General features: G+C 67.5%; 58 protein-coding genes (2 of these 58 cut by a window edge). 28 read left to right on the forward strand and 30 right to left on the reverse strand.

The genetic code is table 11. The features are described 5' to 3' along the window. Window positions 1–1,106, forward strand: the 3' portion of a protein-coding gene (locus tag MWU52_RS09390) for a pseudouridine synthase (protein WP_246951372.1). 238 nt of this gene lie to the left of the window's left edge; only the last 1,106 of its 1,344 coding nucleotides appear in the window; its start codon lies beyond the left edge, outside the window; its stop codon occupies window positions 1,104–1,106. Here the strand turns inward: MWU52_RS09390 and MWU52_RS09395 are convergent. Together MWU52_RS09395 and MWU52_RS09400 are read right to left on the reverse strand one after the other, a co-directional pair. Then, window positions 1,103–1,705: an inner membrane-spanning protein YciB gene (locus tag MWU52_RS09395; protein WP_246951374.1), complete on the reverse strand. Its 603-nt coding sequence runs from the start codon at window positions 1,703–1,705 to the stop codon at window positions 1,103–1,105. The genes MWU52_RS09390 and MWU52_RS09395 overlap by 4 nt on opposite strands. Before the next feature lie 44 nt (window positions 1,706–1,749). Beyond that, window positions 1,750–2,649: a DMT family transporter gene (locus tag MWU52_RS09400; protein WP_246951376.1), complete on the reverse strand. Its 900-nt coding sequence runs from the start codon at window positions 2,647–2,649 to the stop codon at window positions 1,750–1,752. An 89-nt stretch (window positions 2,650–2,738) separates the two neighbouring features. On the opposite strand from MWU52_RS09400, the gene MWU52_RS09405 reads away from it, so the two are divergent. Then, on the forward strand, window positions 2,739–3,248 hold the full coding sequence (locus MWU52_RS09405; RefSeq protein ID WP_246951378.1) for an MgtC/SapB family protein: 510 nt from the start codon (window positions 2,739–2,741) through the stop codon (window positions 3,246–3,248). Window positions 3,249–3,255: 7 nt separating this feature from the next. Here MWU52_RS09405 and ftsY read toward each other — a convergent pair whose 3' ends face one another. Further along, on the reverse strand, window positions 3,256–4,368 hold the full coding sequence (gene ftsY / locus MWU52_RS09410) for a signal recognition particle-docking protein FtsY (RefSeq protein WP_246951380.1): 1,113 nt from the start codon (window positions 4,366–4,368) through the stop codon (window positions 3,256–3,258). 88 nt (window positions 4,369–4,456) lie between these two features. On the opposite strand from ftsY, the gene MWU52_RS09415 reads away from it, so the two are divergent. Continuing rightward, window positions 4,457–5,350 carry a lytic transglycosylase domain-containing protein gene (locus tag MWU52_RS09415; RefSeq protein ID WP_246951381.1) on the forward strand — a complete coding sequence of 298 codons (894 nt, stop codon included), beginning with the start codon at window positions 4,457–4,459 and terminating at the stop codon, window positions 5,348–5,350. Between the two features lie 7 nt (window positions 5,351–5,357). On the opposite strand, the gene MWU52_RS09420 is transcribed toward MWU52_RS09415, so the two are convergent. Together MWU52_RS09420 and MWU52_RS09425 are read right to left on the reverse strand one after the other, a co-directional pair. After that, on the reverse strand, window positions 5,358–5,993 hold the full coding sequence (locus MWU52_RS09420) for a LysE family translocator (RefSeq protein WP_246951383.1): 636 nt from the start codon (window positions 5,991–5,993) through the stop codon (window positions 5,358–5,360). Beyond that, entirely contained in the window at window positions 5,990–7,738 is a 1,749-nt protein-coding gene (locus MWU52_RS09425; RefSeq protein ID WP_246951385.1) for an NAD(P)H-dependent oxidoreductase subunit E, read from the reverse strand. Before MWU52_RS09425 ends, MWU52_RS09420 begins: the two co-directional genes overlap by 4 nt. Window positions 7,739–8,026: 288 nt before the next feature. Between MWU52_RS09425 and MWU52_RS09430 the strand changes: the two genes are divergently transcribed. Further along, the gene (locus tag MWU52_RS09430; RefSeq protein WP_246951387.1) at window positions 8,027–8,434 is read left to right on the forward strand and encodes a hypothetical protein; all 408 of its coding nucleotides are present in this window, start codon (window positions 8,027–8,029) and stop codon (window positions 8,432–8,434) included. Between the two features lie 556 nt (window positions 8,435–8,990). Here MWU52_RS09430 and xseA read toward each other — a convergent pair. Further along, entirely contained in the window at window positions 8,991–10,547 is a 1,557-nt protein-coding gene (xseA, locus tag MWU52_RS09435) for an exodeoxyribonuclease VII large subunit (RefSeq protein ID WP_246951389.1), read from the reverse strand. 139 nt (window positions 10,548–10,686) lie between these two features. Between xseA and purD the strand changes: the two genes are divergently transcribed. After that, window positions 10,687–11,943, forward strand: a complete 1,257-nt coding sequence (purD, locus tag MWU52_RS09440; protein ID WP_246951391.1) for a phosphoribosylamine--glycine ligase — start codon at window positions 10,687–10,689, stop codon at window positions 11,941–11,943. Between the two features lie 31 nt (window positions 11,944–11,974). Here the strand turns inward: purD and MWU52_RS09445 are convergent, their stop codons facing one another. Genes MWU52_RS09445 through MWU52_RS09455 form a run of 3 tightly spaced genes read right to left on the reverse strand, consistent with a single transcriptional unit; the run spans window position 11,975 to window position 13,530 of the window. Further along, window positions 11,975–12,373: a hypothetical protein gene (locus MWU52_RS09445; RefSeq protein ID WP_246951393.1), complete on the reverse strand. Its 399-nt coding sequence runs from the start codon at window positions 12,371–12,373 to the stop codon at window positions 11,975–11,977. A gap of 3 nt (window positions 12,374–12,376) precedes the next feature. Continuing rightward, window positions 12,377–13,210: a VCBS repeat-containing protein gene (locus tag MWU52_RS09450; protein ID WP_246951395.1), complete on the reverse strand. Its 834-nt coding sequence runs from the start codon at window positions 13,208–13,210 to the stop codon at window positions 12,377–12,379. After that, complete coding sequence (locus tag MWU52_RS09455; RefSeq protein WP_246951397.1) at window positions 13,207–13,530, reverse strand: 2Fe-2S iron-sulfur cluster-binding protein; 324 nt, start codon at window positions 13,528–13,530, stop codon at window positions 13,207–13,209. The genes MWU52_RS09450 and MWU52_RS09455 overlap by 4 nt, the downstream gene beginning before the upstream one ends. 181 nt (window positions 13,531–13,711) lie before the next feature. Here MWU52_RS09455 and MWU52_RS09460 point away from each other — a divergent pair, with 181 nt between their 5' ends. Both MWU52_RS09460 and MWU52_RS09465 read left to right on the forward strand, forming a co-directional pair. Next, window positions 13,712–14,209 (forward strand): peptidoglycan-binding domain-containing protein, encoded by a 498-nt coding sequence (locus tag MWU52_RS09460; protein WP_246951399.1) that lies wholly within the window; start codon window positions 13,712–13,714, stop codon window positions 14,207–14,209. Next, window positions 14,206–14,934, forward strand: a complete 729-nt coding sequence (locus MWU52_RS09465) for a heparan-alpha-glucosaminide N-acetyltransferase (RefSeq protein ID WP_246951401.1) — start codon at window positions 14,206–14,208, stop codon at window positions 14,932–14,934. The genes MWU52_RS09460 and MWU52_RS09465 overlap by 4 nt, the downstream gene beginning before the upstream one ends. 58 nt (window positions 14,935–14,992) lie before the next feature. On the opposite strand, the gene MWU52_RS09470 is transcribed toward MWU52_RS09465, so the two are convergent. The 6 genes from MWU52_RS09470 to MWU52_RS09495 form a co-directional block, all read right to left on the reverse strand. Beyond that, window positions 14,993–16,399 carry a Do family serine endopeptidase gene (locus MWU52_RS09470; RefSeq protein WP_246952841.1) on the reverse strand — a complete coding sequence of 469 codons (1,407 nt, stop codon included), beginning with the start codon at window positions 16,397–16,399 and terminating at the stop codon, window positions 14,993–14,995. Between the two features lie 294 nt (window positions 16,400–16,693). After that, entirely contained in the window at window positions 16,694–17,749 is a 1,056-nt protein-coding gene (locus tag MWU52_RS09475; protein WP_246951402.1) for a protease modulator HflC, read from the reverse strand. Next, complete coding sequence (hflK, locus tag MWU52_RS09480) at window positions 17,749–18,906, reverse strand: FtsH protease activity modulator HflK (RefSeq protein WP_246951404.1); 1,158 nt, start codon at window positions 18,904–18,906, stop codon at window positions 17,749–17,751. The genes MWU52_RS09475 and hflK overlap by 1 nt, the downstream gene beginning before the upstream one ends. A gap of 62 nt (window positions 18,907–18,968) precedes the next feature. After that, a complete protein-coding gene (gorA, locus tag MWU52_RS09485) occupies window positions 18,969–20,327 on the reverse strand; it encodes a glutathione-disulfide reductase (RefSeq protein WP_246951406.1) in 1,359 nt (452 codons plus the stop codon). Window positions 20,328–20,395: 68 nt separating this feature from the next. Next, window positions 20,396–21,184, reverse strand: a complete 789-nt coding sequence (rpiA, locus tag MWU52_RS09490; RefSeq protein WP_246951408.1) for a ribose-5-phosphate isomerase RpiA — start codon at window positions 21,182–21,184, stop codon at window positions 20,396–20,398. A gap of 38 nt (window positions 21,185–21,222) precedes the next feature. After that, a complete protein-coding gene (locus MWU52_RS09495; RefSeq protein ID WP_246951410.1) occupies window positions 21,223–21,948 on the reverse strand; it encodes a thiamine diphosphokinase in 726 nt (241 codons plus the stop codon). Between the two features lie 80 nt (window positions 21,949–22,028). Between MWU52_RS09495 and MWU52_RS09500 the strand changes: the two genes are divergently transcribed. Continuing rightward, complete coding sequence (locus MWU52_RS09500; RefSeq protein WP_246951411.1) at window positions 22,029–24,668, forward strand: hypothetical protein; 2,640 nt, start codon at window positions 22,029–22,031, stop codon at window positions 24,666–24,668. A gap of 246 nt (window positions 24,669–24,914) precedes the next feature. On the opposite strand, the gene MWU52_RS09505 is transcribed toward MWU52_RS09500, so the two are convergent. Further along, window positions 24,915–25,157 (reverse strand): DUF2842 domain-containing protein, encoded by a 243-nt coding sequence (locus tag MWU52_RS09505; protein WP_246951413.1) that lies wholly within the window; start codon window positions 25,155–25,157, stop codon window positions 24,915–24,917. Between the two features lie 2 nt (window positions 25,158–25,159). Continuing rightward, complete coding sequence (locus tag MWU52_RS09510; RefSeq protein WP_246951415.1) at window positions 25,160–26,452, reverse strand: adenylosuccinate synthase; 1,293 nt, start codon at window positions 26,450–26,452, stop codon at window positions 25,160–25,162. A 137-nt stretch (window positions 26,453–26,589) separates the two neighbouring features. Here MWU52_RS09510 and secG point away from each other — a divergent pair, with 137 nt between their 5' ends. After that, window positions 26,590–26,937 carry a preprotein translocase subunit SecG gene (gene secG / locus MWU52_RS09515; protein WP_246951417.1) on the forward strand — a complete coding sequence of 116 codons (348 nt, stop codon included), beginning with the start codon at window positions 26,590–26,592 and terminating at the stop codon, window positions 26,935–26,937. Between the two features lie 156 nt (window positions 26,938–27,093). Then, the gene (locus MWU52_RS09520) at window positions 27,094–28,737 is read left to right on the forward strand and encodes a CTP synthase (protein ID WP_246951419.1); all 1,644 of its coding nucleotides are present in this window, start codon (window positions 27,094–27,096) and stop codon (window positions 28,735–28,737) included. Window positions 28,738–28,755: 18 nt separating this feature from the next. Here the strand turns inward: MWU52_RS09520 and MWU52_RS09525 are convergent, their stop codons facing one another. Both MWU52_RS09525 and MWU52_RS09530 read right to left on the reverse strand, forming a co-directional pair. Then, window positions 28,756–29,790, reverse strand: coding sequence for an ion channel (locus MWU52_RS09525; protein WP_246951421.1), 1,035 nt, complete (start codon window positions 29,788–29,790; stop codon window positions 28,756–28,758). Between the two features lie 55 nt (window positions 29,791–29,845). After that, window positions 29,846–30,637, reverse strand: coding sequence for a MipA/OmpV family protein (locus tag MWU52_RS09530; protein WP_246951422.1), 792 nt, complete (start codon window positions 30,635–30,637; stop codon window positions 29,846–29,848). A 115-nt stretch (window positions 30,638–30,752) separates the two neighbouring features. Here MWU52_RS09530 and rlmJ point away from each other — a divergent pair, with 115 nt between their 5' ends. The 10 genes from rlmJ (at window position 30,753) to MWU52_RS09580 (ending at window position 38,626) form a co-directional block, all read left to right on the forward strand. Further along, complete coding sequence (gene rlmJ / locus MWU52_RS09535; RefSeq protein ID WP_246951424.1) at window positions 30,753–31,535, forward strand: 23S rRNA (adenine(2030)-N(6))-methyltransferase RlmJ; 783 nt, start codon at window positions 30,753–30,755, stop codon at window positions 31,533–31,535. After that, window positions 31,535–31,828 carry a DUF1330 domain-containing protein gene (locus tag MWU52_RS09540; protein WP_246951426.1) on the forward strand — a complete coding sequence of 98 codons (294 nt, stop codon included), beginning with the start codon at window positions 31,535–31,537 and terminating at the stop codon, window positions 31,826–31,828. The genes rlmJ and MWU52_RS09540 overlap by 1 nt, the downstream gene beginning before the upstream one ends. A gap of 72 nt (window positions 31,829–31,900) precedes the next feature. Then, window positions 31,901–32,341, forward strand: coding sequence for a TerB family tellurite resistance protein (locus MWU52_RS09545; protein ID WP_246951428.1), 441 nt, complete (start codon window positions 31,901–31,903; stop codon window positions 32,339–32,341). Next, a complete protein-coding gene (locus MWU52_RS09550) occupies window positions 32,338–33,078 on the forward strand; it encodes a PhnD/SsuA/transferrin family substrate-binding protein (RefSeq protein ID WP_246951429.1) in 741 nt (246 codons plus the stop codon). The genes MWU52_RS09545 and MWU52_RS09550 overlap by 4 nt, the downstream gene beginning before the upstream one ends. Before the next feature lie 31 nt (window positions 33,079–33,109). Beyond that, entirely contained in the window at window positions 33,110–33,883 is a 774-nt protein-coding gene (locus tag MWU52_RS09555; RefSeq protein WP_246951432.1) for an amino acid ABC transporter ATP-binding protein, read from the forward strand. Between the two features lie 56 nt (window positions 33,884–33,939). After that, complete coding sequence (locus MWU52_RS09560) at window positions 33,940–34,674, forward strand: transporter substrate-binding domain-containing protein (RefSeq protein WP_246951434.1); 735 nt, start codon at window positions 33,940–33,942, stop codon at window positions 34,672–34,674. Window positions 34,675–34,900: 226 nt separating this feature from the next. After that, window positions 34,901–35,644 carry an ABC transporter permease subunit gene (locus MWU52_RS09565; protein WP_246951435.1) on the forward strand — a complete coding sequence of 248 codons (744 nt, stop codon included), beginning with the start codon at window positions 34,901–34,903 and terminating at the stop codon, window positions 35,642–35,644. Next, window positions 35,641–36,447 (forward strand): ABC transporter permease subunit, encoded by an 807-nt coding sequence (locus tag MWU52_RS09570; protein ID WP_246951437.1) that lies wholly within the window; start codon window positions 35,641–35,643, stop codon window positions 36,445–36,447. Before MWU52_RS09565 ends, MWU52_RS09570 begins: the two co-directional genes overlap by 4 nt. Then, window positions 36,444–37,793: a glutamine synthetase family protein gene (locus tag MWU52_RS09575; RefSeq protein WP_246951439.1), complete on the forward strand. Its 1,350-nt coding sequence runs from the start codon at window positions 36,444–36,446 to the stop codon at window positions 37,791–37,793. The genes MWU52_RS09570 and MWU52_RS09575 overlap by 4 nt, the downstream gene beginning before the upstream one ends. Further along, window positions 37,790–38,626 (forward strand): EamA family transporter, encoded by an 837-nt coding sequence (locus MWU52_RS09580; RefSeq protein WP_246951441.1) that lies wholly within the window; start codon window positions 37,790–37,792, stop codon window positions 38,624–38,626. The genes MWU52_RS09575 and MWU52_RS09580 overlap by 4 nt, the downstream gene beginning before the upstream one ends. On the opposite strand, the gene MWU52_RS09585 is transcribed toward MWU52_RS09580, so the two are convergent. Next, window positions 38,623–39,060: a CAP domain-containing protein gene (locus MWU52_RS09585; RefSeq protein ID WP_246951443.1), complete on the reverse strand. Its 438-nt coding sequence runs from the start codon at window positions 39,058–39,060 to the stop codon at window positions 38,623–38,625. The genes MWU52_RS09580 and MWU52_RS09585 overlap by 4 nt on opposite strands. 304 nt (window positions 39,061–39,364) lie before the next feature. On the opposite strand from MWU52_RS09585, the gene MWU52_RS09590 reads away from it, so the two are divergent. The 3 genes from MWU52_RS09590 to MWU52_RS09600 are packed head-to-tail and all read left to right on the forward strand — an operon-like array spanning window position 39,365 to window position 42,510. Continuing rightward, window positions 39,365–39,889, forward strand: a complete 525-nt coding sequence (locus MWU52_RS09590) for a type 1 glutamine amidotransferase (RefSeq protein ID WP_246951445.1) — start codon at window positions 39,365–39,367, stop codon at window positions 39,887–39,889. Further along, entirely contained in the window at window positions 39,876–41,237 is a 1,362-nt protein-coding gene (locus MWU52_RS09595; protein ID WP_246951447.1) for a glutamine synthetase family protein, read from the forward strand. The genes MWU52_RS09590 and MWU52_RS09595 overlap by 14 nt, the downstream gene beginning before the upstream one ends. Beyond that, window positions 41,230–42,510, forward strand: a complete 1,281-nt coding sequence (locus tag MWU52_RS09600; protein ID WP_246951449.1) for an FAD-binding oxidoreductase — start codon at window positions 41,230–41,232, stop codon at window positions 42,508–42,510. The genes MWU52_RS09595 and MWU52_RS09600 overlap by 8 nt, the downstream gene beginning before the upstream one ends. Window positions 42,511–42,585: 75 nt before the next feature. Here the strand turns inward: MWU52_RS09600 and MWU52_RS09605 are convergent, their stop codons facing one another. The 4 genes from MWU52_RS09605 to thyX all read right to left on the reverse strand — a co-directional run bounded on the left by MWU52_RS09605 (window position 42,586) and on the right by thyX (window position 45,763). Beyond that, a complete protein-coding gene (locus tag MWU52_RS09605; RefSeq protein WP_246951450.1) occupies window positions 42,586–43,044 on the reverse strand; it encodes a hypothetical protein in 459 nt (152 codons plus the stop codon). A 46-nt stretch (window positions 43,045–43,090) separates the two neighbouring features. Beyond that, entirely contained in the window at window positions 43,091–44,092 is a 1,002-nt protein-coding gene (locus MWU52_RS09610) for an IS1595 family transposase (protein WP_246951452.1), read from the reverse strand. 60 nt (window positions 44,093–44,152) lie between these two features. Continuing rightward, window positions 44,153–44,755 carry a type I restriction endonuclease gene (locus MWU52_RS09615; RefSeq protein ID WP_246951454.1) on the reverse strand — a complete coding sequence of 201 codons (603 nt, stop codon included), beginning with the start codon at window positions 44,753–44,755 and terminating at the stop codon, window positions 44,153–44,155. A gap of 108 nt (window positions 44,756–44,863) precedes the next feature. Further along, window positions 44,864–45,763 carry an FAD-dependent thymidylate synthase gene (gene thyX, locus MWU52_RS09620; protein ID WP_246951457.1) on the reverse strand — a complete coding sequence of 300 codons (900 nt, stop codon included), beginning with the start codon at window positions 45,761–45,763 and terminating at the stop codon, window positions 44,864–44,866. Between the two features lie 135 nt (window positions 45,764–45,898). Here thyX and MWU52_RS09625 point away from each other — a divergent pair, with 135 nt between their 5' ends. Further along, on the forward strand, window positions 45,899–46,333 hold the full coding sequence (locus MWU52_RS09625) for a VOC family protein (protein ID WP_246951459.1): 435 nt from the start codon (window positions 45,899–45,901) through the stop codon (window positions 46,331–46,333). 102 nt (window positions 46,334–46,435) lie between these two features. Continuing rightward, a complete protein-coding gene (locus tag MWU52_RS09630) occupies window positions 46,436–46,915 on the forward strand; it encodes a hypothetical protein (protein WP_246951460.1) in 480 nt (159 codons plus the stop codon). Between the two features lie 9 nt (window positions 46,916–46,924). Here MWU52_RS09630 and MWU52_RS09635 read toward each other — a convergent pair whose 3' ends face one another. Genes MWU52_RS09635 through yajC form a run of 5 tightly spaced genes read right to left on the reverse strand, consistent with a single transcriptional unit; the run spans window position 46,925 to window position 51,004 of the window. Beyond that, the gene (locus MWU52_RS09635) at window positions 46,925–47,281 is read right to left on the reverse strand and encodes an Mth938-like domain-containing protein (RefSeq protein WP_246951462.1); all 357 of its coding nucleotides are present in this window, start codon (window positions 47,279–47,281) and stop codon (window positions 46,925–46,927) included. 24 nt (window positions 47,282–47,305) lie between these two features. Beyond that, window positions 47,306–48,058 carry a sulfite exporter TauE/SafE family protein gene (locus tag MWU52_RS09640; RefSeq protein WP_246951464.1) on the reverse strand — a complete coding sequence of 251 codons (753 nt, stop codon included), beginning with the start codon at window positions 48,056–48,058 and terminating at the stop codon, window positions 47,306–47,308. After that, window positions 48,051–49,016 (reverse strand): protein translocase subunit SecF, encoded by a 966-nt coding sequence (gene secF / locus MWU52_RS09645; RefSeq protein WP_246951466.1) that lies wholly within the window; start codon window positions 49,014–49,016, stop codon window positions 48,051–48,053. The genes MWU52_RS09640 and secF overlap by 8 nt, the downstream gene beginning before the upstream one ends. A 1-nt stretch (window position 49,017) precedes the next feature. Next, window positions 49,018–50,682, reverse strand: coding sequence for a protein translocase subunit SecD (gene secD / locus MWU52_RS09650; protein ID WP_246951468.1), 1,665 nt, complete (start codon window positions 50,680–50,682; stop codon window positions 49,018–49,020). 1 nt (window position 50,683) lies between these two features. After that, window positions 50,684–51,004 carry a preprotein translocase subunit YajC gene (gene yajC / locus MWU52_RS09655; protein WP_246951470.1) on the reverse strand — a complete coding sequence of 107 codons (321 nt, stop codon included), beginning with the start codon at window positions 51,002–51,004 and terminating at the stop codon, window positions 50,684–50,686. A 165-nt stretch (window positions 51,005–51,169) separates the two neighbouring features. Here yajC and serS point away from each other — a divergent pair, with 165 nt between their 5' ends. Further along, window positions 51,170–52,462 (forward strand): serine--tRNA ligase, encoded by a 1,293-nt coding sequence (gene serS, locus MWU52_RS09660; RefSeq protein WP_246951472.1) that lies wholly within the window; start codon window positions 51,170–51,172, stop codon window positions 52,460–52,462. Between the two features lie 16 nt (window positions 52,463–52,478). Here serS and MWU52_RS09665 read toward each other — a convergent pair whose 3' ends face one another. Further along, a complete protein-coding gene (locus tag MWU52_RS09665; protein ID WP_246951474.1) occupies window positions 52,479–53,174 on the reverse strand; it encodes an HAD family hydrolase in 696 nt (231 codons plus the stop codon). A 77-nt stretch (window positions 53,175–53,251) separates the two neighbouring features. Between MWU52_RS09665 and clpS the strand changes: the two genes are divergently transcribed. Together clpS and MWU52_RS09675 are read left to right on the forward strand one after the other, a co-directional pair. Continuing rightward, on the forward strand, window positions 53,252–53,605 hold the full coding sequence (clpS, locus tag MWU52_RS09670; RefSeq protein WP_246951476.1) for an ATP-dependent Clp protease adapter ClpS: 354 nt from the start codon (window positions 53,252–53,254) through the stop codon (window positions 53,603–53,605). A 10-nt stretch (window positions 53,606–53,615) separates the two neighbouring features. Then, window positions 53,616–54,405, forward strand: the 5' portion of a protein-coding gene (locus MWU52_RS09675) for a methyltransferase (RefSeq protein WP_246951477.1). It continues 188 nt past the right edge of the window; the window shows 790 of its 978 coding nt (coding positions 1–790); its start codon is at window positions 53,616–53,618; its stop codon lies beyond the right edge, outside the window.

The raw sequence follows: 54,405 nt of genomic DNA on the forward strand, positions 1-54,405 counted from the left end.
TGGTGACGAGCGCGCGCGACGAGAAGGGTCGCGAGACGGTGTTCGACGCGCTGCCCGCCGAACTGGGACGCGTGCTGTCGGTCGGGCGGCTCGACCTCAATTCCGAGGGCTTGCTGCTCCTGACCAACGACGGCGACCTGAAGCGTCAGTTGGAACTGCCTTCGACCGGGTGGTTGCGCCGCTACCGCGTGCGGGTGAACGGCACGCCCGCCGAAGGGCCGCTGGACCGGTTGCGCGGGGGGATCGAGGTGGAGGGCCCCGAAGGGCGCGAGGCGTTCGCGCCGATGCAGGTCACGCTGGACCGCCAGCAGGGTGCGAATGCTTGGTTGACCATCGGCCTGCGCGAGGGACGGAACCGCGAAATCCGCCGCGCGTTGGAGGCGGTCGAGCTTTACGTGAACCGCCTGATCCGCGTCAGCTACGGCCCGTTCCAGCTTGGCAACCTTGCGGCCGGCGCGGTGGAGGAGGTCAAGCCGCGTATCCTGCGCGAGCAACTGGGCGACACGTTCAAGGGCGAACTGGCCGAAAGCCGAAAGGGCGCAGAGATGGCGACGGACGACAAGGGCGACGGCAAGTCGGGGGGCAAGATGCCCCGAAAACCCCGGACGTCGGGCGACCGGCTGGTCGACAAGGGCCGGGGCAAGCCGCGCGGGGATGCGCCGAAGGGCGGCGCCCGCGGTCGCGCGGCGGACACCGCCGAGGGTCGCGCCGAACGGGCGGCCCGCCCGCACGGGCCCCGCACCGCGAAACCGCCGGTCACGCGGAACGACGGCGACGGCGGGCGCCCGGCAAGGTCCGGACCCGGCGGCGCGCGCAAGCCCGGTGACCGCAAGCCGTGGGCCAAGGAGGGCGACCGGCCCGCGCGGCCGGGGGGCGATCGCAAGCCCGGCGGCAAAGACGACGATGCCCGCCCCAAGCGCGAGGATCGGCGCCCCGGTGCGCAGGACCGCCCGAAGGAGACCAAGGGCGAGCGGAATGCCCGCCTGCGCGCGGATACGTCGGTCAGCCTGCGCAAGGGTGGCCAGAAAGGGCGTGGATTGGCGAAGGCAAAGAAGCCGGCCTCGACCAAGCGGATGCGCAAACCCGGGGAGAGCGCGGAGGATTAGTCTTCCGGCTTCTCGACCTGATACTTCTGCATCATCGCGACCTGGCTGAAGATGAACAGGAACATCGCGATCGGGATGCCGAAGGTCCGCAGGTTGACCCAGGCGTCGGTGGACATGGTGCGCCAGACCACCTCGTTCGCCAGCGCCAGGGCGACGAAGAACCATGCCATGCGCCAGGTCAGGATGCGCCAGCCTTCGGCGTTCAGCGGCACCGCCTCGGACAGGACGTAGGACAGAAGGCTGCGCCCCCGCCACAGGCCCGCGAACAGGATCGCGGCGAAGAGCGAATAGATCATCGTCGGCTTCATCTTGAAGAACCGCTCATCGTTGAGCCAGATCGACAGCCCGCCGAACACCGTGACCAGGACCGCCGTGACGACCTGCATCACGCTCAGCTTGCCGGTCAGCGCCCAGTGGATGGCGGTGGCGACCAGGATGACGGGGATGAACAGGGCGGTGGCGACGATGAAGCCGCTGTACTCCTCGCCGCGGAACGCGAAGGTGTCGTCGCGCAGCAGGACGTAGGTGACGAAGAAAAGGGCGACCGGCCCCAGTTCCAGCGTCATTTTCAGCCAGCCGGGTATCTTGCGTTCCGCCATCGGGCACCTCCGGCACGCTAGGTATGCGCGCGGGCGGTCCGGGTCTAGCCCCCGAACTCGACGACGACGGCGCCCAGCGCGATCAGCGACATTAGGATCAGGCGGCGCGGACCCACCGCCTCCTTCAGCAGGACCCAGCCGATCAGCGCGGCGAACACCGTCGACGTCTCGCGCAGGATCGCCGCCTCGCCGACGCTATCGAGCCGGGTGGCCAGCATGATCGACCCGAACGACCCGAACGCGACGATCGCGCCGGTCAGGCCCAGCCGAACCAGCGATGCCTCGGGCCGGCGCCAGCGCCCGCGCAACGCCGCGATCAGCGGGAAATCCCAGGAGGTCAGCATGAAAAACCATGCCAGGAAGGTGAACGGATCGGCCATGGACCGGATGCCGAACGCGTTCCAGGTGGTGTAGACGGCGACCAGAAAGCCGGTCGCCACGGCCAGGCCCAGCGCGGGGGCCAACGTGGCGCGGTCGACGGTGATCTTGGCGAGGTTGTAGGCCGACAGGCCGAACAGGCCCGCGATCAGGATGGCCACGCCGGCCCATTGCGTGGCGGTGAACACCTCGCCGAAGATGATCCCTGCGCCCAGCACGGTGAAGAGCGGCCCCGTTCCGCGCACGACCGGATAGACGACGGTATAGGCGCCCCGCTGATAGGTCGCGCCCTGCAACGCCTTGTAGACGAACTGGATCACCACCGTTCCGAGGAGCACCCACCAGAGCCCGGCCGGCGGCCAGGGAACCACGAACAGCGCGATCGGGGTCGAGATGGCGAAGATCGCGACGTCCATCGCGGTGCGCGACGTCCAGGGATCGTAGCGTCCGCCCTTCTGCAGCGCGCCGAACAGCGCATGCAGGAAGGCCGCCGCCAGAGCCAGCGCCAGGGCGGCGTCATGACCGGCGGGCGTGCCCTCGATCGACAGGATCCAGTCGCTTAGCATTCGGGTGCGCGGGCCTGGCCGGATCCGGTCCGCGACGGAACGCAGGCGCGGCAAGGGCGTTTGTCGATGATCCACGGCGAAAGGAAGACATGCTCGGCACGATCTTCGAGGACATGAGCGGCAGCTTCACGGTCATTTCGCCGGGCGTCTCGGCGGCCCGGTTGCTGCTTGCGGTGGTCCTGTGCGGCATCATCGGGTTCGAGCGGGAGCGCCGCGCCAAGCCCGCGGGCCTGCGCACGCACATGCTGGTTGGGATCGCGGCGTGCCTCTTCATCATCGTGGGGCAGGAACTGGGCAGCCTGAACTACGGCACCCAGACCGATGTCCGCACCGACCCCCTGCGCCTGATCGAGGCGGTGACGGCGGGCGTGGCCTTCCTGGCCGCGGGGATCATCTTCACCGCCAAGGGCGAGGTTCGCAACATCACGACGGGTGCGTCGATGTGGCTGGCCGGGGCCGTTGGGCTTGCCTGCGGGGCGGGTCAGGGATTGCTGGCGGGCATGGCGACCATCATCGTGGTCACGGTCATCGCCGTGCTGGGCGCGATCGAGCGCCGTTATGCGCCGAAGCACAACGAAGAACCCGAGGCGGGGGAGTAGCGCCGCCTCATGCCTCCAGCCCGACCAGCGCGGCCGCGAACTCCTCGGGGTCGAAGGCGTCCAGATCGTCTATCTGCTCGCCCACGCCGATGGCATGGATCGGCAGCCCAAAACGATCGGCCAGCGCGACCAGCACGCCGCCCTTTGCGGTGCCGTCCAGCTTGGTCATGACCAGGCCCGACACATCGGCCAGCTTGCGGAAAACGTCGACCTGGGTCAGCGCGTTCTGGCCGGTCGTTGCATCCAGGACCAACAGCGTATTGTGCGGCGCCGAAGGGTCCTTCTTGCGGATCACCCGGACGATCTTGGACAGCTCCTCCATCAGGTCGGCGCGGTTCTGCAGACGGCCTGCCGTGTCGATCAGCAAAAGATCGGCGCCGTCGGCTTCGGCCCGCGTCATCGCGTCGAACGCAAGGCTCGCCGGGTCGGAACCCTGCGGCGCCACCATTACCGGCACGCCGGCGCGGTCGCCCCAGACCTGCAGTTGTTCCACCGCGGCGGCGCGGAACGTGTCGCCGGCGGCGATCACCACCGACTTCCCCGCCGCGCGGAATTGGCTGGCCAGCTTGCCGATCGTGGTCGTTTTGCCCGATCCGTTGACGCCCACGACCAGAACCACCTGCGGCGTCCTGGGGAAGATCGGCATCGGACGGGCCACCGGCTCCATCACGCGGGCGATCTCGGTTGCCATCAGGCGCTTGATCTCCTCGGTCGAGAGGCGCCGGCCCATCCGACCCTCGGCCAGGTTCGCGGTCACGCGCAACGCGGTGTCGACACCCATGTCGGCGGCGATCAGCAATTCCTCGAGTTGCTCCAGCATCTCGTCATCCAGAACACGGCGCGGTGCGGACGGGGCCGCCCGACCCATGATCCGGCCCAGAAGGCCGGGTTTCTCCGCCGTGGGCGCGGCTGCCGGCACGGGGGTCGGTGCCTCGTCCAGCGGCGGGACGCGGGGGATGGGATCGACGGGGGGTGCGTCGACCCGGTCGGCGGGTCGGTCCTCCGGGGGATCGGCCGGGGCCGGCGCGTCGGCCCCCTCCTCGACGATGGCGTCGAGCCCCTTTTCCAGCTTGGAGGACGACCGCGTCAGACGGTCCTTGAGCTTGGTGAAGAACGACATCGGCGCCCCCTTTCATCCCCCACCTAATATGACCGGCAGCGCGGCGAAAGGCCGGTTGACAGGACCGGACGGCGCGCGGACGGTTCGGATGATGCTGCATGTCCTGGCCACCCTCGTGCTGACGCTGGTGCCGGTCGCGCCGGCGGCGGCCGATCCGCCCCGCCCCATCTGGTGCTCGGAAGGCCGGTTCGGGCCGCGCCACTGCATCCGCCCTGACAGCTTCGCCGCCGACACCTGCGCCCAAATCGAGGCGGAGGCGCGGCTGCACGGTCTGCCCCCGGCCTTTTTCGCGCGGCTCTTGTGGCAGGAGAGTCGCTTCGACCCCAACGCCGTCAGCCCGATGCGTGCGATGGGCATCGCGCAATTCATCGCGCCGACCGCGCGCCTGCGCGGCCTAGGCGACCCGTTCAACCCCGCCGAGGCGATCGAGAAATCGGCCGAGTATCTGGGCGAGATGACACAGCGCTACGGCAATGTCGGGCTGGCCGCGATCGGCTACAACGGCGGCGAGCGGAGGGCCGAGGGCTGGATCGCCCGGACCGGGGGCCTGGCGCGCGAAACGATCGACTATGTCGCGATCATCACCGGCAAGACTGTCGAGGATTGGCGCGATGCGCCGCCGCAGGACCTGTCCTTCGACCTCGACGGGGATACGCCGTTCCGCGCGGCTTGCGAGGCGATGGCCGTCGACCGCCGCCTGACGCCCCTGGTTCCGCCCCCGCCGCCGCTGTCGCCTTGGGGCGTCCAAGTCGGCTATGGCACCAGCCAGGCCACGGCCCGCGCATCATTCGAGCGTCTGACGCGGGGGTGCCGGTCGGCGGCACCGGCATCGAGCCTGGAATTCGTGCGGCTGGACCGGCGCGGCCCCGGGCGGCCGACCATCGTGGCGGCGCGGTTGGGCGCCGGATCGCGGGGCGAGGCGATCCGGCTTTGCCGCGCGATCGCCAGGGCCGGCTGCACCTGTCGGGCCTATCGCAACTGAGGCGTCCTCAGGCGCGAAGGTCGCGCAATCCGGACAGGAGCAGCGTCGCACCCATCGCTCCGAACGCCGCGGCGAACGCCCCTTCGACCCAGCGGGCGAAGCGGGCATAGGTGCGGGTGGCAAGCCCCGTCGAAAACAGCACGGCATAAATGCCGTAGATGACGAGCCCGGACACCGCCCCGACCGGGCCGAAGGCCAGCACCTGCAAGGGCGAAAGCCCCAGGCCGAACAGGAAGGTCGCCACGGCCGCCCACATCAACGCGGCCTTCGGATTGGTCAGCACGACCAGGAAACCCCGCCGCCAGGCCGCGACATCACCGATCGCTTCCGCCCGCGCGCCGATCCGGGTGTCGCCGCCGCGCCACGTCGCGCGCGCCGCGCGCAACGCCAGGAACATCAGGTACCCCCCGCCCGCCAGCTTCATCAGGCCGAGCGAGAGTGGATAGGCCAGCAGCAGCGCACCGAGGCCGAACGCGGTCGTCAATGACCAGACCAGCATGCCCGAGGCCACGCCCACCACGACCCACAGGGCCGGCCGCCGCCCCGCCCCCAGCGCGACGGATGCGACCGCAACGAGGTTCGGGCCCGGCGAGGCCTGCGCGGCGATCACGCCGAGCCATGTGATAAGAAACGCCTCGATCATGCGCCGCCCTCCAGTCCCTGGGCCGTGTCGTATCCGGTCGTCGGCGGCACCTTCGCCCCGACCTCGTCCGCGAAATGCCGGATCGTCAGGCGGATCGGGTTCGGCGCCGCCTGCCCCAGGCCGCAGATCGACGCATCGGCCATGGCTTGGCACAGCTCCTCCAGAAGATCCGTGTCCCAGCGGTCCGCCTGCATCAGCTTGACCGCCTTTTCGCAGCCCACCCGGCAGGGCGTACACTGCCCGCAACTCTCGGCCTCGAAGAAGCGCAGCATGTTCAGCGCCGCCGCCTTGGCGCTGTCCTGGTCCGACAGCACCACCACTGCGGCCGAGCCGATGAACGAGCCGTGCGGCTGCAGCGTGTCGAAGTCGAGCGGGACGTCGTCCAGCGTGGCCGGCAAGAGCCCCGAGGACGGACCGCCCGGCTGGTAGGCCTTGAAGGCATGCCCCTCGGCCATACCGCCCGCCGCATCGATGACGTCGATGATGGTGGAGCCCGCGGGCAGCACGTGAACGCCCGGATCCCGCACGCGGCCCGACACCGAGAAGCTGCGCAGACCCTTGCGGCCGTTCCGTTCGTGCGCGGCCAGGATCTCCGGCCCCTCGCGCAGGATGCGGGCGATCCAGTGGCAGGTCTCGATATTGTGGACCAGGGTCGGGCGTCCGAAGAGTCCGACCTGCGCCACGTAGGGCGGTCGGTGGCGCGGCAGCCCGCGCTTGCCCTCGATCGACTCGATCATGGCGCTTTCCTCGCCGCAGATATAGGCGCCCGCGCCGCGACGCAGTTCGACATGCCCCGGTACGACGATCCCGGCCCGTTCCAGCGCGGCGATCTCGCGGCGCAGGATCTCCAGCACGGCGGGGTACTCGTCACGCATGTAGATATAGACCCGATCCGCCTCGACGGCCCATGCGGCAACCAGCATCCCTTCGAGGAAGAGATGCGGGACCCGTTCCAGATAGTAGCGGTCCTTGAACGTGCCCGGTTCGCCCTCGTCGCCGTTGACGGCCATCAGGCGCGGTCCGGGATTGGCGCGCACGAAACCCCACTTCTTGCCCGACGGGAAGCCCGCGCCCCCCAGCCCCCGCAGCCCGCTTTCGGCGACCTTGGCCTGCGCATGTTCCCAATCACCGTCCCGGCGCAGATCGGCCAGCGTCGCATAGCCACCTGCCCCTCGATACGCATCCAGCCCTTCGTATCCGGGGATGACGGGATGGACGTCGCCCGCGTCGATCACCGCCTGCGCGGCGGCGGGGGTGGCATGGTCGACATGGCGGTGGCCGATCTCCAACACGGGGGCAGTGTCGCAGCGGCCCATGCAAGGTGCGCGCAGCACGCGGACGCGCGATGGATCGTGGCCCGCCTCAAGCGCCGCGATCAGCGCCTCCGACCCGGCGAGTTCGCAGGAAAGCGAATCGCAGACCCGGATGGTCAGGTCCGGCGGCGGCGCGTCGTCTTCGCGGCGCGGGTCGAAATGGGCATAGAATGTCGCAACCTCCCAGATCTCGGCCATCGACAGGCGCATTTCCTCGGCCAGCGCGCGCAGATGCGCGGCGGACAGGTGGCCATGGGCGTCCTGGATCAGGTGCAGGAACTCGATCAGCAGGTCGCGGTCGCGCGGCCGGTCGCCCAGCAGGGTCCGGATTTCGGCCAGGGCCGCATCGTCGTACTGGCGCCCCTTGGGTGTCGCCCGTCCCCGGCCCTTGCCGGACTTCCAGACACCCTTGGCTTCGTTCGCATCCAGCATGACGGGTTTCCCTCGTTGATCGCCCCCGTGCCGAGCCTAGGTTACCGGGACCTGCCGCGAAGGGGCGATTGCGACACCACCGTCGCGTTTTGCGCAGCCGAGCAGGGCGACACAAGCGCTCGCGGCGGTCCCCGGGGCCATTTCCCGTTCCGGCTTCATCCTACCGCATGGCGGAGGTTCGCGTGTCGAGCCCCGATGGCCATGCCACATCAATCCGCGACGGCGCACCCCGCGCGGTATGGACAGCCCCGATCCGGTTGGCGAGTGTGCCGCGAGAGGAGAACCGAAATGCGCCTGACCGCGGCCCTGAGCCTTCTGATTGCCCTGACGACGTCGCCCTCCCTGGCCGAACGCGTCGTCACCGCCGAGGAATTCGCCGAGATGGTGACCGGACGGACGCTGCATTTCGACCGGTTCGGGCGTCCGTTTGGGTCGGAGCAGTATTTTGATGACAAGCGCGTCATCTGGGCCTTCGAAGGCGGCACCTGCCAGCGGGGCATCTGGTTCGAGAACACCGAGGGACAGATATGCTTCGTCTACGATGACGACCCGTCCCCGCAGTGCTGGGACTTTCTCCAGACGGATGACGGCGCCTTTCACGCGCGGCTGGATGGCGAGGACCCCGAATCGGACCTGGTGACCCGCGATGTGGGAACCGACGCGCTGGACTGCCCCCTTCCCGATCTGGGCGTCTGACCGCCGCGCCCCAACCAACCGCCCCGTGACCGAACCGGCCCTGATCCTCACGCCTGCGCGAGACCGGGCAAATGGTTCGTGAGGGCGGTGCGTCGCGGTGGGCCGTTTGTGCATAGGCGCACCGTATTCAAGCGAATGTCACGCATCCGTTTCTTGAATCGCAGAGGGACAAGGTTGCATCCTATATCTATCGAGCGGGCCATAGGTCCGACCCGATGAACGGTCCGACGCCAAGGGGCATAGGGCACGGTTCAGAAAGATCTCGCCAACCCGGGCTGCCGTGGCGTTTCGCTGCGGCACCGTCCCTCTTGATCAGGAGTCTGCCATACCGAGCAACCCTCCCCACTGACCTTCGGTCCCTCCGCCCGGTCGAAATGACAACCGGCGCGGCGATCTTCTACTGCATCCGCGCCGAAGATCTGGAACCCGCTGGAGTCCTCCGCCGTCCGGCCGGCCGATCGCCGTCTCTCCCCCAGATCCCCGCGATCGCGCCATGCCGGGCCCGGTGCGGCCCCCGTCCCGAAAGGGCGGGGGCCGTTCGGGTATCACATGCCGGTCAGAACAAATCGCCCTGATCGGGCGGCGGGGGCTTGGCGCGCGGCGTACGCCGCGTGGCGCCGGTCACCGCCTCAACACGGTCATCGTCGCCAGCGAATTGTATCGTGATCCGTCCCGCGGCTCGTGCCGAGGCCGCGTCTGTCACGATGCCGTCGCTGTCGCGCACGACCGCGAAACCGCGTTCCAGCGTGCGCTCATACCCAAGGGAGGCAAGCAGCCGGCCGAGCGCCACGACACGCTCGCGCAGCTTGGTCTGACGCGCGGCAACAACGACCGCGAAACGCCCATCGACGTTGTCCAGCCGCCCCACCGCATCGGTCAGGCGACGTCGAAGCGGGTCTGGCGACAACCGCGCCGTTCTTCGCGCCAACTCCTCCGAGGCACGCGAAACCGCCCGCGGCATCGCGGCGGCCAGGCGCAGCGACAACTGATCCAGCCGCCGCCCCTCGGCAGCGAGGCGAGAGCCGAGGCCGTGCGGCGCGCTGCGCCCCTCCAGCCGCGACAGGGCGACACGGGCCCGGGCCGTTCGCGCGCGCAGACTGGCCGGCAGCCGGTCGCCCGCGAGGTCGAGACGCTGGCGTGCCGGTGCGAGCAGGGCGTCGCGCCGGGGCAAGCCGCGCGACAGATCGGCCCAGCGTTGGCGCCGCGCCGTCACCCCCGCCCGCACGGCCCGCGCCTGGCGCATGCCCAGATCCTGGACCGCCGCGGCCAGATCCAGCCGGACCGGAACCGCCATTTCGGCCGCCGCGGTGGGCGTCGGGGCGCGGCGGTCGGATGCGTGATCGATCAGCGTCGTGTCCGTTTCGTGCCCGACCGCCGATATCAGGGGGATGTCGCAATCGGCGACGGCCCGCACGACGATCTCCTCGTTGAAGCCCCACAGATCCTCGATCGAGCCGCCGCCGCGCGCGACGATCAGAAGGTCGGGACGGGGGATCGCTCCGCCCGGGGGAAGTGCCGTGAACCCCCGGATCGCGTTTGCGACTTCGGCGGCGGAGGTCTTGCCCTGCACGGCGACGGGCCAAATCAGGACGTGGCGCGGAAACCGCTCCCGCAGGCGGTGCAGGATGTCCCGGATCACCGCCCCCTGCGGCGACGTCACCACCCCGATCACGGCGGGCAGGAAGGGAAGCCGCTGCTTACGCTCGGCATCGAACAGACCCTCGGCCGCCAAGGCCGCGCGCCGCTTTTCCAGCATCGCCATCAGGGCACCGGCGCCCGCGACCTCCATCGCATCGACGTTCAGGTTATATTTCGACTGTGCGCCGAAGGCCGAGAGGCGCCCGGTGACGATGACCTCCATCCCCTCCTCGGGGGTGACGGAAAGCTGCGCGATCTGACCCTTCCAGGTGGTGCAGGCCAGCACGTTCCGCTCGTCCTTGATGTCGTAGTAGAGATGCCCCGACCGCGCGCGAAAGATCCGCCCGATTTCCCCCTTCACGCGGATCCGTCCGAAGTTGTCCTCCAGCGCGCGCTTCACCGCGCCGGAAATCTCCGATACGGTGTATTCGGCCTCGTTCCGGCGCGGCGCGGGATCGTCGATCAGGTCGTCCATGGCCCCGGTCTAGCGCGGCGCCCGGGCCGGCGCGATAGGCAAACGCGGCATCCCCGGCACGCGCGCGGACCGCGGCCTTGTCCTCGGGCCGGGGGGTGCCTAAACCCGGAACGCGCGCGACGGGACGGGGGACGCGGCCATGAATATCCTGATCCTTGGCGGCGGCGGACGCGAACACGCGCTGGCCTGGGCGGTGCTGCAGAACCCGAAATGCGACCGCCTGGTGGTGGCGCCCGGCAATGCCGGCATCGCCGAAATCGCGGAATGCGCGGCGCTCGACATCCTCGACGGATCGGCCGTCGCCGCCTTTGCCGATGAGGAGAGCATCGATTTCGTCATCATCGGCCCCGAGGCGCCGCTGGCCGCCGGTGTGTCGGACATGCTGACCGAGGCCGGGATCGCGGTCTTCGGCCCCTCCGCCGCTGCCGCGCGGCTGGAGGCGTCGAAGGCGTTCACCAAGGAGATCTGCGCCGCCGTGGGCGCGCCGACCGCCGCCTACGACCGGTTCGACGATCAAGCGGCGGCACGCGCCGGCCTGGCCGACCGGACGCTGCCCATCGTGGTCAAGGCGGACGGGCTCGCCGCCGGCAAGGGCGTGACCGTGGCCGAGACACGGGCGGAGGCCGAGGCCGCGCTGGCCGAGATCTTCGACGGCGCGCATGGCCGGGCCGAGGTGGTGATCGAGGATTTCCTGCGCGGCGAGGAAGCGTCGTTCTTCTGCCTCGTCGATGGCGAGACGGTCCTGCCCATCGGGACGGCGCAGGATCACAAGCGGGTTGGCGAAGGCGACACCGGCCCCAACACCGGCGGCATGGGCGCCTATTCCCCCGCGCCCGTGATGACGGCCGCGGTCGAGACGCGCGCCCTGGAGGAAATCGTCCGCCCCACCATGGCCGAGATGGCGCGCCGCGGCACACGCATGCGCGGCGTGCTGTTCGTTGGCCTGATGATCGAGGACGGCGCACCCAGCCTGGTGGAATACAACGTCCGCTTCGGCGACCCGGAATGCCAGTGCCTGATGATGCGGCTGGGCGGGCAGGCGCTCGACCTGATGCTGGCCTGCGCCGGGGGGCGGTTGGCCGAGGCGCAGGTGAATTGGGCCGAGGATCACGCGATCTGCGTCGTGCTGGCCGCAGAAGGGTATCCCGGCGATTATGCGAAGGGGACGGAGATCCGCGGGCTCGACACTCTGCCGCGCGACAGTCGGAACATGGTGTTCCATGCCGGCACGGCGATGCGTGACCACCGATTGGTCGCCGCCGGGGGCCGTGTCCTGGGGGTCACCGCACGGGGCGACGACCTGATGGCCGCGCGCGATCGCGCCTATGCCATGGTCGACGCCATCGACTGGCCCGACGGGATATGCCGGCGCGATATCGGCTGGCGCGCGCTTTGACGGATCGGGTGCATCGGGGCCGGGCCTCTATTCAGGACAACGGCTCTCCGACGCATTCCAGCAGCCGTTTCTCAAAGGTCTTGGCCCATTGCACTTCGGCCGTCCGGGTCGAGCGGACATAGAGTTCCCCCTCCTCCTCGAACGGCCACCAGCAGGACGGACGGCCCGGCGTGTCGTCGTAGACAAAGCAGATCTTGGCACCATGGACCGAGATCGTGCCCAGCGCGCAGGTCCCGTCCGCGCGGGTCCAGACGCTGCGCTTGCGGTCGACGAACCGCTCCACCCCGACCAGCGAGCCGTCGGTGGCCAGGGCGAACGAAACCGTTTGGCCGGCCACGAGATCGAGGAACGCCTCGGGCGTGACCACCCGCTCCACCCCGCCGGCCGGCGAGGCGAGCAACAGGGCAACGGCGGCGACGCGAAAAGGCATGCCCTAGCAGTCTAGCGCGTGCCTCTGCCCCGTCCAGCGCCCGACATCGCGGGCCGAGATGCGCCCGTCCCGAAACGTGACCGCCATCCGCCGAGACCAGTCGGCAGAGGCGAGGACAACCTCGGGACCCGTGCCGCAATCGCGCAGGCCACCAGAGATGAACGGCTCCCCGATCCGGTGGTTGGTGAAGCCCGACGCCTGCGCGACCTCCCGAAAATCGCCATCGGCATAGCGCCAGATGCGCACGACCTTTGCCAGATGCGGGCGGTCGACATAGGCGACCTCGACATGGCCGTCGCCGTCCAGGTCGGCGATCGCGGCGGGGGCAAGCCACCGATGGCGCGTGCCGATATGCGGGGTGGCGGCGAGAAGGCGGATGTCGTGTTCGGGGCCGACGCCACGGCTGACATAGCCCCAGACTTCCAGTCGCGACCCGAGATCCGGGTCAGACGCGACGAGGACCAGCTCATCCCGCCCATCGCCGGTGACGTCCACGATCCGGGGGGCGGTGTCCTCGAACACGGCGCGGCCGTCGCCGGCCCGGATGACGTCGCAGAAGCCCTCGTCAGGCAGGTAGGCGATGACGGCGCGTGCCTCGATCCGGTCGCCGAGGACGCCATGCGGATAGATGTCCGTCGCGTCCCAGTAATAGGCGAACCCGAACGGGTTGCCATCGGACCGGACCGTCGGGCTGCCCGGCAGGGGATCGGTGGTGATGCAGCCGGGACCCGGCGATCCGGTCCCCGCGCCCCGATCCGTCCGGTCCAGATTCTGCGCGGCGACGGGAGAAAAGCCCGCGAAAAGGGAAACCAGGGTCGCGAGCGCGGTCGCTCTCAAATCTGCTTCTCGGGCATCTGCACGACCAGGCCGTCCAGTGCATCCGTCACCTTCAGCTGGCAAGTCAGGCGCGAGCGTTCGGGGTCGGGCTCATAGGCGAAGTCGAGCATGTCCTCCTCCATCGCGTCCTTGGCCGGCAGCTTGTCCGTCCAGGCCGGGTCGACATAGACGTGACAGGTCGAACAGGCGCAGGCGCCGCCGCAATCGGCCTCGATCCCCGGGATGCCGTTGTCGCGCGCGCCTTCCATGACGGTCAGGCCGACGGGGACGTCCACGACATGCTCTTTGCCGCCGTGTTCGATATAGGTGATCTTGGGCATGGAAACTCCTGGCAACTGTTCCGCCCGGGTTACCGTCCGGGTGGCGCGCGTGCAACATTCCGCGGCCCGCGATGGACGGCCGGGACGGGCCAGGCCCGTGGGGCGTTTGAGGATCGCCGGAGGCTGGTCTAGCATTCGCGCGGGATGCGCGAGGCGCGCGCGGACGCCGGAGTGCACGAGCATGATCCTGAGAACCCTCGCCTTGGTCGGCATGCTCGCCGCCTGCTCCGGCCTGCCCGCCGAGACGGCGGCGACGGCGACTGGCCCCGCCGGCGCCCCGCCCGGGACGTGCCACGCACGCGGGATCACGCCGGCCATCCTCGAAACGGTCACCGAACAGCGTCAGGAAGCACCGGCGAGCCGGGCACCCGACGGCACCGTCCTGGAGCCTGCGCGCTTTCGCACCGTGACCTCCACCCGGATCCTCCGCCCACGGTCCGAGGACTGGTTCGAGACGCCCTGTGCCCTGCGCGCGAACGACGCCGGCTTCATCGCGCAGGTGCAGCGCGCGCTGGCGGCGCGCGATCTCTATGACGGCGAGATCACGGGCGTCTATGACGGCCGGACCCGGATCGCCGTGCGGCGATACCAGACGCCCCGGGGGCTGGAATCGGGCACGCTCTCGCTGGCCTCGGCCAAGGCGCTCGGCCTCGTGGCGCTGGGGCGGGACGGGGTGTGACCCACCGGATCGACGCCATCGACATGGCGCGGGGCATCGCGCTTGCGAACATGGTGGCGTTCCACTTCCTGTTCGACCTGCGGATGTTCGGCTACGCGCCGGGGTGGTTCGACTATGGCGCCTGGTTCGACCTTTGGGCCAAGGGCATCGCGGGCGGGTTCATCCTGTTGGCGGGCCTCGGCCTGTGGCTTGCCCATGGGCACGGCCTCGGCTGGCGGGGGTTCCTGCGACGCCTTGCTGTCCTTGTCGCCGCCGCGGCCGCCGTCAGTGTCGCGACCTACGTCGCCGTGCCCGGCGCTTGGGTCCAATTCGGCATCCTGCATTCGATCGCGCTGGGGTCGGTATTGGCGCTGCCGTTTCTGCGCCTGCCGTGGTGGGCGACCGCCCTTGTCGCCGCGGGCATCCTGTGGTGGGGGCCGGGCATTGCCGTGCCGGCCTTCGACGCGCCGTGGCTGGTCTGGACCGGCCTCGGCACCACGATCCCGCCGATGATCGACTACGAGCCCGTGATCCCATGGGTCGCGCCCATGCTGCTGGGCGTGGCCCTCGGCCGGCTGGGCGACCGTGTTTGGCGGCGGCTGGGCAATCGGCCCGGGCGTTCGCCGTCGCGGCCGGGCACGCTCCTGGCCTGGGCCGGGCGGCATTCCCTTGCGGTCTATCTAGTGCATCAGCCGATCCTGATCGGGCTGATCCTCGGGGTCGCCTGGTTGGCCGGGCAGACGTGAAAACGGGCGCCGCGAGGGGCGCCCGTTCAAGTGGTCCGGTTCGGAGAGGCCGAACGGACTACTCGTCCTGAAGCGGCAGCGCGACGAAGCGCGCATCCTCGCCGCGGCGGATAAGCAGAAGGAAGGATTTCTGGCCGGCCTCGCGGGCCTCCTCGATCCTGTCCTCCAGGTCCGCGACGGTCGAGACGGCCACTTGGCCGGCCTCCTCGATCAGATCGCCCGCGCGCAGCCCCTTTTCATAGGCGGCGGAGGTCTCGTCGATATCCGACACGACCAAGCCCTCGGCCCCCTCTTCGAGGCCGAGTTGTCCGCGCAACTCGTCCGTCAGCGTGGAGATCGTCATGCCCATGATGGTGCTCTGCGCCGGATCCTCGGCCGTGGCCGAGGCCGGAACGGCCCGTTCGGCGTCTTCGCGACGGCCGAGCGTCACCAGCAGGGTCTGCGTCTCGCCATCGCGGAACACGACGACGCGCACCGCCTTGTCGACCGGCGCGTTGCCGACCGTGCGGACGAGCTGACCCGTATCCTGGATCTCCGTTCCGTCGAAGGTCAGGATGACGTCACGCGCCTCGATGCCCGCTTCCTTGGCCGGACCGTCGGGGACATCCGTGACCAGTGCGCCACGGGCGCTTTCCAAGCCCAGTGCCTCTGCCAGCTCCTCGTCGACTTCCTGGATGCGGACACCCAGCCAGCCGCGGCGGGTCTCGCCGAACTCCTGCAACTGGTCGACGACGCGGGTGACCACGTTGGACGACATCGCGAAACCGATTCCGATGGAGCCGCCATTGGGCGACAGGATCGCGGTGTTCACGCCGATCACCTCGCCATCCATGTTGAACAGCGGACCGCCCGAGTTGCCCCGGTTGATGGCCGCGTCGGTCTGGATGTAGTCGTCATAGCTGCCCTGAAGCTCCCGCTCGCGGGCCGAGACGATGCCGGCCGAGACCGAGAAGCCCTGGCCCAGCGGGTTGCCCATGGCCATGACCCAGTCGCCGGTGCGCATGACATCGCTGTCGCCGAAAGGCACGAAGTCCAGCGGCTCGGGCGCCTCGACCTTGAGAAGGGCGATATCTGTCTTGGGATCGGTGCCGATCAGTTCGGCGGGCAGTTCGGCGCCCGAATAGAACTCGATCAGGATCTCGTCGGCATTCTCGATGACGTGGTTGTTGGTGACGATGAAGCCGTCCTCGGAGATCACGAAACCGGATCCCAACGCGCTGCCACGGCGCGAACGGGGCGGAACGGGCGGCTGCTGTCCGTCTCGGTTGCGGTCGCGGAACTCCTCGAAGAAATCCTCGAGCGGGTTGCCGCTGTTGGGACCGCGCTCGGCGGCATTGATGGTTGTGTTCGTGGTGATGTTCACCACCGAATTCGCGACCTGATCGACCAGATCGGCGAAAGTGTCGGGCCGCTGCTGGGCGGCGGCGGCAAAGGCCGACGCGATCAGCATGGCAAGGCCGAGCATAACGGCCGCCAGCGCGCGGAACGCGGCACCGACGGGCCGTTGCAGGTTGGTGTCTGTAGGCAAGGGTTCCCTCCTGAGATTCCTGTTCGCGCCCTTTTGGCGGGCGTTCGACGTGTTGCATGTCCACATCATTCCGCCGGCTTTCAACGCGCGAGGCTTCACATGGCCGTGAGACGGAGCGTGACGGGAACCTAGGCCCGATTCGCGGCGCCGCCAAGGGGCGCGCATCCAAAGCCTGCACGGCCATGGAAAAAGGGCCCAGCGGGGCCCTTCCTCATTTGCATCCCGGTTCCGTCAGTTCTGGATCGGAACCGTCGTCACCGTGGTATCCGACCCCGCGGCATCGGCCGACGTCCCCGTGTCGGGGGCGTTCGACGGCGCCGTGTCGTCGGTGATCGATTCGGGCGTGACATCCGGTTCGTCGCCTTCGGCCGCGTTGCCGATCGGATCGGGCACAGGCTGCGCGGGGGCCGTCGCGCGCCCGGGGATGCGGTCGTTCTTCAGGTAGTCGAAGAACTCCGAATCCGGCGACAGGACTAAGGTCGAGTTGCTACCCTGCAACGCGCGGGTATAGGCCGTCAGCGAGCGGTAGAATTCGAAGAACTCCGGGTCGCTGCTGAACGCGTCCGCGAAGATGCGGTTGCGTCGGGCATCGGCTTCGCCGCGCGCGATCTCGGCCTCGCGGCTCGCCTCCGACGTCAGCTCGATCACGGTCCGGTCGGCTTGCGCGCGGATCCGCTGCGCCGCCTCCTCGCCGCGCGCGATTTCATCGGCGGCTTCGCGTTCCCGCTCGGCACGCATCCGCGCGAAGGTCGCATCCAGGTTCTGCGGTGGCAGATCCGTCCGCTTCAGCCGCACGTCGATGATCTGCAGACCCAGATTCGCGGCCCGCGACCGGGCCCCCGACGCGATGCGCTGCATCAGCAGGGCGCGATCTTCCGACAGGATCTCGTTGGAGGAAACCGAGCCCAGCACCTCGCGCATCTGCGACCGGATGATGTCATCCAGGCGCTGCTCGGCCTGCTCCACGCCGCCGCTGGGATTGGCCTCGCGGAACTGCCGGAGGTTGGCGATCCGGTAGCGCGCGAAGGCATCCACGACCAGGCGCCGGTCATCGCTGGGCGTGACCTCGATCGGATCGATGTCGCGCGACAGGATGCGGTCGTCGTAGAACGCGACATCCTGGATCAACGGCACCTTGAAGGCGATGCCGGGATCTTCCTTGATATCGACCACCCGGCCGAATTGCAGGACCAGCGCCTTCTGGCGCTCGTCGACGACGAAGACCGCCGAGAAGAGCACCACGAGGGCGAGGGCGAGGATCGGCAGAAGCCATATGCTGCGGTTCATCAATTCGTCCCCCCTTGGGTCGCGCGTCCGCCGCGAAGTTCGTTGAGCGGCAGATACGGCACGATGCCCTGGCCGCCATTGCCGCCGGTCACGCCGCCATCGACGATGATCTTGTCGACGTCGCCCAGGACCTGCTCCATCGTCTCCAGATAGAGGCGCTTGCGGGTCACGTCGGGCGCGTTGGCGTATTCGGCCAGCACGGCGGTGAAACGGCTCGCCTCGCCTTCGGCCTCGTTCACGACGCGGGCGCGGTAGCCTTCCGCCTCCTCCAGGAGCTGCGCCGCCTCACCGCGTGCGCCGGCCAGGACCTGGTTGGCATAGCGGTCTGCCTCGGATTGCAGCCGGTCGCGCTGCTGCTCGGCGGCCTGCACCTCGCGGAAGGCGTCGATGACCTGCGCCGGCGGGTCGGCCCGGTCGAAGTTGACGCGGAGGATCTGCACCCCGGAATTGTAGCTGTCGAGCGTCTGCTGGATCAGCTCGCGCAGACGTTCGGCGATGATCCCCCGGTCACGGTTCAGGATCGGCGCAAGCGGCGACTGCGCCACGATTTCGCGCATGGCGGATTCGGACACGGCGCGGATCGTCTGCTCGGGGTCGCGCAGGTTGAAGAGGTATTCCGCCGGATCATTGATGTTCCAGACCACTTGGAAATCAATGTCGACCACGTTTTCGTCGCCGGTCAACATCAGGCCCTGCTCGTCGCGATTGCCACGGTTCACGCCGATGGCGACCGTCCGTTCGGAGGTCACGGAGAGCACTTCCTTTGTGACCACCGGCCAGGGCGCGAAGTTCAGGCCCGGCTCGCCGATGCCCGAGAAATCGCCGAAGAACAACTCGACCGAACGCTGGTCCGCCTGGACACGGTAGAAGGACATGAACAGCCAGGCCACGATCAGGACCAGGATGCCGAGACCGATCGTCGTGCGGTTCACCTCGAATCCGCCGCCGCCCGGACCGCCGCCCCGATTGCCGCCGCCGCGACCCCCCATCAGCACGCGCAACTGGTCCTGCCCCTTCTTGAGAAGCTGGTCGACCTCGGGCACGCCCTGCGTCCCGCGATTGGGGGGCCTTCGCCCGCCGGTCGGGCGTTCGGGACCGCGCCCGTCGTCCCCGCCCGAATTGCCGCCGCCCCCCCAGGGGCCTCCGCTACCTGCCATCAAATCCGTCCCTTCGTCAGTCTTCTTGCGTGTTTTCTAGATTGGCCCCCGGGGGCACGAGTTCAAGCGAGCGTGCGGACCGGCTCCTTCAGGGTCACCAGCTCCTCGGCCATCGTGGGATGGACCGCGCAGGTCCGGTCGAAGTCGGCCTTCGTCGCCCCCATCTTCAGCAGGATGCCGACATATTGGATCATCTCGCCCGATTGCGGACCGACGATATGCACGCCCAGCACCTTGTCGGTCTCCTTCGAGACCAGCATCTTGAACAGCACCCGCTCCTCGCCGCCGGCGAAAGCCTGCTGCATCGGACGGAAGGCGGTGGCGTAGACCAGCGTCGATTCCTGCGCCTCGGCCTCCTCCTCGGTCAGGCCGACGGTGCCCATCTCGGGCTGGGTGAAGATCGCGGTCGGGATGAAATCGTAGTCCATCTGCGTCTTTTCGCCTTGGAACACGGTCTTGTGAAAGGCAATCGCCTCGCGGATGGCCACGGGCGTCAGTTCCATCTTCCCGATCACGTCACCCAGCGCAAAGATCGACGGCACCGAGGTCTGGCCGTATTCGTCGACGCAGATCGTGCCCTTGCGGTCCAGCTCCACGCCGGCTTCCTCCAAGCCCATCTCGCCGGTGTTAGGGCTTCGCCCGACGGCCCAGAGAAGGCAGTCGAATTCGTCCGCGTGCCCGTTGGACCCCTTGACCCAGATCCTGTCGCCGCGCTTCTCGATCTCCACGGGGGCGCAGCCGGTGTGGATGGTGATGCCGCGCCGCACCATGCAGTCGCCGACATGGCCGCGCGCCTCCTCGTCGAAGCCGCGCAGGATCTGGGCGCCGCGGATGAACATGCTGACCTCTGCGCCCAGGCCGTTGAAGACGCCCGCGAACTCGCAGCCGATATAGCCGCCGCCGACGATCAGCATCTTCTTGGGGATCGCGTCCAGGTGGAACAGGTCGTCGCTGACGACGCCCAGATCGGCATTCTTGATGTCGGGCAGGTTCGGGCGCCCGCCCGTCGCCACCAGGATGTGCTTGGCGGTCTTCGTGGTTCCATCGGCCAGTTCGACGGTGTGCGGGTCCTTCAGCACGGCGCGGTGATCGAAGATCTCGACGCCAGCCTTTTCCAGGTTCTCGCGGTACACCTCCTCCAGGCGATCAAGTTCGGAGTGCAGGCGGGTGCGGAAGGTCTTCCAGTCGAACGTACCGACCGACGCGTCCCAGCCGTAATCGCGCCCGAGATGGATTGCCTCGGGGTATTCCGATGCGAACACCATCAGCTTCTTCGGCACGCAACCCCGGATGACGCAAGTTCCGCCCATCCGGCTCGACTCGGCCAGCGCGACCCGGTTGCCGTCCATCGCGGTCAGCCGTGCCGCCCGAACCCCGCCGGAGCCGCCGCCGATGACGAAAAGGTCGTAGTCGAATTCCATTGATCTTCCTTTCCGGCGCCCGGGGGCCTTTGCTCCTGTCCGGTTCCGTCCTCCGGCACCGCGCCTCGTCAATCCGCGACGGACACGAAGATGTTGTCTTCGTCGCCGATGTCGATGCGCTCATGCGTCACGGTTCCGCGCGTCATGTCCCGGATCTCGACCCCGCCATCGGCGTCGCCCACGATCACGACGTCGCAGATGTCGAGGAACAGGCCGTTCTCGACCACGCCCGGGATCTGGTTGAGCACCAGCGAAAGCTGCCGTGGGTTGCCGATCCGGCGGAGGTGCAGGTCCAGGATCATGTTGCCCTCGTCCGTGCGATAGCGCGCATCGCGGTTCAGGCGCAGCGTCACGGAACGGCCGGCAACGTCCATCCCGATCAGGCTCTCCTCGATCAGGGCCTTGGTGGTCTGCCAGCCGAAGGGAATGACTTCCACCGGCAGGGGAAACGCCCCCAGGTTGTCGACATGCTTCGACTTGTCGGTGATCACCACCATCATGTCGGACGCCGTCGCCACGATCTTCTCCTGCAGGAGCGCGCCGCCGCCGCCCTTTATCAGGCTGAGGTCGGTGTCGAACTCGTCGGCCCCGTCGATCGTCAGGTCCAGCCACTTGACGTCTTCCAAGGTGGCGACCGGCACCCCGCATTGCCGCGCCAGATCCGCCGTGCGCGAGGAGGTCGGCACGCCGGTGACGCGCAGGCCGTCCTGGCGGATCCGTTCACCCAGGCAACGGACCATCCAGGCCGCCGTCGACCCGGTGCCCAGCCCGATGCGCATCCCGTCCTGGACGTAGTCCAGCGCGCGCCGCGCCGAGACGTACTTGGCCATGTCGATCGGGTTGGGCTTGGCGGACATCGTGGCGGGCTCCCTCGTTTCTCGGGGGCTTATAGACGTCACGCCGCCCCGCCGCGAGAGGCCATTTCCAGCGATTCCAGCAGAATTGGCAGGGCGCGCGCCGGAAGGATCAGCGCGACCGTCCCCTGCTCCAGGGTCAGGGAAACCGGGCCCGTCGCGCGGTTGGACGTCCCTACCCGTGTCAGTGGCGACATCGCGATCCCGTCGATGGGCCAGTGGAGGCCGCGACTTCGCCCCCGCACGGTGTCCAGCGGCCAGAGGGACACACGGGTTCCCCGGGACAGATCCAGATCCAGATGCGCGGGGGCGATGCATATGCAGTCGACCTCGTCCAGCAGAACGCAACGCCCGCGCGACCGCGCGAGTTCGGTCAGGCAGGCAAGGAAGTGATCGACCCGCGCCCCGGTGAAGCCTACCGCGATGGTCAGACCGGCGGGAAAACTGCGCAGGGCCTTGGCGAAGTCGGTGCTGTCCTGCTCGGCGATATGCGTCACGCGATCGGCCAAGGCCGACCGGGCCGCGGCCGAGACCGAGTCGAGGTCGCCGATCACGGCTTCGGGCATCCGCCCCGCTTCGATCGCGGTGTCTGCACCGCTGTCGACCGCGATCAGGCGGGGCGCATGCCTTAAGGCTTCGTCAAGAACCGCCGTGCTAACCGGTGCGCCACCGATCAATGTCTGCGCGGGGACCCATTCGGAAACGGCCCGTTTCAAATCTGGCAAGAATCCGTCCTCGGCATCGCCAAATTGTCCCGATCGGGGCACGATTTGACTGGATTCGTCTGTTTATGTCCAAGTTTGAGTGAAACAGGTTTCCCGCCCGGGAAGAAAGTGATGGTGCCTCGATGGTTCCCGCCAACAAGATTCTCACGGTCGCCTACGGGACCTTTTCCTGCACGCTGGAAGGGTTCGACGATCCTTTCTCGACGATGACCGACATCGCGGAATACTTCCGCGACCTGGCTGCCGAGGACCGATTCTTCGGGGCGGAGCCGCCGACCCCCGACATGGCCATGCTGCGCATGATCGCGGAAACCCGGGCCAAGCGTTCGGTCGATGCCCAGCCAGAGGAGGGCGGCGTGGTTCTGCGCCCCTCCACCGTTCCGGCGCCCGAGGCGGTCTCGGCCGCATTCGACGTCGCGTCCGAAGAAACGGTCGCGGACAATCCGATCACGCAACCGGCCGCGGCACCCGTCGCCGACCCGATCGTCGCCCAGGACGTCGAACCGGCCCGAGACGATGAAACCGATCCGACGCCTGCGCTCGAGGTGGACGACCCGATCGCCGCCGAGGACATGATGCCGGTCGCGGAAGACATCGTGGAAGACGAAACCTTCGACGCCGAGGAAGAGCCTGCGGTCGAGACGCGGGATGCCACCGAAATCGTCGAAGATGACGAACCCGCGCAGCAAGTTGCCACCCATGAGGACGCCACCGAGACGGCGATTGGCGAGGACGGTGCCGCCGCCAAGCTGGCCCGCATCCGCGACGTGGTGGAAGCGGAGCGCGACGTCGACCCGACCTTCGCCGAAGACGAATTCGCCGATGAGATGTTCGCCCGGGATCAGGCCCACATGGCCGACGACACCTTGACCGCGGCCTTCCCGGACGATGGCACCGCGTCCGATCTGGCCGGGCACGATAGGGAGGACACCCTGTCGGCGGACCTCTCCGCGATCTTCGCCACGCCGGGTGACGACACGCACGCGGAAGAACCCGCGGACGCGGCAGAGACGGACTGGACCGAGATGGCCGACGCATCCGGATCGGAGGACGAAGGAGACGGTGCTGACGACTTGGCCTCCGAGGCAGGGAACCCCGTTTCGGCCTGGACCGGCGAAGACGATGAGCCGGACGCGTTCACGGCTTATGGGCATGAAGAAGGCGAACGGGTCGACACCGCACCGCACGAGTCGCATGCCATTGCCGACGACGATCCGGTCGCGAATGACGACGAAGCCGGAGTCGCCGCCGAGACCGACGACGCCATCGACGAGGTTGCAGCCTTCGATGAGGCAGACGTCGCCAGTGAAGAGATTTCGGCATTCGGTCAGGCAGAGGCCGCCGCAGCCGACGAGGAAATCGTCGCAGCCGACGAGCGGATCGGCACGGCCGACGAGGACGCTGCAGAGGACGATGCGGCGGAGGGCGCCGTCCAGCCCCGTCGCATAAGCGTCCGCAAGATCCTGCGCGCCGACGCGGCGCAAGCCGCCGAAGCCGCGTTCGCCCCCGAGGAAGATGATTTCTCGGTCGAGGTCATCGGAGAGGATCCGACGCCGACCGCAAATGAAATCGCCGCATCCGGGATCGACGAAGGTACGGAAGTGATGGCGACCGGGGACGAAGACCTGATGGCCGAACTGGCCGAAATCGAAACCGAACTCGTTCGCGAGCCGGGCGATGTCGACAAAGCGGACACGACGGACCGGTCCGAAAGCTATGACGACCTGATCGCCGAGCTCATCGCGATCCGCACCGGGGACGACGAGACCGACGACGATGCCCAAGCCGAACCGGAGTACGCCCCGGACGCCATGACCGAACCCGACATGCGTGACATGACGGACGAGATGTCCGCTTTCGATGATGCGCCGTTCGAGGAGCCCGAGGCGGAGACCGCCGAGGTCGAGGCACTGGACACGGAGGTCGAGGCGCATGAAACTGAGGTCGAGGCGCACGACCCGATGGTCGATGCGCAGGACACCGAGGTCGAAATGCAGGACGTCGAGGAAGAAAGCGTCGAGCGGAGCGAAGAGGTCGAGATCGCCCAGCGCGCGGCCCCGTCCGGCCCCGATATGGAGCGCCTCTTCGCGGCCACCGACAGTCGGCTGACGGGCGAGGACGCTTCGCGCCGCCACGCGAACATCTCGCACCTGAAAGCCGCCGTCGCAGCGAAACGCGCGGAGGGATCGAGCGAGGAAGAGGAACGTGACGAGACCGATCCCTATCGTGCCGATCTCGCCAACACCGTCCGTCCGGCCACCGCGGTCCGGCCCCGCCGTGCGGCCCGTTCGGCCGAGGGACGCGCGGAGCGCCCGGCGCGCCCCGAGCGGCCCGCGCCGCTGGTCCTCGTCTCCGAGCAGCGTGTCGAGGAAGAACCCGTCGACGCCGCGCCGATCCAGCCGCGCCGCGCGTCGCACCTGCGTCGTGCCGAGACGCGGGAAGAGCCCACGATGCACGACGGCGACGCCATGAACGGCGACGATTTCGAGCAATTCGCCGCCGATGTGGGTGCCGTCGATCTGCCCGACATCCTGGAAGCCGCGGCCGTCTACAGCGCCAAGGTGATGGGGCAGGACAACTTCTCGCGGCCGCGCCTGTTGCACCTGGCTGCCGAAGCCTGCGACGAGATGAGCCGGGAGGACGGCCTGCGCGGGTTCGGCCAACTCCTGCGCGACGGCACGATCCGAAAGGTCAGCCGGGGCACCTTCGCCCTCGCCTCCGACAGCCGCTACGTCCCCGATGCGGAGCGCCGCGCGGGCTGATCCGGCCCGGCCGAGACGGGCGACCATCGAAGGCTACGTGACAAGCCCCGCCGCCCCCCGCGGCGGGGTTTTCTCGTGCGGGAATATTGCCTGGATGGCGCGTTCCGGACACGCGAACCGGGCTGCCCGCGCTTCTACCGGAACGTGGCCCCGGAAACCCCGATCGTCGGTCAGGCGTGGCATCTTGCCCGCCCCGAAAGGCAGCGGCATCGCCCCATCGCAGCCCCGTCCGCGCGTTCCTGCGCCCTACTCCGCGTCGTCTCGCGCGTCCGGATCTTCGCGCGACGTGCCGAGGAAGATGGGCTTCAGCGGAAGGAACGCGACCACGCCCAGCACGACATAGATCAGCAGCTCGACCAGCAGCGGCGGCTGACCGAACCTGTCGTAGATCAGCCCCATCGCCCCTACGACGACGATGATGTAGAGCGGCAAACCGATCACCAAGATCAGCAGTGACAGGCGCTTCCGGGTCTTGTGGCGAAGGGTCATCGTCAATCCTCGAACGGGTCGGTGACCAGGATCGTGTCCTCCCGCTCCGGCGATGTCGACAAAAGCGCGACGGGACAGGCGATCAACTCCTCCACACGGCGGACATACTTGATCGCCTCGGCCGGCAGGTCCGCCCAGCTCCGCGCGCCTTCGGTCGATTGCGACCAGCCCGGCATCTCCTCATAGACGGGAACGCAGCGCGCCTGGGCGTCGGCGGCGAAGGGCAGGTGATCGAGCCGTTCCCCGTCCAACTCGTATCCCACGCAGATCTTCAGCGTCTCGAACCCGTCGAGTACGTCGAGTTTCGTCAATGCGATGCCGTTGACGCCGGATGTCGCGCAAGTCTGCCGCACCAGGACGGCATCGAACCAGCCGCAACGCCGCTTGCGCCCCGTGACGGTGCCGAATTCATGCCCCCGTTCGCCCAGCCGCTGACCGTCGGCATCGTCCAACTCGGCCGGGAACGGCCCCTCGCCCACGCGCGTGGTGTAGGCCTTGACGATGCCGAGGACGAAATCGATCGCACCCGGCCCGATCCCGGTGCCGGTGGCGGCCTGGCCGGCAATCACGTTGGACGATGTGACGAACGGATAGGTGCCGAAATCGATGTCGAGCAGCGCGCCCTGAGCCCCTTCGAACAGGATCCGCTTGCCGGCGCGGCGCTTGCCGTCCAGCACCTTCCAGACCGGCGCGGCATATTCCAGCACCGTCGGCGCCACGTCGCGCAAGGCGGCCAGCAGCGCGTCGCGGTCCACCGGGTCCATCCCGAGGCCGCGACGCAGCGCATCGTGATGGACCAGGGCCCGATCGACCCGCGTCTCCAGCGTCGCTGCATCGGCCAGATCGGCCACGCGGATCGCGCGGCGGCCGACCTTGTCCTCGTAGGCCGGGCCGATGCCACGGCCGGTCGTGCCGATCTTGGCGACGGCGTTCTGGCTTTCGCGCGCACGGTCGAGTTCACCGTGGATCGGGAGGATGAGCGGCGTGTTCTCGGCGATCATCAACGTCTCGGGCGTGATCTCGACCCCCTGCTCGCGAAGCTGGGCGATCTCCTGCACCAGATGCCAGGGGTCGAGCACTACGCCGTTGCCGATCACCGACAGCTTGCCGCCACGCACGATGCCCGACGGCAATAACGACAGCTTGAAGACCTTCCCGTCGATGACCAGCGTATGGCCCGCATTGTGGCCGCCCTGGAACCGCGCGATCACATCGGCGCGCTCGGACAGCCAGTCGACGATCTTGCCCTTGCCCTCGTCGCCCCATTGGGCGCCGACCACCACCACGTTCGCCATGTTCCGATCCCTCGCCGCGTTTCCCGGAAAATCGCGCCCCCCTAACCCGCCCCGCGCCGACAGGGAAGCCTTGCGGGGTTGCGGCACCGTCCGGCAGTCAATAGGTAGCCGCAAACCGAGTTCGCAGCGGGCTTCGCATGGAAAACGTCATCCTCGTCATTCACCTGATCCTGGCCGTGGGCCTGATCGGGATCGTGCTTCTGCAGCGCTCCGAAGGGGGCGGTCTGGGCATGGGTGGTGGCGGCGGCGCGATGACCGGACGTCAGGCCGCGACGGCGATGACCAAACTGACCTGGGCATTGGCGATCGCGTTCCTGGCGACCTCGATCACGTTGACGATCATCGCGGCCTCGAACGCGGCGGGCGGATCGCTGGTCGACACCGTCCCCGAGACCGAAGAGATGGCGCCCGTCGTGCCGGACGGCGACGCGTTGCTGCCGCCGGTGCCGAGCGACGCACCGCTGGCCCCGCCGCGGTCGGACTGAACGGGCGAACCTTCATCTAGGGGGCACGGGGCCCCGTATTTCAGGATGTAGCGGGGCGCGGTTGCGGGCCGCCGCGATCGCCTGCTATTCTCAAATCCCGTGATTGGTGATTCCGCGACCTTCGGAATCGGGCGACGACGCGGGGGCTTTCCGAGCATGGCACGTTTTATCTTCATCACCGGCGGGGTCGTGTCCTCGCTGGGCAAGGGTCTGGCGTCGGCGGCACTGGGCGCGCTGCTGCAGGCGCGCGGCTATACGGTGCGCCTGCGCAAGCTGGATCCCTACCTGAACGTCGATCCGGGCACGATGTCGCCCTTCGAACATGGCGAGGTCTTCGTCACCGACGACGGGGCCGAGACGGATCTGGACCTGGGGCATTACGAGCGTTTCACCGGCGTCGCGGCGCGGTCCACGGATTCGATCAGTTCGGGCCGGGTCTATTCGAACGTGCTGGAGAAGGAACGGCGGGGCGATTACCTGGGCAAGACGATCCAGGTCATTCCGCACGTCACCAATGAGATCAAGGATTTCATCCGCATCGGCGAGGACGAGGTCGATTTCATGCTGTGTGAGATCGGCGGCACGGTGGGCGATATCGAGGGGCTGCCCTTCTTCGAGGCGATCCGCCAGTTCAGCCAGGAAAAACCACGGGGCCAGTGCGTCCTGATGCATCTGACGCTCTTGCCTTACATCAAGGCATCGGGCGAGTTGAAGACGAAGCCCACGCAGCATTCGGTCAAGGAGCTGCGGTCCATTGGACTCGCCCCCGATATCCTGGTCTGCCGGTCCGAGGGCCCGATCCCGACGAAGGAGCGCGAGAAGCTGGCGCTGTTCTGCAACGTGCGGCCCGACAGCGTGATCGCTGCGCAGGATCTCAAGTCGATCTACGAGGCGCCGCTGGCCTATCACCGCGAGGGGCTGGATCAGGCCGTCCTCGATGCGTTCGGGATCAGCCCGGCGCCCAAGCCCGTCCTCGACCGGTGGGAGGACGTGGTCGACCGGATCCACAACACCGATGGCGAGGTGCGCATCGCCATCGTGGGCAAGTACACGCAGCTTGAAGACGCCTACAAATCCATCGCCGAAGCGCTGACCCATGGGGGCATGGCGAACCGCGTCAAGGTGCGCGTCGATTGGGTCGATGCCGAGATATTCGACCGCGAGGACGCGGCGCCTCATCTGGAACGGTTCAACGCCATCCTCGTCCCCGGCGGCTTCGGCGAGCGCGGGACGGAAGGGAAGATCAAGGCGGCCCAGTTCGCCCGCGAGAAGCAGATCCCGTATCTTGGCATCTGCCTTGGCATGCAGATGGCGGTGATCGAGGCGGCGCGGAACATGGCCGACATGGGCAATGCCCGGTCCGAGGAATTCGCCGAGGGTGTCGATCCGCGCGATTTCACGCCGGTCGTCTATCACCTGAAGGAATGGGTCCAGGGCAACGCCAAGGTCACCCGCAAGAAGGACGACGACAAGGGCGGGACGATGCGGCTGGGCGCCTACGACGCGACGCTGGTCGAGGGGTCGCGCGTGGCCGAGGTCTATGGCGAGACCGCGATCGAGGAGCGGCACCGCCACCGCTACGAGGTCGACATCCGCTATCGCGAGCAGCTGGAGAAGGAGGGGCTCCTCTTCTCGGGCCTGTCGCCCGACGGTCGTCTGCCCGAGATCGTGGAAGTGCGCGACCACCCCTGGTTCATCGGCGTCCAGTTCCACCCCGAGCTGAAATCCAAGCCGTTCGCGCCGCATCCGCTCTTCGCCGATTTCGTTCGTGCGGCGAAGGAACAGTCGCGTCTGGTCTGACGGCCCTGTGTCGGTCCGTCACCCCTGATCGGGAAGATAGCGGCGCACGACCTCCTGCCCGGCTTCGCTGGTCATCACGTCCAGCAGCGCGCGGTTCATGGTCTCGCGCAGCGGATCACCGTCGGGGAAGGCCATCGTGATCAGAACCGGGTCCCACCGTGTCGTCCGGATCTGCAGACCCAGCCCCTCGCGGTCGTCGTGCCACTGCAGGACGGGGGCCGTTCCGACCGCGACGTCCACCTCCTCCTCGGCCACCAGGCGCAATGCGGCGGCGGGCGAAGCTGCGGCGGTCGACACGACGCCCCGGCCGGCCAGGAAGGCCCCGGCCGGGCTGTCCTCGACCACGACGACGCTTCGATCCGCCAGCGCCTCGGGCAGGTCCGGCGCGCCGCCGCCCCCATCGGCCAGGGTCACCACCGTCGCGGTCAGCGACGCGCTGACGGCAAGGCCCGTCAGCATCCAGAACATTGCCACCGCCCGTCCGAAGAAGGTGACCGGTGCCTTGTCGCCATACCCGATCGTGGTCAGCGTCACGCCGGCCCACCAGAACCCGTCGCCCAGCCCGTGAACGGCGTCCTTGTGGAACATCTCGGAATTGCGGCGGCGCTCAATCAGCCAGACGATCGCGCCGACCAGCAGCAAAAGCCCCGCGACGCCTAGGATGACGCGCAGGAACTCCCAAGTCAGCAGGCCGCGCACGACATTCAGCGGCCCTGTGGTGGCCTGGGAGGCATAGCCCAGCGTCGCCGTGTACATCGGGTGGGACAGGTCGGCCCGCGCCTCGGCCTGGGTACTACCTTCCACGGGCAGGACGACGCGATGCTCCGCCAATGCGGCCAGCGGATCGCCGGCCACCGGCGCGAAGCGAAAGTCCAGGCCGGCACGCTCGGCGGCCAGGCGGAACAGGTCGACGGCCAAGCCGGAATGGACACCGGTCGCATCGCGGATCGCGAATGGCGCCTGTTCGACCACGCCGACGGTAATCGGTTGGGCGGCGGTCTGGATCGGAATGAAAAGAAATAGGGCGAGGAGGGCGGTGCGAAGTCTCGTCATGCCACCAAAGCGCAGGAGACGGGCCCCCGGTTCCCCCGCGATCCGTCGGACGGACTCAGAATCCGAGGGTGAAGCGCCGGGTGACGCCGATGCTGGCCTTGAACTGCTCGTCATCGGCCGAAATCGGGCTGTCGGCCGCGTCGTTGCGGAGCTTTTCGTAGGTGACGGCGGCGTCCACGCCCCAGTTCTCGTTCAGGCGATAGCCCGCGCCGAATTCGATACCCGAGGAAAGCAAACCGCCATCCGCATCGAACGGGTCGAAATTGCCGCCGCTTGCGATGCTCTCGGCCTCGGTCACGCCGAAATAGGTGGACGCGTAATCATCGTCGCCGAACAGGGCGCGGGGTCCCACGCTCAGCGTCAGGCGATCGGACGGGCGTACGAACACGTCGGCCCCCAGTTCGCCCACGAAGCTCTCGTGGCCTACCGCGCCATAGCGCACGACGCCGAAGATCTGATAGTCGCGCGTGGCATAGCGCAGGCCACCCCCGATCTCGAGCGACGCATCCACGTCGTCCAGTCCGCGCAACTCGCTGTCGTCATCGTCATCACGCTCGCCGATATAGCGAAACGACCCGATGGCGCCGAGGCCGGTCGGAACGAAGAGCGGATCGGGATTTCCGAAGGTGAAACCGCCGAGGCGCAGATAGTTCAGCTCGCCGCTGAACGTCGGCCCGGCCTCGTTCCCCTCGGCACCGAAGTAGGATGGGGCGGATTCCACACCGCCACGCAGCGTAAAGCCCAGCGCGGGGCCCTGCGACTGCGACGAGAAGACGGGCGTGCCGAGATCCTGCGCCGAGGCGGCACAGGCGGTCAGCGCGAGAAAGGCGACGGAATGGCGGATCATGCGAATCCCGGGGTCCAAAGGGCGTCTCGAGGACGCTAGCATATGGAACGGCAAATACACGTTCAAAGTTCCGCCATGCTTGCGTGACAGCGCCGCCGTCTCTAGGTCGCGGCGAATGTTGTCCTATCAACACAGCTATCATGCCGGAAACGCCGCCGACGTGCACAAGCATGCCGCGCTCTGCGTGGCGCTTGCGTACATGACGCGGAAGGACAAGGCCCTCAGCTATCTGGAGAGCCATGCCGGTCGCGGGCTCTATGACCTCGGCAGCGCGGCGGCCGCGCGCACGGGCGAAGCGGCGCAGGGCGCCGGCCGGCTCCTGGATCGCTTCGCGCCCGATCACCCCTATCGGCGTGCGCTGGACGCGATCCGCCGCGACCACGGAGGCGCGGCCTATCCCGGATCGCCGCTCCTCGCCCAACGGATCCTGCGGCGCTTCGACCGCATCGACCTGGCCGAATTGCACCCTGCCGAACATGCCGCCCTGGTCGCGGCAATGCCCGCGTCGCCCAATACACGGATACATCATCGAGACGGCATCGAGATGGTCAAGGCGCTGACCCCGCCGGACCCGCGCCGGGGCCTGATGCTCGTCGATCCGTCCTGGGAAATCCGGTCCGACTATCAGGCGATGGCGCGGCTGTTGCCGGCGATCCACCGGAAATGGGGCGTGGGCGTGCTGATGTTGTGGTATCCGATCCTCGCCGACGATCGTCATGTCGCAATGGTCGAGACGCTTGGCAGATCCATTCCGGGGCTCTTCCGTCACGAGGTTCGGTTTCCCCCCGCGCGGGCCGGACACGGGATGCGCGGCTCCGGCCTGGTGGTGGTCAATCCGCCCTGGGATCTGGAACGCCGGGCTTCGGAGCTAAGTCATGTCTTCGAGGAGGACGAGTGATGCCCAAGGGTTACTGGATCGCCCACGGCCGGGTCGACGATCCCGAACGCTACGACCTGTACCGCGCCGCCAACGCCGCGCCGCTGGCCGAGTTCGGGGGGCGCTTTCTCGTCCGTGGCGGGGCACGCGAGGTGCGGGAGGGCGCGGCCAAGCCCCGCAGCGTGGTGATCGAGTTCCCGTCCTACGAGGCGGCGCTGGCCTGCTACGACTCCGACGGCTATCAGGCCGCCCTGGCCCTGCGGCAGGGGATCAGCGAAAGCGACTTGGTGATCGCCGAGGGTTGGGACGGATGACAACGCGCATCATGCCGTCCCGCAGCGCGGCGGCCCCTGCCACACGAAACCCGACGGAAAGGAAACCTGCCAATGTTCGCTGACCTTCTCCGGCGCTTGACGGCGGACGAGCCAGAACGCCTGCCCGAGCCGGATGCCCAGCTTGCGCTGGCCGCGCTGATGGTGCGCGTGGCGCGAAGCGACGGGGACTATGCGCCCGCCGAGGTCGACCGGATCGACCGAATCCTGATCGCGCGCCACAGTCTGACGCCCGACGCCGCCCGTGCCCTGCGCGCGCAGGCCGAGGAACTGGAGGCCGAGGCGCCCGACACCGTCCGGTTCACCCGCGCGATCAAGGATGCCGTCCCGCTGGAGGACCGGATCGCGGTGATCGAAGCGCTGTGGTCCGTCGTTCTGGCCGACGGCATCCGCGACGACGAGGAGGACGGGTTGCTGCGGCTTCTGGCCAATCTGCTTGGCGTGAACGACCGCGACAGCAACCTGGCCCGACAGCGCGCCGAAGGCCGCCGATGATCGCAAGCCTGGGTTGGTATCCGGCCACCCGTCCGGTCTGGGACAGGTTGTGGCCTGAGGTGCGCGCCCGGCTGGGGTTCGGCCCGCCGGCGCTGACCTGGCCCGAGGATTTCGGCGCGCATTGGCGACACCCGGACCTGCTGTTGGCCTTCACCTGTTCGCTGCCCCTTCGTCTCGGCCTATCCCGGCACGTCCATCTGGTGGGCACGCCGGTCTGGGACCTGCCTGGTTTGCCGGCCGGACACTATGCGTCGCATCTGGTGGCGCAAGCCAGTGACCGACGTCCGCTGGCCGTGCTGGCGGAGGCGGGGATCGCCATCAACGCGGTCGACAGCCAGTCGGGCTGGGGCGCCCTGGCCGATGCGGGATTGACCGGGCCGGCCACCGTCACCGGCAGCCACGCGGCCTCGCTGAATGCCGTCGCGTCAGGCGAATGCGCGATGGCGGCGATCGACGCGGTCACCTGGGCAATGGCGCCTCGGGATGATGTGGCGATCCGTGCGACCACGCCGCCGACCCCCGCACCGCCCTTCGTGACCGCCCGGCCGGATCTTGTGCCCACGCTCTTCGACGCTCTGGCCGGTGCGATCGCCGCCATGCCGGCCACCGACCGGCGGGCCATCCGGCTGGCGGGTCTCGTCCGCCTGGACGATGACGCGTATGCCGCGCCGCCACCGGTCCCGCCGGTGCTGTCGACGCCCCGTGCCCATTGCAATCCGCCCGGATTTGCGGCGTAAACGTGCGACGAGTCCGCAACCCGAGCCACATGTGACCGACGCACCGCCCGTCCTTGAAATCCGCAATCTTCACAAGGCCTATGGTCAGCTGGAGGTGCTGCGCGGCGTCGACCTGCATGCGCGGCAGGGTCAGGTGGTCTCGCTGATCGGGTCGTCGGGATCGGGCAAATCCACGCTGCTTCGCTGCGCCAACCTTCTGGAGGACAGCCAGCAGGGCGACATCCTGTTTTGCGAGGAGCCGGTGAAATGGCGTGGCACCGGCCACGACCGCCGGCCCGCCGACGCCGCCCAGATCACCCGCATCCGCACCAACCTGTCGATGGTGTTCCAGTCGTTCAACCTGTGGTCGCACATGACCGTCCTGCAGAACGTGATGGAGGCGCCGGTTCACGTCCTGGGCCGCGATCCCGCACAGGTGGAGGACGCGGCGCGCGGCTATCTCGACAAGGTGGGGATCGGCGACAAGGCCGATGCCTGGCCCGCGCAACTGTCCGGCGGCCAGCAGCAACGCGCGGCCATCGCGCGTGCGCTTTGCATGGAACCGAAGGCGCTTCTCTTCGACGAGCCGACCAGCGCGCTGGACCCGGAGCTGGAGCAGGAGGTCGTGCGCGTCATCAAGGCCCTGGCCGAGGAGGGGCGCACCATGGTCATCGTCACCCACGACATGAACCTGGCCCGCGACGTCAGCGACCGCGTCATCTTCCTGCACAAGGGCCTGATCGAGGAGGAGAACGCGCCCGACGCGTTGTTCGACAACCCCCGGAGCGAACGCCTGCGCGGCTTCCTGAACGCCGTCGCGGCCTGAAATCACCCGCCATCCCCGCATGAAAGAAGGGGAGGCACAACATGGAGAGACCGAAGATGAAATTGATCCTGACCGCCGCGGCCCTGGTGCTGACGACCGGCGCGGCCCTTGCCGACGCGCATGCCACGACCGTGCGCATGGGCACCGAGGGGCAGTACCCGCCCTACAACTTCCTTAACGATGCAGGCGAGGTCGACGGGTTCGAGCGCGAGGTCGGCGACGAGCTTTGCGCGCGGGCCGAGCTGACCTGCGAATGGGTCACCAATGAATGGGACTCGATCATTCCGAACCTGACGTCGGGCAACTACGACACGATCATCGCCGGCATGTCGATCACCGAAGAGCGCGAGGAGGTCATCGACTTCACCCAGAACTACTTCCCGCCCGCCGCCTCGGCCTACGTCGCGATGGATGAGGGCGCGGATCTGGAAGGCGGCGTGATCGCCGCGCAGACCGGCACGATCCAGGCCAGCCACGTCGCCGAATCCGGTGCCACCCTGCTGGAATTCGCAACCTATGACGAAACCGTCGCCGCCGTCCGCAACGGCGAGGCCGATGCGGTCTTCGCCGACAAGGACGCGCTCGCCCCCACGGTCGAGGAATCGGGCGGCGAGTTGACCTTCACGGGCGAAGACGTGCCGCTGGGCGGAGGCATCGGCCTGGGCCTGCGTGAAAGCGACGACGACCTGCGCGAGAAGTTCGATGCGGCCATCACCTCGATGAAGGAGGACGGCAGCCTGAACGAACTGATCGTGAAGTGGTTCGGCGAAGACGCCAAGACGTTCGAGTAAGACTGGGGTCGGGGGCGGTCCGATCCGCCCCCGACCGACACCATGATAAGACGCCCGCCAATGGGCGCCGCTTTGGGACATTCCGGCCATCTTCGTCTGCACCGACCCCGACACGCTGTCCGGCCTGAACTGGCTGCTGTGCTACCTGACGACGGGCAAGCACCTGTCGTTCTACGCCGCTTTCGGAACGGTCCTGCTGCTTCTGGCGATCACGGCGCCGACGGCAATGGCCTTCGGCTTCGGCGGCGCCATAGCCGCGCGCTCCTCGGTCGCGCCGCTGCGGTGGTTCGGCAAGGGCTACATCGCGATCGTGCGCGGCGTGCCCGACATCGCGTTCTTCCTGTTCTTCGTGATCGCGCTCGACCAGGGCATCGAGTATCTGCGCCACAAGGTGCTTTGCCCCGGCTGGGACCAACCGGTCCGGCAGGGCAGCGACTTCCTCGTCTGCGCCCAGGCCAAGATGCCGCTCGGCACGTCACCGCAATGGGTGCACGAGACGTATGGCTTCGCGCTCGCCGTCCTGACCTTCGCTATCGTCTTCGGCGCATTCGCCGCCAACGTTCTCTACGGCGCCATGCGCGCCGTGCCCCGCGCCCAGGTCGAAACGGCGGAGGCTTACGGCATGACTCGCCGCCAGACCTTCTGGCGCATCACCGTGCCGCAGATGTGGGTCTATGCCCTGCCCGGTCTCGGCAACCTGTGGATGGTGCTGATCAAGGCGACGCCGCTCCTGTTCCTGCTGGGGGTCGAGGACATCGTCTATTGGGCGCGCGAACTGGGCGCAGCCAAGACCGCACGGTTCTCCGACTATCCGCATCCCGACTGGCGGATGTGGTACTTCCTGGCGCTTCTCGTCTTCTACCTCTGCTTCACGCGCGTCTCCGAGGTGGTGCTTGCCCGTCTGATGCGCCACCTCAGCCACGGACAGGCCACCGCCGCGGGCGAGGCCATGCGCAGGACCGCGACATGAGCTGCGCGCAGACGATCCTGGATTACGGCCTGCGGTCGCTCGGCTACGGCGAAAGGCTGTTGCCACGCACCGACTTCACGCTCTGCCAGCAATTCACGCTGATCGGGTCGGGCATGATCTGGAACGTCTATTTCGGGATCATTGCGCTGCTGACGGGGTTCGCCTTCGCCACCCTCCTTGCCGTCGGCAAGGCATCCCCGAACCCGCTGGCACGCAAACCGGCGGAATGGTTCATCTTCGTTTTCCGCGGCTCGCCCCTCTTCATCCAGTTCTTCTTCGGCTACTTCCTGTTCCTGTCCCTGAAACAGGCCTTCCCAGTGTTCGAGCCGCTCTCCTCTGCCTGGGCGGGTGCGCTGGTCGTGCTGTTTCTGAACACCGCCGCCTATTCTGGCGAGATCTTCTTCGGCGCGCTGCAATCCGTCCCCAAGGGCGACCAGGAAGCGGCGTCGGCCTACGGCCTGACCGGCTGGCGGCGCTTTCGGCGGATCACGTGGCCCACCATGCTGCGCCTCGCCTGGCCCGCCTACACGAACGAGGCGATCTTCCTCTTCCACGCCACGACGCTCGTCTTCTTCACCGGCTTCCCCGCCCGCCAGCAGAAGGGCGACGCGCTCTATTACGCCAGCTACTTCGCCGACAAGACGTTCAACCCGTTCGTCCCCTACCCGATCCTCGCGGGCTACTTCATCCTCCTGTCGCTCTGCATCATCGGCGCGATGGGCCTGGTGAATCGGCGATTGAACCGGCATCTGCCTCAGGCGGCGGTGCGGCGGCCGGGGCTTCTGGCCCAGGTCATGCGATGACGGACGCGGCGCCCGACGGCTGGCTGCACGCGAACCCGCAGATCCATTCCGTCCGGGTCGCCGCCTGCGACCTGAATGCCCAGGCCCGCGGCAAGCGCATCCCCCGCCGCTTCGCCCACAAGCTGGAGACGGACGGCACGCGCTTTCCGTTCTCGATCATGAACCTCGACATCTGGGGCGAGGATATTGAGGACAGCCCCCTGGTCTTCGATACCGGCGATGTCGACGGCCTGCTGCGCCCCACGGAACGGGGCTTCGTGCCGATGCCCTGGCTGGAAACGCCGAGCGCGCTGCTGCCCGTGTGGATGTACCACGACGACGGCCGCCCCTTCGCGGGCGACCCGCGTCACGCGCTGGCCGCCGTGCTGGCGCGCTATGCCAAGCGGGGCCTCACGCCCGTCGTCGCGACCGAGATGGAGTTCTATTTGATCGACGACAGTGCGCGGCAGCTGCGGGTTCCGCCCTCACCGCGATCCGGCAAGCGCCGCCTCGGGGCCGAGACGCTGTCGATGCGCGCGCTCGACGCGTTCGACATCTTCTTCACCCAGCTCTACGACGCCTGCGAGGCGATGGATATTCCGGCCAATACCGCCATCTCCGAAGCCGGGATCGGCCAGTTCGAGATCGACCTGGCCCACCAGCCGGATGCGCTGAAGGCGGCAGACGATGCCTGGCTGTTCAAGCTGCTGATTCAGGGGCAGGCCCGCAAGCACGGCTTCGCCGCCAGCTTCATGGCCAAGCCCTATCCGGACTATGCCGGCAACGGGATGCATGTGCATTTCTCCGTCCTCGACGCGCGCGGGCGCAACGTCTTCGACGATGGCTCGGCCACGGGTTCGCCGGTCCTGCATCATGCGGTCGCGGGTCTGCTGGGCGCCGCGCCGGCGTCCACGCTGATTTTCGCGCCACATCAGAACAGCTATGACCGGCTGGTTCCCGGGGCCCACGCGCCCACCGGCCTGTGCTGGGCCTACGAGAACCGGACGACCGCCATCCGTATTCCGGCCTCGCCCCCCGCGGCGCGACGGATCGAACACCGGATTTCCGGCGGGGACGCGAACCCCTATCTGCTTCTGGCTTCGATCCTCGGCGCCGCGCTTTGCGGGATCGAGGATGCGGCACCGCCGCCCGACCCGATCACCGGCAATGCCTACGCGCTCGACCTGCCGCGCATTCCGACCGACTGGTCCGCGGCCATCGACCGGTTCGAAGCCGACGCCTGGACGCACCGCCTGCTGCCCCGTCCCCTGACCCGCAACATGGTCCTGACCAAGCGCCAGGAACTGCGCGACATCGAAGAGTTGAGTCCGGCGGAACGCGTCGACCTCTATCTGGATACGGTGTGAGCGCCGGCGTCCTGGCCGCGGTTCTGGGCGCCGCTTTCCTGCATGCCGGGTGGAACGCGCTGATCAAGTCGGGTGCGTCCAAGGTCGGCGGCATGGCAATCATGACGCTGGTTCAGGGCCTGCTGGGCTGCGCCATCGCGCTGGCCTATCCGCTGCCCGATGCCGCGATCTGGCCTTGGCTTCTCGCCTCCGGCGCGTTCCACGCCGGATACAAGCTCTTCCTCGCTTTCGCCTATGAACAGGGCGACCTCAGCCGGGTCTACCCGATCGCCCGCGGGGCCGCGCCGATGATCGTGCTTCTGGTCTCGCCGCTCCTGCTCGCAGATGTGCTGCGCCCGGCCGAGACGCTGGGCGTGCTGGTTCTCGGCGCCGGCATCGCGACGATGGCCGCCGGTTCGCTGCGCGCACGCGAAGCGCGGCGCCTGGTCCCCTATGCATTGGGTTCGGCGCTCATGACGGCGGGCTACACCATCGCCGACGGTTCCGGCGCGCGCCTGTCGGTCGCGGCCGCGCAATACGTGGCCTGGCTGTTCATCCTCGACGTGGTGGTCTTCGCGCCGCTGATCACCGTTCTGCGGGGCGTCGCGATCTGGCGCGCGGACCTGCGGGCATGGTCACTGGGTGCCACGGCGGCGGCGGCCAGCTATGGCGCGTACGCCATTGCCGTCTGGGCGATGACGGTGGCACCCATCGCACTGGTCGGCGCGCTGCGCGAGACGTCGATCCTATTCGCGGTGCTGATCGGCCGTATGGTTCTCGGCGAACGGCTCGACCGGTGGAAGCTGACGGCCGCGATCCTGATCGTCAGCGGCGTTGCGCTGACCCGGCTTTAGCAGTGCCGGCCGAGGACCATGGCCCACCAGACCGTGCCACGCGCGTCGCGCACGGCGGCGACGGCGCCATGCGTCACGTCGCGGTTCAGGATATTGCGGCGATGGCCCCGCGATCCCATCCAACCCACCGTCACGCGCTGCGCGGTTTGCTGCCCCATGGCCACGTTCTCGGCGCCGGCGCAGGCACGATAGCCGGTCGCCTCCAGCCGGTCCTGCAGGCGCGAGCCGCGCGGTCCCTTGTGGCCCATCTTGCCGGTCGACGCCATGTGGCGGGCCTGAACCTCGGCTGCGGCGGCCAGGCGACGGTCGTGCCGCAGACCAGGCAAGCCGTTCTGCTTTCGCGCTTCGGACGCCAAGCGCAGGGCCTCGGGCACTTCGCCCGCCGAAACGGGGGCCGCGACAAGAATTGCCAATGCGATAGCACGCAGGATCATGGGTCTCTTACCTTCTCTTCAAGCGGCGCGTCCCTCGGCGCCTGTCCCTCTTCGTTTCCGATGTGCGCCACCTTGCAGTGGTCTCTCACCCGGCCTAGCGTCGCCGCGTCGAACCCATGAACAGGCCGTCATGAAAATCGGAATTCTCCAAGCCGGGCACACCCCGGCAGAGTTGCTTTCCAGTCATGGCGACTACGATGGAATGTTCTGTCGGCTTCTCGACGGTCATGGCTTTTCTTTTGCAGCCTATGATGTCGAGAATATGGTCTTTCCGGGCTCGATCCGTGATGCCGACGGTTGGGTTGTGACGGGCTCAAAACATGGGGCGTATGAAGACCATGCCTTCATCCCCGCGCTAGAGCGTTTCATTCGCGAGGCCCATGCGGGCGACGTTCCGCTGGTCGGCGTCTGTTTTGGGCATCAGATCGCCGCTCAGGCGCTTGGTGGACGCGTGGTCAAGCATATCGGCGGATGGTCGCTCGGCCGGCAGATCTACGAAACCGCCGGCGGGGGACGGCTGGCCCTGAACGCCTGGCACCAGGATCAGGTCGTCGACCTGCCCGAGGGGGCCGTCTGCCTTGCCGGCAGCGCGTCCTGCCCGAATGCGATCCTCGCCTACGGAAACCGCGTGCTGACGGTGCAGCCGCATCCCGAATACGGCAGCGACCTGATCGCCGATTTCGTCGCCCTGCGGCAGGGCACCGGAACCTATCCCGACGACCGGATGGAGGCGGCCAAGGAAGATCGCCACAGCGCGGTCGACAATGTCCGGCTTGGCGCGGTGATCGCTCGGTTCTTCCTGACGAGGCACGCCGATGTCGACGCCTGACTGGATCGACCGCGCCCCGACCCATGCCCAAGCCTATATCGAGGGCCGCCGCCTGGACGAGGTGGAATGCATCGTCGCCGATCTGTCGGGTATCGCGCGCGGCAAGGCCATGCCAGCAGCCAAGTTCGCCAAGCAGGCGCAGTTCTACCTGCCCAACTCCATCTTCCAGCAGACGATCACGGGCGACTGGGCCGACGATGGCGACGCGGCCTTCCTTGAACCCGACATGGTGCTGACGCCCGATTTCAGCACCGCCTGCGCCGCGCCCTGGACGGCCGATTGGACGATGCAGATCATCCACCACATGCACGACCAGGCAGGCGAGCCCGTCCCGATGGCGCCGCGCAACGTGCTCAGGCGCGTGGTCGACCTCTACGAGGCGCGCGGCTGGAAACCCGTCGTGGCGCCCGAGATGGAGTTCTACCTCGTGGCCCGCAACACCGACCCTTCCAAACCGGTGGAGCCGCCGATGGGCCGGTCCGGCCGCCGCGCCGCCGCGCGTCAGGCCTATTCCATGTCCGCCGTCGACGAATACGGCCCCGTCATCGATGACATCTACGATTTCGCCGAAGCCATGGGCCTGGAGATCGACGGCATCCTGCAGGAGGGCGGCGCGGGCCAGGTCGAGATGAACCTGCGCCACGGCGACCCGGTCAAGCTCGCCGACGAGATCTTCTACTTCAAGCGCCTCATCCGCGAGGCCGCGCTCCGCCATGATTGCTACGCCACCTTCATGGCCAAGCCGATCCAGGAGGAGCCGGGCTCGGCCATGCACATCCACCATTCGGTCGTGGACATGGCCACCGGCACCAACCTCTTCGACGGCGGCGACGGGACCGAGACGCCAGAGTTCCTGCACTTCATCGGCGGGATGCAGCACCACCTGCCCTCGGTCATCGCGCTGCTGGCGCCCTACGTGAACTCGTATCGGCGCTACGTCCGCGACTTCGCGGCGCCCATCAACCTCGAATGGGGTCGCGACAATCGCACCACCGGCCTGCGCGTTCCCGTCTCCGAACCCTCGGCCAAGCGGATCGAGAACCGCATCGCCGGCATGGATTGCAATCCGTATCTCGGCCTCGCCGCGTCGCTGGCCTGCGGCTATCTCGGCCTCATCAACAGGATCGACCCCGCGCCGCAATTCACCGGCGACGCCTATGACAGCGCCGACGGCATCCCGCGCGACCTGTCCACCGCCATCGACCTGTTCGACCGCGCGACCGAAATCCACGAGGTCCTGCACCCGCATTTCGCCGCCATCTACTCCGCCGTGAAACGGCTCGAGAACGGCGCCTTCCTCCAGGTGATCTCGCCATGGGAGCGGGAACACCTCCTTCTGAATGTCTAGCTGGCTTCACGCCAATGGCGACCGCGGCACCTGGCCCGCCACCTGGTACGCCAAGGGCCTGACCCTGCCCGACCCGCACCCCCCCCTTCGGGGCCATGCCGACGCCGACCTCTGCATCGTCGGCGCCGGTCTCACCGGCCTCTCCGCCGCCATCCATGCCGCGCAGGCCGGCCTGTCGGTCACGATCCTCGAGGCACAGCGGGTCGGCTGGGGCGCGTCGGGGCGCAATGGCGGCCAGGTCGGGTCCGGTTTCAACTGGTCGCAGCGCAAGCTCGCCGCCAAGCTCGGCCCCGACAAGGCCCGCGCCCTCTGGACGCTGGCCGAGGATGCTAAGACCCTCACCCGCGACCTCGTCGCCACCCATGCGCCCGAGGCCGACTGGCGTCCCGGCATCCTGTCCGCCTGCTGCACCGAGGCCGAATTCGCCGCCGCCCGCGAGGCCGCCGCCTGGATGGCCGCCCGCCACGGCACCGCCACCGAGATCCTCGACCGCGACGACATGGAGGCCCGCATCGGCACACGCGCCTATGCCGGCGGCGTGCTCGACGCATCGGGCGGCTACATCAACCCGCTGGCCTATGCGCTCGGCCTCGCGCGTGCCTGCATCGACGCCGGCGTGACCATCCACGAAACCTCCGAGGTCCACCGCATCGCCCCGGGCCGCGTCGCGACCGCGCAGGGCACCGTCTCCGCGCGCCACATCCTGCACGCCACCAACGGCTACGCCCCGCATCTGACGGCGAAGACGGCGGCGCGCGTCCTGCCGATCAACAACTACATCGCCGTGACCGAACCGCTCGACGCGCCCCCGATGGCCAACCCCGTCGCGGTCGCCGATTCCCGCTTCGTCGTAAACTATTTCTGGCAGACGCGGGACGGACGGCTCCTCTATGGCGGGGGCGAGAGCTACGGCAAGCGCTTCCCCCGCGACATCCGTGCCCGCGTCCGTGCCAACATCGCGCGAGTCTATCCCGACCTCCGCGACGTGCCCCTGACGCATGCCTGGGGCGGCACCCTCGCCGTCACGGCCACCCGCCTGCCCTATCTCGCGGAGTTGGCGCCCGGCGTCTTTGCCACCGGGGGGTACTCGGGGCATGGACTGGCGCTGTCGGGGCTGTTCGGGAAGGTCTGCGTGGAGGCGATGCAGGGGGAGCGGGGACGGTTCGACCTGCTGGCGGGGCTGCCCGTGCCGGCCTTGCCGGGGGGACGGTGGCTCGGCGGGTGGATGGCGCAGGCGGGGATGGTTTGGGGTGGGTTGGTGGATCGCCTATAGGGTGGGTAAAATCCACCAATGTTGCAACGCCGACCCGATCGACCAATGGTAGCTTTCACCCACCCCATGTTCGCTCTAATCGTATTTTCGCGCTGTAGCTGTGATCCGCTCACTCAAATGGTAAATATCATCCAATTGCTCAATTGGAACCCGATCTTCCTTATCCCCATCGAATAGGCCGACTAGCTTCTTCTTTCCGTTGAAGTGGAGCCGAGCCAACGGACGACGATTGTTGTCGTCCAGCAATATCGCACAGTAAGATTTCGCGTCCCGAATGTGTACCCGCTTGCTATCGACAACAGATCGAACAATCGCCTTGACCGTCAGGAAACCCTCGACCTCCTCCTGCGTCGTTTCGATCCCGTCACCATCTTCTTCGATATCTTCCTCAACATGTTCGCTATCTAAGGCGTTCGAGAGGCGAGAACGAACGCGCTCGCGAACAATTTCGCGAAAGGAAGTCTTGATTGCCTTCCCCATCTCTTCGCGAACGGCAGCCGTCGCCGAACCCTCATAGACGGCTCTTGCGGCCATTCTGCACAGTTGGGAATGTCAGCATATCGTGTTGGCAGAGACCTGATCAGGTGATGACCGCTCGAAACAAGGACACCGGGTCGGCCCATCTGCGCGCCACGAGCCAGCGAGCGTAGCCATCGAGATACTTGGTCGCTGGACCACGCCATTGCGGGATGAACTCCTCCCATTGGGCGTGGAGGGAGTTCACGGTGTTGAGGTGATATGCCCTTGGCGTGCGGCGACCCCGTTTGCCTCCGTAGAGGATGTGGTAGGAGATGCCGCGGCTTTTCGCGATGGCTTCATACTGCGGCGCGCCGTCGAACAGCACCATCGCGTCCGGAGCCACCTGCGGCACGAGCGCGGCATCTATCGCCGGCTGACGCTTGTCGAAGAGGTGCTGGAAGCTGGCGCGGCCGGCGCGATCGACTACGCCCAGTATAGGCTCCTCGAACGCCTTGGCGATGGCCTTCGGTGGCCTGCGGTTCGGGTATTCATACCAGCGTCGGCGAGGTGGCATTGGCTGCGAGGGGTCGCGCTGGTGGCGCACCCACTCCCGCGAGCCCTTGCGGCTCTCACGCTGCGCCGTATCGTCGGTCTCGATGATGCCGGAAAGCACATCAGGCGCAACGGTCTTGAGTTGGTCCAGGACCACCATCCGCCAACGCCAAACGGTATCCCGGGAAATACCGAGACGGCTGCCGAGCTTTCGGCACGACAGTGGCGCATCGTCGGGATCGAGCATGTTGCGTGCCACCTCGATGAAAAGGCCGGGGCGGTGGACGCGGGCAATCGGTGTGCCCGACCGGCCTGTCCAGGTGCGATCGCAATCCCCACACCGCCAGCGCTGCGCACCGGTTCGGGTCTTACCCCAGCGGGAGCGATGCTGACCGCCGCAATCCGGGCAAGCCCGTTCTTCTCCGACGGCGTCGATCTCGACCACGGCCTCGGCGCGTCGGCGAGCAGTGGCGAGCGCGGCCTCTGCCCTGGCGATTTGCGCAGGAGGCAGATTTGAAATAGATCTTAGCAGACGGTCGAGCAGGCGCGCAGATGTATCGGTGCCGGGCATCGGCTTCTCCAGCGGGTTCGGGGCCAAGCAACATTGGCCCGATCACCCACTAACGAAGCCCTACCAACACGATCTGCTGACATTCCCGCACAGTTCGTCCGAAGGGGATTCCATCTCTCCCGCTATCCACCCCTTTACGAGGTTGACATACTTAAGTCTTTCGGCTTGCTCCAATATCACATCAACATTGAAAGACGATTTGCTGAAACTCGCGAGCTCTGCCAGTGAATAACCCGAATGATCGCATACGTCGAAGGTGAAGAATGGCTTCTTGTCCATCCTGTTCGCCGCTTCGAGGTCGCTGTAGAAACGATACTCCCGCCCATTCGTGAGTATGGCAAACCGAGCCTCAGTCACAGAGAAGTAGCGAAACAATTGCGAAAGGTGCTTATCGTTAAGCGGAGTTGATAATCCCTTGCACTCAATGAGGATCGCGACCTTCTTGTCTCTTACGATGGCGTAATCAACCTTTTCACCCCGCTTCCCCGGAGTATCGGCTGTATACTCGGGCACCACTTCGGAAGGGTCAAAAACATCGTATCCAAGCGCCTGCAGAAACGGCAGAACGAACGAGGTCTTTACGGCCTCTTCGGTCTGCATGTTGGCGCTATGCTGAACAATCCGATCGGCCAAGGCTGCAATCGTCGTCTCTATCGAACTCATCGTCACTCCTCGCTTCGCACTTCGACAATAGCGAGAGCAGACCAAAATGCTATCGTAACTTGTAGAACGAGGATCGGTAACCAACGCACGGCGCTCAGAGCTAGGAAGTCACCCCACCACCCCCATAAACTCCCGCCATTCCCCCTTCGACATCCCGCTCGTTTCCTGCGTCACATCTTCCCCCGCCAGCATCCGCCGCACGCACTCAACCCCCGTCGCCGACAACGACGCCCCGCCCAAGCGGTAATCCTCGAACGCGCCGTAGGCGAGCGGGACCCAGTCGCGGACGATCTCGCACATCGCTTCGGCATAGACGCGGATCTCCATCTGGGCGTGGGGGTCGGCGCGGAGGCGGAGGAAGTGGAACAGGTTGTGCAGGTCCACCTTCCAGTACCATTGCGTGTAGATGTTCGCCGGCAGGTTCATGCGGGCCAGTTCGCGGGCCAGGCCCTGCTGGCCGTCCTGCGAAATCATCGCCTCGTAGTGGTCGTAGGCGCGGTCGCTGTCCTCGCGCAGCCAGTCGAGGACGCGCTGCGCCTCCTCACCCGCGAGCGCCTCGCCCCGGCCCTGGTTGTTGACCACGGACTGGGCCGCCAGGTCGTCGGGCGCGGGGATGTAGAACTCCCGGTCCAGGATCGAGTAGCGCGCCGAATATTCGTTCACGTTCGCCGTGCGGTGCCGGATCCATTGGCGGGCGACGAAGACAGGCAGTTTGACGTGCAGCTTGACCTCGCACATCTCGAACGGGGTCGAGTGCCAGTGCCGCATCAGGTAGCGGATCAGCCCCTCGTCGTTCGACACCGCCTTGGTGCCCCGCCCGTAGGAGACGCGCGCCGCCTGGCAGATCGCCGCGTCGTCGCCCATATAGTCGATCACCCGGACGAAGCCGTGGTCGAGCACCTTGTGCGGGGTGTAGAGCCGCGCCTCCATCCCCGGCGCGACGGCGCGCAGCGTGGGCTGCGGATTGGCGCGAAGCTCGTCGATTTCGGCCTGCTGTTCCGGTGTCATGCCCGTCCCCCTCGCGGCTGTTTCCGGCATGCTAGCGGGCGGTGTGGCGGGCGCAACCGGATGTGCTAGGTCGGAGATATGTCCGACGCGGATCCCCCGTCGGGCCGACATGGATCTCCAGGGAGTTGGAACCGTATGGGACTCGAATATCTGCACACGATGGTCCGCGTGAAGGACCTCGACGAGAGCATCGCATTCTACAAGATGCTGGGCCTGGAGGAGCGCCGCCGCAGCGAGAACGAAAAGGGCCGCTTCACCCTCGTCTTCCTATGCCCGCCCGGCCAGGACGACGGTCGCGCCGATATCGAGCTGACCTACAACTGGGACGGCGACGATGGCTTGCCCAGCGATTCCCGCCATTTCGGGCACCTCGCCTATCGCGTCGACGATATCTACGCGACCTGCCAGGCACTGATGGACAACGGCGTCACCATCAACCGTCCGCCCCGGGACGGGCACATGGCCTTCGTGCGGTCGCCCGACAACATTTCGATCGAACTGCTTCAGGCCGGCGACGCGAAGCCCGCGCAGGAACCCTGGGCCAGCATGGAGAACACCGGTCACTGGTAAAGCCCACGTTCGCGCGATCATCATTTTGCCCGAATCCCGCGCCATAAGATCCGCGAAGATCGGGTCGAAGGGCCCGTCGCGACGAAGACGGAGACCGGCCAAATGGCAAAGAGACATCCCTTCCTGCAGGACGAATCCGGGCAGGTATCGGTCAATTTCGCGGTTCTTGCGGCCGGGCTCGCGGGGCTCGCTGCATCATTGGCCTGGCTCTATGCCGACCGGATCGGGCAGTTGAACTTCAACATCGGCGCCCGCGTCCAGGAACGGGAAACGCGGCCGTCCTACGCCTATGTTCCCTACGACATCCTGCTGCACGACCATTTCAAGTCGCAACTCAGCACCCTGAACGACGAGGATCTGGAGCAACTGTCATCCTGGGGCAACGCCACCCGCGAAGAACGCGCCGCCCTCCCGGAGGAGCAGGCCGGGGTGTTGGATGATTTCGACAACGCGATCACGATTGCGCATGGCGAACGCTACAAGTCCCGCGGCGCGGACGACAGCTACAACGAGGCGGAAGTGGGCCGCATCTTCGAGGATCTGGGATACGGCAGCCCCGGCGCCGTGGCCACGGCCGGCTGACGCGACCGCTCAGCCGACGGGCAGAACGGCGGCCGCGACGCGACGCCCTTCGCTGACGAGGACGTTGTAGGTCCGGCAGGCGGCGGGACTGTTCATCGCCTCCAGCCCCAACCCGACCTCGTCGGCCGCGGCGCGCAGGTCGGGCGGCAGGTGGGCGATTTCCGCCCCCGTGCCGACGCAGATCACATCGACTTTCCCGGCCAGTTCCATCGGGGTTGCGACATCCGCCAGACCGCCCCAGGGCAGGATGCCGCCCGGGTGCAATACCAGCGCGCCCTCGATCACCCGACCGCCGATGCGGAAGAAGCCCGGCCCATAGCCGTCGAACGGGCGGGCATTGTCGAATTCCATCTCGCTCAGATCCATGTGGCGGGACTTAGTCTGCCACCCTCAGTCGAACAAGGGCAGGCCCAGAAGGACGGCCCCGACCACGACCAGATAGGCGACCCGACGATACAGGCGCTCGGCCCCGGGCCGGAACAGCGCGGCCCCGATCAGCGTGCCACCCATATAGACCGGAAGCAGCACCGCGCCCATCCAGAGTACCGGTCCGGTCAAGGCGCCCCCGACCCAGAGCATCGGCAGGAGGGCGACGTTCACGATGGTCAGGAAGCTCGAGAGGTTCGCCCGCATGCGGTCGGCCGCGTCCCCCGACGCCAGGGTGGTCAGGATCACGACCGGCCCGAGTAGTCCGGTCGTCCCGCCCACGAACCCGGCCGCGGAACCGAGTGTGAGGCGCGGAACCGGTCCCGATCCCAGGCGCAGCTTCCACCCCGATACGACCGCCACGAGCGTCAACGCGACAAGCCCGCAGATTGCCCATCGCAGTGGAACCGGATCCGTCCGGATCAGCAGCACGATACCGATCGGCATGGATGCGAGCGCGGCCAGTATCATCCAGACGGTCGCGGGGCGGTCGGCGCGCGGCCATGTGCGCGGCAGCATCGTGAAGACGGACCCGATCCCGGTAATGGCGAAAACCGCGACGGCCAGTTCAGGCGGAAGGATACGGGCACCGACCGGCATGAAGACCAGTGCCGATCCAAAGCCCGCGAAGCCGTAGATCAGACCTGCAAGGAATACGGCTGCCGCAAGCCAGATCAGCCCCGGCTCCGCCAGGACCGATCCCAATGCGTCAGGCATCGACTTCGGAAAATTGCGTCCCCGCGTCGGAAGGTTTCTTCGGGTCGCGATCGACGCCCAGCCAAAGCACAATGTTCTTGGCTACGTAGACCGAGGAATAGGTGCCGACGATGACGCCCCAGAAAATCGCGAAAACGAACCCGCGGATCACGTCGCCGCCCAGGATCAGCAGCGCGAGGAGCGCGATCAGCGTCGTCCCCGAGGTCATCAGCGTCCGGCTGAGCGTTTCGTTGACGGAGCGGTTCATCACCTCGATCAGTGGCGTCTTCTTGTACTTGATCAGGTTTTCCCGCAGCCGGTCGAAAATGACGACAGTGTCGTTGATCGAATAACCGATGATGGTCAGCAGCGCCGCGATCGTGGCCAGATCGAACCGGATCTGCAGCAGGCTGAAGACGCCGATGGTCAGGATGACGTCGTGGAACAGGGCCCCCACCGCCCCGACCGAGAACTGCCATTCGAAGCGGAGCCAGATATAGAACAGGATCGCGACGAGCGAGGCCCCGACGGCGAGAAGGGCCGTGATAATCAACTCGCCGGACACCTTTGGACCGACCGACTCGACCGACGGGAAGGTCAGCGACGGATCGACCTCCTGAAGCGCCGCCTCGACGGCGGCGATGGTCTCGGGCGTGACCGCCTCGGCGCCGTCCTGCGCCTGGATGCGAATCTGCGCGACGTTTCGGTCGGGGCCGAAGGTAGGGTCGAACACTTCGGTGATGGTAATGTCGCCCAGGTCCAGCGTCTGCAGCGCATCGCGATAATCGCCGACGTCGACGGCCTGCGTGCTCTCGGTGCGGATGGTCGTGCCGCCCAGAAAATCGATTCCGAAGTTCAGCCCGACCGTCAGCCAGATCAGGACGCTGGCGATCATCGCGACCACGGACGCCCCGAAGGTGACCTTGCGATACCGGAAGAAATCCCAGTTCGTTTCCTGCGGAACGAGTTTCAGGCGCATGTCAGACCTCGATCTGCTTGGGGCGACGGCGTTCGAACCAGATCACGATCAGCAGGCGCGTGACGAAGATCGCCGTGAACACGCTGGTCAGGATCCCGATGCCCAAGGTCACCGCGAAACCGCGCACCGGGCCGGAGCCGAGGGTGAACAGGATCACCGCGATAATGAACGTCGTGATGTTGGCGTCGATGATCGCCGACAATGCGCGTTCATAGCCCAGCTCGATAGCCCGGGCGGGGCCGCGCGCGGATTTCAGCTCTTCGCGGATCCGCTCGAAGACGAGGACGTTGGCATCCACCGCCATGCCGATGGTCAGCACGATGCCGGCGATGCCGGGCAGCGTCAGCGTGCCGCCGATCAGCGAAAGCACCCCGAAGATCAACGCGACGTTGACACCCAGCGCCACGGTCGCGAACGCACCGAACAGCCCGTAGCTCAGGATCATGAAGACCACCACGGCGGCCATCGCGACGAGGGCGGCGATCTGGCCCGCATCTATGCTGTCCTGTCCCAGTTCGGGGCCGACGGTGCGCTCCTCCAGAAAGGTCATCTCGGCCGGAAGCGCGCCGGCGCGCAGCAGGATCGAAAGCTGGTTCGCCTCGGGAACGGTGAAGTTGCCGGTGATCTGCCCCGACCCGCCGGTGATCGGCTGACGGATGACGGGCGCGGTCACAACCTCCTCGTCGAGCACAATCGCGAAAGGGGCGCCGACATTGTCGGCGGTATAGTTGCCGAAGGCGCGCGCGCCCGCGGGGTTGAACCGAAACGTGACCGCAGGCTGGCCGTTCTGGTCGAAGCCGGGCTGGCTGTCGACCAGGTCGTCGCCCGTGACGACGGGGATGCGTTCCAGCAGGTAGAACGTGTCCGGCTCGTCCAGCGAGGGGAACATGAGCTGATCGGGGCTTACACGCTCCTGCGGGTCGGATGTCCGCCCGCTGACATGGTGGAACGTCAGGCGCGCGGTGGTGCCGATCAACTCCTTGAGTTCCTGCGCAGACCCGATGCCGGGCACCTGGATCAGGATACGGTCGGAACCCTGCCGCTGGATGGTGGGCTCCCGTGTTCCGGCCTCGTCCACGCGGCGGCGGATGATCTCCAGCGATTGCTCCATCGTGCGGTCGTCGGTCGCGGAACGCTCGGCCTCCGACAGGCGCAGGGTCAGGGTGTCGCCGCTTCCTGTGACCTCGATATCGGACTGGCCGACGCCGGTCAGGCTGACGATGGGCTGGGCCAGGCCGCGCACGGCGTCGACGGCAGCCTGCAAACCTTCGGGGCGGCTTATGCGGACCCGCAACTCGCCCGCCGGGGCCTCCTGCCGGCGGATCGTGCCCACCGCGTCGCGCAGATCCCGCAGGACGTCGCGCACCTCGGGCCAATAGCCGTCGACGCGACCCTCGTAGACGTCCGCGAGCTGGACCTCGGCCAGCAGATGCGCACCACCGCGCAGGTCCAGCCCTAGGTTTACCAGGCTTGACGGCAGAATTTCCGGCCACTGCGCCAGATCGGCCTCGATTTCGGGCGTCGTGACGGCGCCGCGTTCGATGGCCTGGACGGCGTCGTTGTGACGTTCGGCGCGGGTGTAGAACACGTTGGGCAGCGCGAGCGACAGCCCGACCAGGCAGACGAGCAGGATCGTGAGGCGCTTCCACAGCGCGATCTGCAACATGTCAGGTGGCCGGGTCTGTCTTGGACAGGACCTGCGTGATCGTCGCGCGCACAACCCGGATCTTCACGCCATCCGCGATCTCGACCTCGACCTCGCCATCGTCCTTGACCTTCGAGACCTTGCCGATGACGCCGCCCCCGGTGATGACCTGGTCACCGCGGCGCAGGGCCTCGATCATCGCCTTGTGCTCCTTCATCTTCTTCTGCTGCGGACGGATCAGCAGGAAATACATGATGGCGAAGATCAGCAGCAGGGGAACGAAGCTGCCGAAGCCGGCGGCCGCGCCGCCGAGGTCCTGGGCGTAGGCGGGGGTAGCGAACATGTCTGGTCCCTTGATCGATGGGGCGTCGTCGCGCACCCCCTGTCAGAAGTGGCGGCAACCTATAAGCGGCATCTGGGGGGCGCAAGCGGGGCTGGCAACCTCTGGTCCCGTCGCACGGCCTGTGGCATGTGGCGCCCGAGACACGGATAGCCCGAGGACCACGCCATGCACGACATCCGCACCATCCGCGACGATCCGGCCGCCTTCGACGCGGCGCTGGGGCGCCGGGGCCTGGCGCCGATTTCGGCGGAGCTGCTTGCGCTGGACGCGGCGCGCCGGGCCGCGATCACCGGCGCCGAGGCCGCGCTGGCGGACCGGAACGCGGCGTCCAAGCAGGTCGGCGCGGCCAAGGCCGCCGGCGACGAGGCCGAGTTCGAGCGTCTGCGCGGGCTGGTGGCCGACAAGAAGGCCGAGATCGCGATGCTGGAAGACCAGGCCCGCGAGGCCGACGGCAAGCTGCGCGACGCCCTGCTGGAGATCCCGAACCTGCCGGATGCCGATGTGCCCGACGGCGAGGACGAGGCCGCGAATGTCGAACTCCACCGCTGGGGCACGCCGCGCCGGATGGACTTCGCCCCGGCCGAGCATTTCGATATCGCCGGCGTCCGCCCCGGCATGGATTTCGAGACCGCCGCCAAGCTGTCGGGCGCGCGGTTCGTGATGCTTCGCGGATCGGTCGCGCGCATCCACCGGGCGCTGGCGCAGTTCATGCTGGACACGCATGTCGCCGAAAACGGGCTGGAGGAGCACATGACCCCCGTCCTCGTGCGCGACGACGCGATGCTGGGCACCGACAAGCTGCCGAAGTTCGGCGACGACAGTTTCCTGACGCGCGAGGGCTATTGGCTGATCCCCACGTCGGAGGTGACGCTGACCTATTCCGTCGCCGGCGACGTGCTGGACGAAGGCGCGCTGCCCCGGCGCATGGTGGCGCACACGCTCTGCTTCCGTTCGGAGGCCGGCAGCGCGGGCCGCGACACCGCGGGCATGCTGCGCCAACACCAGTTCGAGAAGGTGGAGATGGTCTCGATCACTCATCCTGACCACAGCCGGGCCGAACTGGACCGGATGACCGGCCTGGCGCAGGGGATCCTGGAACGGCTCGAGCTGCCTTATCGGACAGTCGTCCTGTGCACCGGCGACATGGGGTTCGGCGCGCGCCGCACGCATGACATCGAGGTCTGGCTGCCCGGACAGGACAGCTATCGCGAGATTTCGTCGGTTTCGACCACCGGCGATTTCCAGGCCCGGCGGATGAACGCCCGATTCAAACCCGCCGGCGGTGGCAAGCCTGAGTTCGTGCACACGCTGAACGGTTCCGGCCTCGCGGTCGGGCGTTGCCTGATCGCGGTTCTGGAGAATGGCCAGCAGGCGGACGGTTCGGTCAAGCTGCCCGACGCGCTGGGACCCTGGCTGGGGGGACGGCTGACCCTGACGCCGGAGGGCATGCTGGCCTGACGACCGGAGGCTCGCCTCAGCCCAGGCGCGCCACCAGGTCGGGCAGGTCCTGCAACGTCGTGATGCGGCGGAACCGCGGCGCGTCCCGGGGTGCGTCGGCCCGCTCCAGCGCCCATTCGATCTCCGAGGGGCAGAACACGCCCCACGCGCCCGCCTCGATCGCCGGGATCACGTCGGATTTGAGCGAGTTCCCCACCATCAGTGCCCGATCCGCCCCGTCGCCATGGGCGTCAAACGCGCGCAGGTAAGTGCCGGCAGTCTTGTCGCTGACGATCTCGATACCGTCGAAGAGGTCGCCCAATCCCGACTCGGCCAGCTTCCGCTCCTGGTCCAGAAGGTCGCCCTTGGTGATCAGCACCAGCGTATGGGTTTCCGACAGGCGCCGCACGCAATCCTCGGCACCGGGCATCAGGTCGACGGGATGGCGCAGCATCTCGCGCCCCTCCTCCAACAGCTCTCCGATCACCGCGGCCGGCACCCGACCTCCGGTCACCTCGATCGCCGTCTCGATCATCGAAAGCGTGAAACCCTTGATGCCGAACCCGTAATGTCCGAGGTTCCGGCGCTCGGCCGCCAGGAGCCTGTCCATCAGGTGATCGGGGTCGGCATGGTCGGCCAACAGCGCGGCGAAACGATCCTGTGTCAGGCGGAAGAACGTCTCGTTGTGCCAAAGGGTGTCGTCGGCGTCGAAACCGATCGTCGTGACCGTCATGGAAGCGACCCCTTTTCCTGTCGTGCCGGTTGACTATATTACGGCTTTCACCACGTCATCCCCGATACGGAGCGAAGATGCGTCGTCCCGATCCGCACAACATGGCCGACACGCCCGGTGGCGGCGATGGCGATGGCGACGTCTCGGTCGTCACGAAGACGCGGCCGAAGACCGCGCGGCCGCCGCTCTACAAGGTCCTGCTTCTGAACGACGACTACACGCCGATGGAGTTCGTCGTGATGGTTCTCGAGAAGTTCTTCCAGATCGGACACAGCCACGCGGTGGAGATCATGCTGACCGTCCACAAGAAGGGCCTCGCCGTGGTCGGCGTCTTCAGTCACGAGATCGCCGAGACCAAGGTCGCGCAGGTCATGGATTTCGCGCGCCGCCATCAGCACCCGCTGCAATGCACGATGGAGAAGGAGGAATAATCCTCCGCCCATGAGCGTCCGCCTGTCCACAGCCCTCGCGGCCGGTGCCGTCGCGCTGCCCGAAGGGCGCGTCCTGTTGATGCGCCCGCCGGCCGACCTGGATCTGGACGGTCTGGGGCCGGACCGCCTGCACGCCGTCCACGGCTTTCGCCCCGCCCACGACGCCCTGACCGCCAGGGGCCTTTCCGTCGCGCCGCGGCTGGAGGTCGAGGTGGAAGGCGCCGTGGTGTTCGTGTCGCGGTCCAAGGCGCAGACGCGCGACATGATCGCCCAGGCCTGCGCGGCCGTTCCGGCGGGGGGCCCGGTGGTCGTCGACGGCGCCAAGGCGGACGGTGTGGAATCGATCCTACGCGACTGCCGGCGCGCCTTCACGGTCGGGGAGGTCTTCGCTAAGGCGCATGGCAAGTGCTTTGCGTTCCCCGCGCAACCCGCGCCCGGCGACTGGCACGACCTGCCGCGCCATGTGGCGGGTTTCGTGACACGGGCCGGCGTGTTCTCGGCCGACGGCGTGGATCCGGGCTCGGCCCTTCTGGCACGCCATCTTCGGGATCTCGACGGCACCGTCTGCGACCTAGGCGCCGGATGGGGATACCTTGCGCGCGCCGTCCTCGCCTCGGACAGGGTGACCGCAGTCGCACTGGTCGAGGCCGAACGGGACGCGCTGGACTGCGCACGAGAGAACATTGCCGATGCCCGCGCGGCCTACCACTGGGCCGACGCAACCATCTGGCGGGGCGGGCCGTTCGACACGGTGATCTCGAACCCGCCATTCCATACCTCGCGCAAGGCCGATCCGGAAC

It is taken from the genome of Jannaschia sp. S6380, from assembly GCF_023015695.1.
In the GTDB taxonomy this organism is placed as follows: Bacteria; Pseudomonadota; Alphaproteobacteria; order Rhodobacterales; family Rhodobacteraceae; genus Jannaschia.

Bases quoted from the DNA above. Each gene is read 5' to 3' on its own strand.
- ftsY (WP_246951380.1), bottom strand. From the start codon at position 4,368: ATGTCGTTCTTCACCAAGCTCAAGGACCGTCTGACGCGGTCGTCCTCC.
- MWU52_RS09455 (WP_246951397.1), bottom strand. From the start codon at position 13,530: ATGCCCAAGATCACCTATATCGAACACGGCGGCAAAGAGCATGTCGTG.
- MWU52_RS09500 (WP_246951411.1), top strand. From the start codon at position 22,029: ATGGTTCCCGCCAACAAGATTCTCACGGTCGCCTACGGGACCTTTTCC.
- MWU52_RS09665 (WP_246951474.1), bottom strand. From the start codon at position 53,174: ATGACGGTCACGACGATCGGTTTCGACGCCGACGACACCCTTTGGCAC.
- MWU52_RS09605 (WP_246951450.1), bottom strand. From the start codon at position 43,044: ATGGCCGCAAGAGCCGTCTATGAGGGTTCGGCGACGGCTGCCGTTCGC.
- MWU52_RS09615 (WP_246951454.1), bottom strand. From the start codon at position 44,755: ATGAGTTCGATAGAGACGACGATTGCAGCCTTGGCCGATCGGATTGTT.
- MWU52_RS09425 (WP_246951385.1), bottom strand. From the start codon at position 7,738: ATGCTGGATGCGAACGAAGCCAAGGGTGTCTGGAAGTCCGGCAAGGGC.
- MWU52_RS09415 (WP_246951381.1), top strand. From the start codon at position 4,457: ATGATGCTGCATGTCCTGGCCACCCTCGTGCTGACGCTGGTGCCGGTC.
- MWU52_RS09585 (WP_246951443.1), bottom strand. From the start codon at position 39,060: ATGATCCTGCGTGCTATCGCATTGGCAATTCTTGTCGCGGCCCCCGTT.
- MWU52_RS09550 (WP_246951429.1), top strand. From the start codon at position 32,338: ATGATCGCAAGCCTGGGTTGGTATCCGGCCACCCGTCCGGTCTGGGAC.
- MWU52_RS09405 (WP_246951378.1), top strand. From the start codon at position 2,739: ATGCTCGGCACGATCTTCGAGGACATGAGCGGCAGCTTCACGGTCATT.
- MWU52_RS09600 (WP_246951449.1), top strand. From the start codon at position 41,230: ATGTCTAGCTGGCTTCACGCCAATGGCGACCGCGGCACCTGGCCCGCC.
- MWU52_RS09560 (WP_246951434.1), top strand. From the start codon at position 33,940: ATGAAATTGATCCTGACCGCCGCGGCCCTGGTGCTGACGACCGGCGCG.
- MWU52_RS09520 (WP_246951419.1), top strand. From the start codon at position 27,094: ATGGCACGTTTTATCTTCATCACCGGCGGGGTCGTGTCCTCGCTGGGC.
- MWU52_RS09510 (WP_246951415.1), bottom strand. From the start codon at position 26,452: ATGGCGAACGTGGTGGTGGTCGGCGCCCAATGGGGCGACGAGGGCAAG.
- rpiA (WP_246951408.1), bottom strand. From the start codon at position 21,184: ATGTCCGCCAAGCCCAACCCGATCGACATGGCCAAGTACGTCTCGGCG.
- MWU52_RS09570 (WP_246951437.1), top strand. From the start codon at position 35,641: ATGAGCTGCGCGCAGACGATCCTGGATTACGGCCTGCGGTCGCTCGGC.
- MWU52_RS09460 (WP_246951399.1), top strand. From the start codon at position 13,712: ATGATCCTGAGAACCCTCGCCTTGGTCGGCATGCTCGCCGCCTGCTCC.
- secF (WP_246951466.1), bottom strand. From the start codon at position 49,016: ATGCGCCTGAAACTCGTTCCGCAGGAAACGAACTGGGATTTCTTCCGG.
- MWU52_RS09540 (WP_246951426.1), top strand. From the start codon at position 31,535: ATGCCCAAGGGTTACTGGATCGCCCACGGCCGGGTCGACGATCCCGAA.
- MWU52_RS09635 (WP_246951462.1), bottom strand. From the start codon at position 47,281: ATGGATCTGAGCGAGATGGAATTCGACAATGCCCGCCCGTTCGACGGC.
- MWU52_RS09505 (WP_246951413.1), bottom strand. From the start codon at position 25,157: ATGACCCTTCGCCACAAGACCCGGAAGCGCCTGTCACTGCTGATCTTG.
- MWU52_RS09395 (WP_246951374.1), bottom strand. From the start codon at position 1,705: ATGGCGGAACGCAAGATACCCGGCTGGCTGAAAATGACGCTGGAACTG.
- thyX (WP_246951457.1), bottom strand. From the start codon at position 45,763: ATGACACCGGAACAGCAGGCCGAAATCGACGAGCTTCGCGCCAATCCG.
- rlmJ (WP_246951424.1), top strand. From the start codon at position 30,753: ATGTTGTCCTATCAACACAGCTATCATGCCGGAAACGCCGCCGACGTG.
- MWU52_RS09595 (WP_246951447.1), top strand. From the start codon at position 39,876: ATGTCGACGCCTGACTGGATCGACCGCGCCCCGACCCATGCCCAAGCC.
- hflK (WP_246951404.1), bottom strand. From the start codon at position 18,906: ATGGCAGGTAGCGGAGGCCCCTGGGGGGGCGGCGGCAATTCGGGCGGG.
- MWU52_RS09525 (WP_246951421.1), bottom strand. From the start codon at position 29,790: ATGACGAGACTTCGCACCGCCCTCCTCGCCCTATTTCTTTTCATTCCG.
- xseA (WP_246951389.1), bottom strand. From the start codon at position 10,547: ATGGACGACCTGATCGACGATCCCGCGCCGCGCCGGAACGAGGCCGAA.
- MWU52_RS09420 (WP_246951383.1), bottom strand. From the start codon at position 5,993: ATGATCGAGGCGTTTCTTATCACATGGCTCGGCGTGATCGCCGCGCAG.
- MWU52_RS09545 (WP_246951428.1), top strand. From the start codon at position 31,901: ATGTTCGCTGACCTTCTCCGGCGCTTGACGGCGGACGAGCCAGAACGC.
- MWU52_RS09630 (WP_246951460.1), top strand. From the start codon at position 46,436: ATGGCAAAGAGACATCCCTTCCTGCAGGACGAATCCGGGCAGGTATCG.
- secG (WP_246951417.1), top strand. From the start codon at position 26,590: ATGGAAAACGTCATCCTCGTCATTCACCTGATCCTGGCCGTGGGCCTG.
- gorA (WP_246951406.1), bottom strand. From the start codon at position 20,327: ATGGAATTCGACTACGACCTTTTCGTCATCGGCGGCGGCTCCGGCGGG.
- MWU52_RS09625 (WP_246951459.1), top strand. From the start codon at position 45,899: ATGGGACTCGAATATCTGCACACGATGGTCCGCGTGAAGGACCTCGAC.
- MWU52_RS09575 (WP_246951439.1), top strand. From the start codon at position 36,444: ATGACGGACGCGGCGCCCGACGGCTGGCTGCACGCGAACCCGCAGATC.
- clpS (WP_246951476.1), top strand. From the start codon at position 53,252: ATGCGTCGTCCCGATCCGCACAACATGGCCGACACGCCCGGTGGCGGC.
- MWU52_RS09400 (WP_246951376.1), bottom strand. From the start codon at position 2,649: ATGCTAAGCGACTGGATCCTGTCGATCGAGGGCACGCCCGCCGGTCAT.
- purD (WP_246951391.1), top strand. From the start codon at position 10,687: ATGAATATCCTGATCCTTGGCGGCGGCGGACGCGAACACGCGCTGGCC.
- MWU52_RS09640 (WP_246951464.1), bottom strand. From the start codon at position 48,058: ATGCCTGACGCATTGGGATCGGTCCTGGCGGAGCCGGGGCTGATCTGG.
- MWU52_RS09445 (WP_246951393.1), bottom strand. From the start codon at position 12,373: ATGCCTTTTCGCGTCGCCGCCGTTGCCCTGTTGCTCGCCTCGCCGGCC.
- MWU52_RS09475 (WP_246951402.1), bottom strand. From the start codon at position 17,749: ATGAACCGCAGCATATGGCTTCTGCCGATCCTCGCCCTCGCCCTCGTG.
- yajC (WP_246951470.1), bottom strand. From the start codon at position 51,004: ATGTTCGCTACCCCCGCCTACGCCCAGGACCTCGGCGGCGCGGCCGCC.
- MWU52_RS09430 (WP_246951387.1), top strand. From the start codon at position 8,027: ATGCGCCTGACCGCGGCCCTGAGCCTTCTGATTGCCCTGACGACGTCG.
- MWU52_RS09565 (WP_246951435.1), top strand. From the start codon at position 34,901: ATGGCCTTCGGCTTCGGCGGCGCCATAGCCGCGCGCTCCTCGGTCGCG.
- MWU52_RS09470 (WP_246952841.1), bottom strand. From the start codon at position 16,399: ATGCTCGGCCTTGCCATGCTGATCGCGTCGGCCTTTGCCGCCGCCGCC.
- MWU52_RS09610 (WP_246951452.1), bottom strand. From the start codon at position 44,092: ATGCCCGGCACCGATACATCTGCGCGCCTGCTCGACCGTCTGCTAAGA.
- serS (WP_246951472.1), top strand. From the start codon at position 51,170: ATGCACGACATCCGCACCATCCGCGACGATCCGGCCGCCTTCGACGCG.
- MWU52_RS09530 (WP_246951422.1), bottom strand. From the start codon at position 30,637: ATGATCCGCCATTCCGTCGCCTTTCTCGCGCTGACCGCCTGTGCCGCC.
- secD (WP_246951468.1), bottom strand. From the start codon at position 50,682: ATGTTGCAGATCGCGCTGTGGAAGCGCCTCACGATCCTGCTCGTCTGC.